The sequence below is a fragment of the Corynebacterium sp. MSK008 genome (assembly GCF_030232585.1).
Lineage (GTDB): Bacteria > Actinomycetota > Actinomycetes > Mycobacteriales > Mycobacteriaceae > Corynebacterium.
In genome coordinates this window covers 115,344-166,303 of the sequence record NZ_JASPJX010000006.1, presented here as the reverse complement: position 1 = coordinate 166,303, position 50,960 = coordinate 115,344, and the positions used below count along the sequence as shown (strand labels likewise).

The 50,960-nt window shown below is 64.6% G+C and carries 49 protein-coding genes and 1 tRNA gene (1 of these 50 only partly in view); 18 read left to right on the top strand and 32 right to left on the bottom strand.

The window, feature by feature from the left end; all coding sequences use genetic code 11:
* Positions 1-220 (top strand): hypothetical protein (locus tag QP996_RS06885; protein WP_284871890.1); only part of this gene is annotated, 220 nt, incomplete at its 5' end.
* 421 nt (positions 221-641) lie between these two features.
* Here the strand turns inward: QP996_RS06885 and tyrS are convergent.
* From tyrS to QP996_RS06805, 16 genes are all read right to left on the bottom strand, one after another.
* Positions 642-1,904 carry a tyrosine--tRNA ligase gene (gene tyrS, locus QP996_RS06880; RefSeq protein WP_284871888.1) on the bottom strand — a complete coding sequence of 421 codons (1,263 nt, stop codon included), beginning with the start codon at positions 1,902-1,904 and terminating at the stop codon, positions 642-644.
* A gap of 12 nt (positions 1,905-1,916) precedes the next feature.
* Positions 1,917-2,096 carry a Trm112 family protein gene (locus tag QP996_RS06875; RefSeq protein WP_063937290.1) on the bottom strand — a complete coding sequence of 60 codons (180 nt, stop codon included), beginning with the start codon at positions 2,094-2,096 and terminating at the stop codon, positions 1,917-1,919.
* Positions 2,093-2,743 (bottom strand): hypothetical protein, encoded by a 651-nt coding sequence (locus tag QP996_RS06870; protein ID WP_284871887.1) that lies wholly within the window; start codon positions 2,741-2,743, stop codon positions 2,093-2,095. Before QP996_RS06870 ends, QP996_RS06875 begins: the two co-directional genes overlap by 4 nt.
* Positions 2,730-4,322, bottom strand: coding sequence for a vWA domain-containing protein (locus tag QP996_RS06865; RefSeq protein ID WP_284871885.1), 1,593 nt, complete (start codon positions 4,320-4,322; stop codon positions 2,730-2,732). Before QP996_RS06865 ends, QP996_RS06870 begins: the two co-directional genes overlap by 14 nt.
* A complete protein-coding gene (locus QP996_RS06860; RefSeq protein WP_284871883.1) occupies positions 4,319-5,494 on the bottom strand; it encodes a hypothetical protein in 1,176 nt (391 codons plus the stop codon). The genes QP996_RS06865 and QP996_RS06860 overlap by 4 nt, the downstream gene beginning before the upstream one ends.
* 49 nt (positions 5,495-5,543) lie before the next feature.
* The gene (gene argH, locus QP996_RS06855) at positions 5,544-6,980 is read right to left on the bottom strand and encodes an argininosuccinate lyase (RefSeq protein ID WP_284871882.1); all 1,437 of its coding nucleotides are present in this window, start codon (positions 6,978-6,980) and stop codon (positions 5,544-5,546) included.
* A gap of 3 nt (positions 6,981-6,983) precedes the next feature.
* Positions 6,984-8,198 carry an argininosuccinate synthase gene (locus QP996_RS06850; RefSeq protein ID WP_284871881.1) on the bottom strand — a complete coding sequence of 405 codons (1,215 nt, stop codon included), beginning with the start codon at positions 8,196-8,198 and terminating at the stop codon, positions 6,984-6,986.
* Between the two features lie 80 nt (positions 8,199-8,278).
* Entirely contained in the window at positions 8,279-8,776 is a 498-nt protein-coding gene (locus QP996_RS06845) for an arginine repressor (protein ID WP_284871879.1), read from the bottom strand.
* A complete protein-coding gene (gene argF, locus QP996_RS06840) occupies positions 8,773-9,714 on the bottom strand; it encodes an ornithine carbamoyltransferase (RefSeq protein ID WP_284871878.1) in 942 nt (313 codons plus the stop codon). The genes QP996_RS06845 and argF overlap by 4 nt, the downstream gene beginning before the upstream one ends.
* A gap of 4 nt (positions 9,715-9,718) precedes the next feature.
* A complete protein-coding gene (locus tag QP996_RS06835; protein WP_284871876.1) occupies positions 9,719-10,897 on the bottom strand; it encodes an acetylornithine transaminase in 1,179 nt (392 codons plus the stop codon).
* Positions 10,894-11,829, bottom strand: coding sequence for an acetylglutamate kinase (argB, locus tag QP996_RS06830; protein WP_502870142.1), 936 nt, complete (start codon positions 11,827-11,829; stop codon positions 10,894-10,896). The genes QP996_RS06835 and argB overlap by 4 nt, the downstream gene beginning before the upstream one ends.
* Positions 11,830-11,841: 12 nt before the next feature.
* Complete coding sequence (gene argJ, locus QP996_RS06825; RefSeq protein WP_284871874.1) at positions 11,842-13,002, bottom strand: bifunctional glutamate N-acetyltransferase/amino-acid acetyltransferase ArgJ; 1,161 nt, start codon at positions 13,000-13,002, stop codon at positions 11,842-11,844.
* A 49-nt stretch (positions 13,003-13,051) separates the two neighbouring features.
* Positions 13,052-14,107, bottom strand: coding sequence for an N-acetyl-gamma-glutamyl-phosphate reductase (argC, locus tag QP996_RS06820; RefSeq protein ID WP_284871873.1), 1,056 nt, complete (start codon positions 14,105-14,107; stop codon positions 13,052-13,054).
* A gap of 54 nt (positions 14,108-14,161) precedes the next feature.
* Positions 14,162-16,669 carry a phenylalanine--tRNA ligase subunit beta gene (gene pheT, locus QP996_RS06815; protein WP_284871871.1) on the bottom strand — a complete coding sequence of 836 codons (2,508 nt, stop codon included), beginning with the start codon at positions 16,667-16,669 and terminating at the stop codon, positions 14,162-14,164.
* A 15-nt stretch (positions 16,670-16,684) separates the two neighbouring features.
* Positions 16,685-17,755, bottom strand: coding sequence for a phenylalanine--tRNA ligase subunit alpha (pheS, locus tag QP996_RS06810; protein WP_284871870.1), 1,071 nt, complete (start codon positions 17,753-17,755; stop codon positions 16,685-16,687).
* A 134-nt stretch (positions 17,756-17,889) separates the two neighbouring features.
* A complete protein-coding gene (locus tag QP996_RS06805) occupies positions 17,890-18,702 on the bottom strand; it encodes a TrmH family RNA methyltransferase (protein ID WP_284871869.1) in 813 nt (270 codons plus the stop codon).
* 37 nt (positions 18,703-18,739) lie between these two features.
* On the opposite strand from QP996_RS06805, the gene QP996_RS06800 reads away from it, so the two are divergent.
* The 4 genes from QP996_RS06800 (at position 18,740) to QP996_RS06785 (ending at position 22,424) form a co-directional block, all read left to right on the top strand.
* Entirely contained in the window at positions 18,740-19,885 is a 1,146-nt protein-coding gene (locus QP996_RS06800; protein WP_284871868.1) for a histidine kinase, read from the top strand.
* Between the two features lie 134 nt (positions 19,886-20,019).
* A complete protein-coding gene (locus tag QP996_RS06795; RefSeq protein WP_284871867.1) occupies positions 20,020-20,184 on the top strand; it encodes a hypothetical protein in 165 nt (54 codons plus the stop codon).
* A gap of 10 nt (positions 20,185-20,194) precedes the next feature.
* Complete coding sequence (locus tag QP996_RS06790) at positions 20,195-20,893, top strand: response regulator (protein WP_284871865.1); 699 nt, start codon at positions 20,195-20,197, stop codon at positions 20,891-20,893.
* A 163-nt stretch (positions 20,894-21,056) separates the two neighbouring features.
* Positions 21,057-22,424: a hypothetical protein gene (locus QP996_RS06785; RefSeq protein ID WP_284871863.1), complete on the top strand. Its 1,368-nt coding sequence runs from the start codon at positions 21,057-21,059 to the stop codon at positions 22,422-22,424.
* Between the two features lie 85 nt (positions 22,425-22,509).
* Here the strand turns inward: QP996_RS06785 and rplT are convergent, their stop codons facing one another.
* The 4 genes from rplT to uvrA all read right to left on the bottom strand — a co-directional run bounded on the left by rplT (position 22,510) and on the right by uvrA (position 26,856).
* Complete coding sequence (rplT, locus tag QP996_RS06780) at positions 22,510-22,893, bottom strand: 50S ribosomal protein L20 (protein ID WP_070473163.1); 384 nt, start codon at positions 22,891-22,893, stop codon at positions 22,510-22,512.
* 53 nt (positions 22,894-22,946) lie between these two features.
* Positions 22,947-23,141, bottom strand: coding sequence for a 50S ribosomal protein L35 (gene rpmI / locus QP996_RS06775; RefSeq protein ID WP_034999913.1), 195 nt, complete (start codon positions 23,139-23,141; stop codon positions 22,947-22,949).
* A gap of 33 nt (positions 23,142-23,174) precedes the next feature.
* The gene (infC, locus tag QP996_RS06770) at positions 23,175-23,747 is read right to left on the bottom strand and encodes a translation initiation factor IF-3 (protein ID WP_082855650.1); all 573 of its coding nucleotides are present in this window, start codon (positions 23,745-23,747) and stop codon (positions 23,175-23,177) included.
* Between the two features lie 250 nt (positions 23,748-23,997).
* Positions 23,998-26,856: an excinuclease ABC subunit UvrA gene (gene uvrA, locus QP996_RS06765; RefSeq protein WP_284871862.1), complete on the bottom strand. Its 2,859-nt coding sequence runs from the start codon at positions 26,854-26,856 to the stop codon at positions 23,998-24,000.
* Positions 26,857-26,941: 85 nt separating this feature from the next.
* Here uvrA and QP996_RS06760 point away from each other — a divergent pair, with 85 nt between their 5' ends.
* The 3 genes from QP996_RS06760 to QP996_RS06750 all read left to right on the top strand — a co-directional run bounded on the left by QP996_RS06760 (position 26,942) and on the right by QP996_RS06750 (position 30,881).
* A complete protein-coding gene (locus tag QP996_RS06760) occupies positions 26,942-27,535 on the top strand; it encodes an MBL fold metallo-hydrolase (protein WP_284871861.1) in 594 nt (197 codons plus the stop codon).
* An 87-nt stretch (positions 27,536-27,622) separates the two neighbouring features.
* The gene (locus QP996_RS06755) at positions 27,623-28,651 is read left to right on the top strand and encodes a DoxX family protein (protein WP_284871860.1); all 1,029 of its coding nucleotides are present in this window, start codon (positions 27,623-27,625) and stop codon (positions 28,649-28,651) included.
* A gap of 76 nt (positions 28,652-28,727) precedes the next feature.
* Positions 28,728-30,881 (top strand): HelD family protein, encoded by a 2,154-nt coding sequence (locus QP996_RS06750; RefSeq protein WP_284871859.1) that lies wholly within the window; start codon positions 28,728-28,730, stop codon positions 30,879-30,881.
* A 1-nt stretch (position 30,882) separates the two neighbouring features.
* On the opposite strand, the gene QP996_RS06745 is transcribed toward QP996_RS06750, so the two are convergent.
* From QP996_RS06745 to rpsA, 6 genes are all read right to left on the bottom strand, one after another.
* The gene (locus QP996_RS06745) at positions 30,883-31,326 is read right to left on the bottom strand and encodes a universal stress protein (RefSeq protein ID WP_239219183.1); all 444 of its coding nucleotides are present in this window, start codon (positions 31,324-31,326) and stop codon (positions 30,883-30,885) included.
* A gap of 59 nt (positions 31,327-31,385) precedes the next feature.
* Complete coding sequence (locus tag QP996_RS06740) at positions 31,386-31,844, bottom strand: universal stress protein (protein ID WP_284871858.1); 459 nt, start codon at positions 31,842-31,844, stop codon at positions 31,386-31,388.
* A gap of 15 nt (positions 31,845-31,859) precedes the next feature.
* Entirely contained in the window at positions 31,860-33,959 is a 2,100-nt protein-coding gene (gene uvrB / locus QP996_RS06735) for an excinuclease ABC subunit UvrB (RefSeq protein ID WP_284871856.1), read from the bottom strand.
* 41 nt (positions 33,960-34,000) lie between these two features.
* Positions 34,001-34,351 carry a DUF4259 domain-containing protein gene (locus tag QP996_RS06730; protein ID WP_284871855.1) on the bottom strand — a complete coding sequence of 117 codons (351 nt, stop codon included), beginning with the start codon at positions 34,349-34,351 and terminating at the stop codon, positions 34,001-34,003.
* 68 nt (positions 34,352-34,419) lie between these two features.
* Positions 34,420-35,013, bottom strand: coding sequence for a dephospho-CoA kinase (gene coaE, locus QP996_RS06725; protein WP_284871853.1), 594 nt, complete (start codon positions 35,011-35,013; stop codon positions 34,420-34,422).
* 105 nt (positions 35,014-35,118) lie between these two features.
* A complete protein-coding gene (rpsA, locus tag QP996_RS06720) occupies positions 35,119-36,582 on the bottom strand; it encodes a 30S ribosomal protein S1 (protein ID WP_284871852.1) in 1,464 nt (487 codons plus the stop codon).
* Positions 36,583-36,884: 302 nt separating this feature from the next.
* Between rpsA and QP996_RS06715 the strand changes: the two genes are divergently transcribed.
* The gene (locus tag QP996_RS06715) at positions 36,885-38,117 is read left to right on the top strand and encodes a YkvI family membrane protein (RefSeq protein ID WP_284871851.1); all 1,233 of its coding nucleotides are present in this window, start codon (positions 36,885-36,887) and stop codon (positions 38,115-38,117) included.
* A gap of 412 nt (positions 38,118-38,529) precedes the next feature.
* On the opposite strand, the gene polA is transcribed toward QP996_RS06715, so the two are convergent.
* Positions 38,530-41,133: a DNA polymerase I gene (gene polA, locus QP996_RS06710; protein ID WP_502870144.1), complete on the bottom strand. Its 2,604-nt coding sequence runs from the start codon at positions 41,131-41,133 to the stop codon at positions 38,530-38,532.
* 152 nt (positions 41,134-41,285) lie between these two features.
* Between polA and QP996_RS06705 the strand changes: the two genes are divergently transcribed.
* Positions 41,286-41,359 (top strand) — tRNA-Leu (locus QP996_RS06705).
* Between the two features lie 158 nt (positions 41,360-41,517).
* Here QP996_RS06705 and QP996_RS06700 read toward each other — a convergent pair.
* Positions 41,518-42,099 (bottom strand): hypothetical protein, encoded by a 582-nt coding sequence (locus tag QP996_RS06700; protein WP_284871847.1) that lies wholly within the window; start codon positions 42,097-42,099, stop codon positions 41,518-41,520.
* A 118-nt stretch (positions 42,100-42,217) separates the two neighbouring features.
* Between QP996_RS06700 and QP996_RS06695 the strand changes: the two genes are divergently transcribed.
* From QP996_RS06695 to QP996_RS06660, 8 genes are all read left to right on the top strand, one after another.
* Positions 42,218-42,427, top strand: coding sequence for a helix-turn-helix transcriptional regulator (locus tag QP996_RS06695; RefSeq protein ID WP_063937319.1), 210 nt, complete (start codon positions 42,218-42,220; stop codon positions 42,425-42,427).
* Positions 42,427-42,930 carry a hypothetical protein gene (locus QP996_RS06690; RefSeq protein WP_284871846.1) on the top strand — a complete coding sequence of 168 codons (504 nt, stop codon included), beginning with the start codon at positions 42,427-42,429 and terminating at the stop codon, positions 42,928-42,930. The genes QP996_RS06695 and QP996_RS06690 overlap by 1 nt, the downstream gene beginning before the upstream one ends.
* A gap of 83 nt (positions 42,931-43,013) precedes the next feature.
* Positions 43,014-43,469: a MarR family winged helix-turn-helix transcriptional regulator gene (locus tag QP996_RS06685; protein WP_284871844.1), complete on the top strand. Its 456-nt coding sequence runs from the start codon at positions 43,014-43,016 to the stop codon at positions 43,467-43,469.
* Positions 43,466-44,677, top strand: coding sequence for an MFS transporter (locus QP996_RS06680; protein WP_284871843.1), 1,212 nt, complete (start codon positions 43,466-43,468; stop codon positions 44,675-44,677). The genes QP996_RS06685 and QP996_RS06680 overlap by 4 nt, the downstream gene beginning before the upstream one ends.
* Before the next feature lie 22 nt (positions 44,678-44,699).
* Positions 44,700-45,335, top strand: a complete 636-nt coding sequence (locus QP996_RS06675) for a hypothetical protein (RefSeq protein WP_284871841.1) — start codon at positions 44,700-44,702, stop codon at positions 45,333-45,335.
* Between the two features lie 116 nt (positions 45,336-45,451).
* Entirely contained in the window at positions 45,452-46,351 is a 900-nt protein-coding gene (locus QP996_RS06670; RefSeq protein ID WP_284871840.1) for an ABC transporter substrate-binding protein, read from the top strand.
* Between the two features lie 2 nt (positions 46,352-46,353).
* On the top strand, positions 46,354-47,319 hold the full coding sequence (locus QP996_RS06665; RefSeq protein ID WP_284871838.1) for an amino acid ABC transporter permease: 966 nt from the start codon (positions 46,354-46,356) through the stop codon (positions 47,317-47,319).
* Entirely contained in the window at positions 47,319-48,092 is a 774-nt protein-coding gene (locus tag QP996_RS06660) for an amino acid ABC transporter ATP-binding protein (protein ID WP_284871837.1), read from the top strand. Before QP996_RS06665 ends, QP996_RS06660 begins: the two co-directional genes overlap by 1 nt.
* Before the next feature lie 88 nt (positions 48,093-48,180).
* Here QP996_RS06660 and QP996_RS06655 read toward each other — a convergent pair whose 3' ends face one another.
* The 4 genes in view from QP996_RS06655 to QP996_RS06640 are tightly spaced (at most 18 nt apart) and all read right to left on the bottom strand, a layout consistent with a single transcriptional unit that may run on beyond the window.
* Positions 48,181-48,918 carry a sulfite exporter TauE/SafE family protein gene (locus QP996_RS06655; protein ID WP_284871835.1) on the bottom strand — a complete coding sequence of 246 codons (738 nt, stop codon included), beginning with the start codon at positions 48,916-48,918 and terminating at the stop codon, positions 48,181-48,183.
* Entirely contained in the window at positions 48,918-49,394 is a 477-nt protein-coding gene (gene coaD, locus QP996_RS06650; protein WP_284871833.1) for a pantetheine-phosphate adenylyltransferase, read from the bottom strand. The genes QP996_RS06655 and coaD overlap by 1 nt, the downstream gene beginning before the upstream one ends.
* Positions 49,395-49,979: a 16S rRNA (guanine(966)-N(2))-methyltransferase RsmD gene (rsmD, locus tag QP996_RS06645; RefSeq protein WP_284871832.1), complete on the bottom strand. Its 585-nt coding sequence runs from the start codon at positions 49,977-49,979 to the stop codon at positions 49,395-49,397.
* Between the two features lie 18 nt (positions 49,980-49,997).
* A protein-coding gene (locus QP996_RS06640) for an ATP-dependent DNA helicase RecG (RefSeq protein ID WP_284871831.1) crosses the window boundary here: on the bottom strand, positions 49,998-50,960 show its final stretch. Its footprint extends 1,140 nt past the window's final position; only the last 963 of its 2,103 coding nucleotides appear in the window; its start codon lies beyond the right edge, outside the window — the gene reads right to left on this strand; the stop codon is at positions 49,998-50,000.

Below are 50,960 nucleotides of genomic sequence, written 5' to 3'. Positions count from 1 at the left end.
AGGATCAAACTCTCCACAAAAACGTTTCAGAAAGAAACAGGCCGTGAAAAGCCCAAACCCAACCAAAAACAAACCAACCAACACCCAAACAGGCGCCGGACTGGCAAAATCCAAAAATTACAAAGGTTCAACAACCAACCCCCAACCCGACGGGGCAAAACAAGGGGGTCGGCCAAAAAACATACGTGAAACATGTTCAACCACACCCCACGCACACTGAACCAAAACGATGACGCGATTAGTCATTGGAATTCAACCACGCCACCACCGGCACACACCCAACGGCACGCACCACACAGTGCACAAAAAGGCAGGCAAACACACCCACGCAACAAAAGTACATTGGCACACTATCGAGTTCTCAAACAACACCAGCACACCCACCAACCAGAACCAAACACGATCCCAGTCGGAAAAAGCGGCTTCGTCAGAAGCTACACAACCAACCAACCAAAGTCAAACTCACGTTAAACCCCGGTTAACCAGAACGTAACCCCTATTCACTTTATCCGTTCCCTCCAGGCGGCCGAACCGCTCGGAAGCAACGGATGGAAATATAACCACGAACCTAGAAACAACACAAAACGCCCAGGCCAGAGCGCAAATCTGGCCTGGGCGATAGCTCGTCGTAAAGCTGGGTGCTACACGCGCTTCGCTCCCGCGAAATTCTTCTTGCCGCGGCGCAGCACCAACCAGGAACCGTGGAGGAAGTCGTCCTCGGTGGGCGCCCACGCCTCATCCTCGATGCGGACGTTGTTCACGTACGCGCCACCTTCCTTGATGGAGCGGCGGGCGGCACCCTTGGAGTCCGCAAGGCCGGCGCCGACGAGCAGATCCACGATGGTGGTCTCGCCGGAGAACTCGAAGACGTCGGTCTCGGAGACAGCCGCGGCGAGGGTTGCCTCATCCAGATCCGAAAGCTCAGCACGGCCGAACAACGCCTGGGAGGCGAGCTCGACGGCTTCGCGCGCCTCGACGCCATGCACCAGATCAGTCATCTCCTGGGCAAGGCGGCGCTGCGCCTCGCGCTTGAACGGACGCTCCTCCACCTCAACCTCGAGGCGGGCGAGCTCCTCCTGGTCCAGGAAGGTGAACCAGCGCAGGTAACGGATCACGTCGGCGTCGGCGGTGTTGACGAAGTACTGGTACCAGGTGTACGGGCTGGTCATCTCCGGGTCGAGCCACAGCGATCCGCCGCCGGTGGACTTGCCAAACTTCTTGCCCTCGGAATCGGTGACCAGCGGAACGGTCAGCGCGTGGGTCTGCGCGCCGTCGATGCGACGGTTCAGGTCCACGCCCGCAACCAGGTTGCCCCACTGGTCGCCGCCGCCGATCTGCAAGATGCAGTCGTGTTCGCGGCGCAGCTGCACGAAGTCGTTGGCCTGCAGCAGCATGTAGGAGAACTCGGTGTAGGAAATGCCGTCGTTCTCCAGTCGGCGCTTGACCGTCTCGCGGCCCAACATGGTGGACAGCGAGAAGTGCTTGCCGATGTCGCGGAGGAACTCGATCACGCCGAGGTCCTTGGTCCAGTCGTTGTTGTTGACCAGCTTCGCGGCGTTGTCGCCGTCGAAGTGCACGAAGCGCTTGAGCTGGCCGGAGATGCGATCTGCCCAGTCGCGCACGGTGTCCGCGGAGTTCATGGAGCGCTCCCCCACGTCGCGCGGATCGCCGATCATGCCGGTGGCGCCGCCGGCGAGCACGATCGGGGTGTGGCCGGCCTCCTGGAAGCGCCGCAGCATCAACAGCGGCACGAGGTGGCCGGCGTGCAGCGACGGACCCGTCGGGTCGAAGCCGCAGTACAGCGTGATCGGTGATTCGGTCGCCTCGCGCAAGTTATCCAGGTCGGTGGACTGGTTGATCAGGCCGCGCCAGGTCAGCTCATCAATGATGTTGGTGGAAGTCATGGTCGCTTTCTTCTAGTTCGCTGGGGTGTAGGGCTCTGCTTCGTCGATGAGCAGAACCGGGATGCCGTCGTCAATGCGATAGGCAATTCCGAGGCGTTCGTTGACCAAGAGCTGCTGTTCTTGGTTGTACTCCAGCGGGCCCTTGTCCTTGGGGCACGCGAGGACGCTGAGAAGCTTCGGATCCAGACTCATAGTTTCGGATCGTACCCGTCGCCGCCGCGGTAGCTGTCGTCGAGTCCGGGCAACTCCCCGAACTCCTCTCTTAAAAACTGCGCCTGGGAGTCCATCGCCCGCAGGTTGTCGTCCAATATGCCTTGCCGCACCCGTCCTGCCGCGCGCGTGAGTGTGGTCAAAGAGTCCACAACCACCCGCACCGCGGAGGCGTCGCGGTACTGCGGGGCATCGAGGTACGTATCGACGACCTCCGGGTAGTACACCTTCACCACATTCCATATCGTCTGGCGGTGCTCCGGGGTAGGTTCCAAGTGCTCCCACTCTGAGAGCACAAACCGGACAGTGTCTTCGAGCGCACGCGCCTGCGCCATCACCTGGCGCGGCGGGCGGGCACCGCCCAAACGCCTGGAGGTCTCCTGCAGCGAGCGCTCCAGCACAACCGGGGTGGGCTCCGCCGGCGCGGGCGGCAACTCCTTGGGTTTGCGCGACGGGGTCAGCGTTGCGCCTGCGCCGTAGGCCGCCAGAGCCGCCACCGGCCAGTAGACGCCGATGCCCACCACCAGGTGCAGCACGACCACTAGGATGGCGAGCACCAGCCCGACCTGGTTCTTCCGCGACGCGAAGTAGCGTGCGGCTGGGTTGCCGGAAGGATTATTGGAAGCCACGGATCTCCTTAAACGCCGCCGCGAGGTCGCCGCCGAGCGCGTCAAACACTTCGCCGCCGGTCAGCTCCGCTAGTTCGCGCATCTCCGATTCGCTCGCGTCGCCGTAGAGGATCACGAACACCGGCACGGAGCGCTGCGCCGCCGGCAGCTGCTCGTACTCCTCCTTGAACCCGGAGAAGCGGGGGCCGACGGTGTCTTGACCGTCACTGAGCAAGACTATCGACGGAATCCCGCCGGCCGGATCCGTCTGGCGCAGCGCTTCCAGCAGCGTCTGGTACATCGCCGTGGAGCCGCTGGCGCTGAGCCCATCCACGTATTTCGTCAGCTCCGCGGCCGCAGCCGGATCCTCGTGGGAGAACCGCGCCGTCACGGGAGCATTCGGCCTACTGTCAAAGGACTGCAGTGTGACGTTCTCCCGGTCGCGCAGGGAGACGTCGCCGGTGAGGGTGGAGGCGGAGCCGTCGATAAGCGAATGCATGATGTCCTTCAGCGAGGCGATGCGCTCGCCCTCCATCGAGCCCGAGGTGTCCAGCACGAATGTGGTGGTGCCGGGCTGGCGGTAGGAGTTGTCGTAGGCGTACAGCAGCTCATCCACCACGCCTTGGTTCGCTGGGAACGGCAGCTCGATGACCTGCTGGCCTGCAATCTCCGCTGGCAGGTTGTCCACCTGGGTCACCGGCCTGCGGAAGGTGTCCGCGAGCTCTGCCTGGTGCTCGAGGAGCCAATTCGCAAGCTTGTCGACGCGATCCCGCGCGTCCGCATTCGCCGGCTGCGCGAGCGCGGAGAGGGGGTAATCCGCGGAGATCACACCGTCCGCTGGAACCACGACCTCGATGGGCTGGCCCTGCTGACGCATTTGGTGCAGGGTGGACTCGTAGTTGACGATCGCGTCCGCGCGCTCGGGGTCGTCGGCGAACGCCTCCGCCAACCACCCGGAGGACCCGGAGACCATGGATTGGGCCTGGAACAGCTGCTGAAGGCGCGGGCCGACGCGCTCCAGATCCGCCGGCGCGATGGCGTCGCCGGTGTCCGCCAGCGCGGTGGCCACGGCGACCAGCGCCGAGAAGCCGGAGTTGGACGCCTGTGGGTTGGTCATGCCGAAGCTGAACTCGCCGGCCTCCGCGGCCTCGGCGAACTCCGTCCACGTGGGCTGCTTCGTATCCCAGCCGAGGCGCTTGGCGCTGTCCTCCCACACGCCGAAGGCGACGGGGCTGGTGGCGATCTTCGTCTCGCCGTCCAGCTTGTCGGTGGCGCCGATGAGGTTTACGTAGCGGTTGGTGGCGAACCAGGTGGCGTCCACCTCCCCGTCGAAGTCACCGCGCTTGAGCGTCTGCGAGTTGTCCAGGGTGCCGCCGGGGAACTGCATGTCGATGGAGAAGCCGAGGTCCTTGGCCGCTTGGTCGACCAGTCCCTCGAGGTCCTTCAGCTCTGTGGCGGCGACGATGGTCAGGTCGGCCGGGGTACCGGAGCCGGAGCCCGACCCGGAACCGGAGGAGCCAGAGGTGCCGCCCTCGAGCGAGACGCACGAGGCGAGCATGAGCGACATCAAGGCGGCAAGAGCTACGAAAAGGCGTTTCACTGGTCGTCCTCCTTCACCGGTGCGGGAGCTCCGGCGTAGCGTTGTCCCACTCCGTCGATGAGCTGCTCGAGCCTGTCGTAGGAGGGCGGGTCGATGGAATTGACGTAGTCGGAAGGCGCGTCGAGGCCGCGGTCCTCGAGTTCTTGCGCCAAGCTGCCGGAGTTTGCGGGGCGGAACCCGTGGCGGGCTGCGAGCTGCTGCAGCTGCGGGTCGTTCGACAGCAAACGCCCCAGCTCCTTGCCATCTTCCGAGACACCGACGATGCCGTGGTTCGCAAGCACGGTGGGGCTCAAGTGCAGCAGCACCATGTCGTCGCGGATGCGCGAGTTCGGCCGCATCTGCTCCCCCAAGAACTGCGCCTCGTAGACCATCACCATGGGCGCTGCCCCCATGCCCTGGCTCAGGTAATCGGTGAACGGTCCCGAGGAAGACGCCTCGCTATAGCCTTGCGCGGTGAAAAACGGAGCGATCTCGTCGATGAGGTACCCGACGTCGTCCCGGCGCTCCGGGTCGCGCTCGGCCACCTCCCACGCCAGAAGCGACAGGTACATCGCCGCGGAGTTGGAGGTGCGTATGTCGGTGGAGCGGATCTGCACATTGCGTGGCGACGGGTACGACTCGCCCAGGTCCCGCCAACGCTTTCCGGAGCGGGCCAGGTCCATGTATGTGTTCAAGTCCAGGGTGTACGCACCGTTTTGCTCGCTTACCACGCCTTCCGCGACAAGCAGATCGGCGATCGTCTTCCAGCTCGCCACCGCCATCGGAGTAAAGAACGGGAAGTCCACGGAGTAGCCGCCGCCCTGCTCGCGCACCTTCTGCGTCGCTGGCGCCGAGGAGGGGAACACGAAGTCCTGCTCCGCAATATCTGTGGTGGTGGCGATCTGGCGCGAGCCGGCAGTGGTGACGCTGACGCTGTATCCCAGCTCCTCCAGCCGTGCCACCACGTCGGGGTCTTCGAAGTAGGCCCGCTTTTCCGAGCCGATCACGCCGTGCAGCTGCGTCAGCTTGCCGCCGGGCCCGCCGACCGGTCCCCCGCTGTCCCCTCCGCCGAAGGGCAGCAGTCCCCGTCCCAGCGCGACGGCGGCGATGACCACCCCAACTAAAATGACGCCAAGCACCACGGAGACTTTCCGTCCCCGGGGCTTGGCGTCATGGCTGCTCGGCACATTCATATCTCACATGCTAAATGGCCAGGCCGAGATGCGCGCCGCAATCGACGAACTACTGCGGGCGCACCGGCGCCTTCGCCCACTCGCGGGCGGCCTTGTTCGCCTCGCGCACACGCTCGCGCTGCTCCTCCACTCGCGGGCGCGCGGTGCCGCCGCGGGTGTCGCGGGACGCCACAGCACCGTCAACGGTGAGCACCTCGCGGACCTCCGGAAGCAGTCGCTTATCGACGCTTTGCAGTTCCTCGTCCGTCAAATCGACCAGATCCACGCCGCGGGACTCCGCGATGCGAACGCAGGCACCGGACGCCTCGTGGGCCTCGCGGAACGGCACGCCCTGGCGCACCATCCACTCGGCCAGATCCGTCGCCAGCGTGAAGCCTGCCGGGGCGAGCTCGCGCATGCGGTCTTCGTGGAAGGTCAGCGTGGACACCAGGCCGGTGAACGCCGGCAGGAGGATGGACAGCTGAGTCACGGAATCAACCAGCGGCTCCTTGTCCTCCTGCAGGTCGCGGTTATACGCCAGCGGCATTGCCTTGAGCGTGGCCAAAAGCCCGGTGAGGTTGCCAATCAAGCGTCCAGCCTTGCCTCGGGCGAGCTCCGGGACATCCGGGTTCTTCTTCTGCGGCATGATCGACGAGCCCGTGGACCACGCGTCGTGCAGGGTGACGTAGCCGAACTCCGGCGTGGACCAGGCGATGATCTCCTCGGCGAAGCGGGAGACGTCAATGGCGATCTGCGCGAGCACGTACGCCGATTCGGTGGCGAAATCGCGCGAGGCGGTGCCGTCGAGCGAGTTATCTGTGGCGGACTCGAAGCCGAGCTCCTCTGCGATCGCCTCTGGGTCCAGGTGCAGCGAGGACCCTGCCAGCGCACCCGAACCGTAAGGCGAGACCGCCAGGCGCTTGTCCGCGTCCTGGATGCGCTCCAGGTCGCGCAGCAGCGGCTGGGCGTGCGCCAGAAGCGAGTGCGAGAGCAGGATCGGCTGCGCGGCCTGAAAGTGGGTCTTTCCCGGCATGATCGCGTCCGGGTGGGCCTCCGCCTGCTGGACAATCGCGTCGATCAGGTCAGAGACGTCCTGCGCCACGCCGCGGAGTGCATCGCGCAGCCACATGCGGAACATCGCCGCGACTTGGTCGTTGCGGGACCGGCCCGCGCGCAGGCGGCCGCCGACCTCGGGGCCGACCCGGTCGATCAGGCCGCGCTCCATCGCGCCGTGCACATCTTCGTCCGTGGGCAGCGGGCCGAACGAGCCGTCAGCGACATCGCGGCCGAGCTGGTCGAGGCCGTCGAGCATCACCGTCAGGTCTTCGTCGCTAAGCAAACCTGCCCTGTTGAGCACCTTCGCGTGCGCCTTTGACGCCAGCACGTCGTACGGCGCGAGCACCCAATCGAAATGCGTGGACACAGACAGGGCGAACATCGCCTCCGACGGGCCACCGGAGAAACGGCCGCCCCACAGCGCGCCCTCATTAGTCTTGTGCTGCTGCATCTATTACTTCTCCTGGTCGGCGCCAGCGGCACGATCGCGCTTGTTGGCGATCTGGGAGGACAGACCGTGCAGGCGCACAAAGCCCTTGGCCAGGGTCTGGTCGAAGGAATCGCCGGTGTCGTAGGTGGCCAGGTTGAAGTCGTACAGGGAGTGGTTGGAGCGGCGGCCGTTAACAGTGGCGGTGCCGGCGTGCAGCACCATGCGGATGTCGCCGGTGACGTGCTCCTGAGTGGACTCGATGAACGCGTCCAGGGAACGCTTCAAAGGGCCGAACCAGAGACCGTCGTAGACCTCCTCGGACCAGCGGGCGTCGATGAGGCGCTTGTAGCGGGCCAGCTCGCGCTCGACGGTGACGTCCTCAAGCGCCTTGTGCGCGGTGATCAGTGCAACCGCGCCCGGTGCCTCGTAGACCTCGCGGGACTTGATGCCCACCAGGCGGTCCTCCACCATGTCCAAGCGGCCGATGCCCTGGGCGCCGGCGCGGCGGTTCAGCTCCTCGATCGCCTCGAGAACGGTGACCTTGCGGCCGTCGATGGCCACCGGCTTACCTGCCTCGAAGGAGATGATCACCTCGTCCGGGGCGTTGCCCAGCGCCGGGTCCTCGGTGTAGGCGTAGAGGTCCTTTGTCGGCGGGTTCCACAGGTCCTCCAAAAAGCCGGTCTCAACCGCGCGGCCCCAGACGTTTTGGTCAATGGAGAACGGGGACGCCGCGGACTGCTCGATGGGCAGGTCCTTGCCCTCGGCGTACTCGATGGCCTTGTCGCGGGTCCAGGCGTAGTCGCGGGCCGGGGCGATGATCTCCAGGTCCGGGTCCTGGTTGAGGAAGCCGACCTCGAAGCGGACCTGGTCGTTGCCCTTGCCGGTGCAGCCGTGAGCGACGTGGGTGCCGCCGAACTTGTGGCCGGCCTCTACCAAGTGCTTAACAATCAGCGGGCGAGAAATTGCGGAGACCAGCGGGTATTCGCCCTGGTACATGCCGTTGGCCTTGATGGTGGGCAGGCAGTACTCCTCGGCGAACTCATCCTTGGCGTCCACGACGATGGACTCCACAGCGCCGCAGTCCAGCGCACGCTGGCGCACAGACTCCATGTCCTCGCCTCCCTGGCCCAGGTCCAGCGAGACGGCGATGACCTCGCCGCCGGTCATTTCGGCGAGGTAGGGGATGGCCACAGAGGTGTCCAGTCCGCCCGAGTACGCGAGCACAACGCGGTTAGTCATGGTGAAAGCTCTCCTTCGATTTCCAGGACGATTCAGAATTATTCAGTGTATGTAAAATTATGCGATTGGTGCAGCGATGTCTATTCGCCGACGTTTTCCTTCAGCCCGAACAGCTGCTGCGCCAGCTCTTTGCCGGTGAGCGGCTCGCGGGCGAGCACGAACACCGTGTCGTCGCCGGCGATCGAGCCGACCACCTGGTCCAGCCCCACGCGGTCGATGTAGCTGGCCAGATACTGGGCCGCCCCGGGCGGCGTGCGCACCACGGCAAGCTGCCCGGAGTAGTCCACGGAGACCACCAGCTCCTCGATCATGCGGCGCAGCTTCTCGCGCGGGCCGGAGTGCGCCGTTTCCAGCGAGTCCGCCTCCGAGCCGACTGTGTAGTAGGCGCGCCCGCCCGCACGGGGGCGCACCTTCTTCGCGCCGAGCTCATCCAGGTCTCGCGAGAGCGTGGCTTGGGTGATGTCGATGCCTTCGTCCAGCAGCAGCTCAGACAGCTGCACCTGGGAGGACACGCGGGTTGATTCGAGCAGCTCGAGGATTCTCGCCTGCCGCGCGGTGCGGGATACAGGTTGGGTCATACTTGGTGCTCCAAAAGCCAGGCCAGCAGCGCCTTTTGCGCGTGCAGGCGGTTTTCCGCTTCATCGAAGACGCGCGATTGCGGCCCGTCGATGACCTCCGCGGCGACTTCGCTCCCGCGGTACGCGGGAAGGCAATGCAAGAATATTGCATCCTCCGCCGCACGCGACATCAGGGCAGCATCCACCTGGTACGGCAAAAACGGCGTGCGGCGGTCCTTGCCGTCGGCCTCCATACCCATGGACACCCACGTGTCCGTGATGACCACGTTCGCGCCCTCCGCGGCCGCGATATCCGAGGTCACGGCGACTTTCGCCCCAGTTTCCTCGCTGCGGCGCCGTGCGCGTTCGACGAACTCCTCGCGTGGCTGGAAGCCATCCGGGGCGATGACGGTGATGTCCACGCCGGCGGTGGCAAACCCGATGAGGTAGGAGTTGGCCATGTTGTTGTCGCCGTCGCCCAGGTAGACAGCTTTGAGTCCCTTCAGCCCCGCCGGGCCCTCGCCTGGGCAGAAGTTCTCCACCACCGTTTGCAGGTCGGCGAGAATCTGGCACGGGTGCAGGTCGTCTGATAGCGCGTTGATGATCGGCACGGTGGCGGTTTCCGCCATCTCCAGCAGGTTGTCGTGGGCATAGGTGCGCCACACAATCGCCTCGACAAACCGCGACAGCACCGCGCCGGTGTCCTGGTAGTTCTCCTTCGTGCCCATCTGCGAGTTGCCGCTTTCGGTCACAATCGCGTGCCCACCGAGCTGTGCGATACCAGCGTCGAAGGAGTAGCGGGTGCGGGTCGATGTTTTGTCGAACAGCACCGCGACGGACCTCGGCCCTTCCAGCGGCCGACGCGAGAATGGGTCGCGCTTCAGCTCCGCGGCGAGCGTGAGCACCTCGGCTTGCTCGCTGGGCGTCAGATCGTCGTCTGCCAGGAAGTGTCTGACCATCGGTTTAGCTCCGTTCTTTCGCTGTTGCAATCGCGCCGGCGAGGCGCTTCATCGCTTCTTCAATCTCATCGTCGGTGATTACCAGGGGCGGTGTCAGGCGGATGACGTCGTCTCCCGGTGCGTTCACAATCAGGCCGTTTTCAAGCCCATGCTTGACGACGCGCTTCGCCACCGCCTCATCCAGCACCACCCCGAGCATCAGTCCGCGCCCGCGGACCTGCGCGACACCGGGGATCTGCGAAGCGGCGTCGCTAAGCAATCGCCCCTTGCGGCGCACCTCGGCGAGGAAGTCTTCGTCGATCACCCCGAGTACGGCTTTAGCTGCGGCGCAGGCGACGGGGTTGCCGCCGAAGGTGGTGCCGTGCGAGCCCGGGGTGAACAGCTCCGCCGCCTTGCCACGGGCGATGGTCGCGCCGATGGGCAGTCCCCCGCCCAATCCTTTGGCCATGGTGATCACGTCCGGCAGGATGCCTTCGTGCTGGAAAGCGAAGAAGTCGCCGGTTCGTCCGACGCCGGTTTGGACCTCGTCGGTGATGAAGAGGATCCCGTGGGCGTCGCAAAGTTCCCGCACCGCTTTGAGAAAGCCTTCCGGCGCGGGGATGACGCCCGTTTCCCCCTGGATGGGCTCCAAGATGATCGCGGCGGTGTTGCCCGGGTCCTGCTGCACCAGGGCCTCGAGTGCCTCGATGTCGCCGTACGGGAAGAACTCGACGCCTGCCGGCATGGGTTCGAACGGTGCCCGCTTGTCCGGCTGGCCGGTCAGCGCGAGCGAGCCCATGGTGCGGCCGTGGAAGCCGCGCTCCGCGGCGAGGATCCGGCGGCGGCCGGTCAGGCGCGCGAGCTTGAAGGCGGCCTCGTTGGCCTCGGCGCCCGAGTTGCAGAAAAACACCCGCGCGGTGTCGTCGCCGACCCGGGCTCGCAAGGCTTCCGCGACCTCCACCACCGGCTTAGAGCCGAAGAGGTTGGACACGTGGCCAAGCGTCGCCACCTGGGCGCTCACCGCCTCGACGACGGCCGGGTGCGCGTGGCCGAGTGCGTTGACAGCGATGCCGGCGAGCATGTCGATGTAGGTATTGCCATCCGCGTCCGTCACCGTGGAGCCTTCGCCGGAGACAAGCTCCACCGGCGGCGCAGGGTAGGTATCTAGCAGCGCGTTAGACCAGCGCGAAGAAAACTCGCTCATGCGTCGTCCTTTCTGAAAATTGTGCCGTCCGGGTAGTGCGCGCGGTCGTAGTCGTCCGGCAGCACCATGGTGCCCACGCCGCCCATGGTCAAAAGCTCCAGCAGCACGGAGTGGGCCACGCGGCCGTCGATGACGTGCGCCGCCTTCACCCCGCCCTGGACCGCGGTGAGGCAGGCCTCCATCTTGGGGATCATGCCGGTGTCCAAGCCGGGCAACATCTTGGCCAGCTCGCCCGCCTCAATCTTGGACAGCAGCGAGTCCTTGTTTGGCCAGTCCGTGTAGAGACCCTCGACGTTGGTGAGTACCACGAGGCGCTCGGCGCCGATCGCGGCGGCGAGCGCACCCGCGGCCTCATCAGCATTGATGTTGTACACCTCGCCGTGCTCCCCCGGTGCGATGCCCGAGACCACCGGGATGCGGCCGGCCTCGATGATGTCCATCACCGCTTCCGGGTTCACGTCCGTGATCGTGCCCACCAGGCCGATGTCCTGGGGCTTACCGTCGACGACCACCTCGCGCTGCTTAGCGGTAAACAACCCGGCGTCCTCGCCCGAAGTGCCCACCGCGTAAGGCCCGTGCGAGTTGATCTTGCCCAGCAGATCCCGGCCCACCTGGCCGAAGAGCACCATGCGCACCACGTCCAGGATCTCCGGGGTGGTCACGCGGAATCCGCCGATGAACTCTCCGCCGTCCAGCCCCAAGCGGGCGAGCATCTGAGTGATCTGCGGTCCGCCGCCGTGCACCACCACGGGTTTCGCGCCCACGGTGCGCAGGAAGACCATGTCGGCTGCAAAAGCGGCTTTCAGGTCCTCGTCGATCATGGCGTTGCCGCCGTACTTCACCACCACGATCTTGTCCCGGTAGTGCTGCAGCCACGGCAGCGCCTCCGCCAGCACGGTGGCGCGCTGCTCGTTGGTCAAATTCGGCATCATCTCGCGCACCTCCTAGCTGGTGTAGGCCGAGTTGATCTCAACGTAGGCGTGCGACAGGTCCGTCGTGCGCACCGTCGCGCGGCCCTCGCCGCCGGTGCCCAGGTCCACCACCACCGCGATGTCCGCCCCACTCAGATCCACGTCCCGCGCGCCGGGCACTGCACCGGAGTACTCGCAGACGGTGTGCCCGTTGAAGGTCACCGAGATGTTGTCCGCATCCATCTCCGCGTCCGCCATGCCCACGGCGGCAAGCACGCGGCCCCAGTTCGGGTCGGAGCCGAACATCGCCGTCTTGACCAGGCTGTCGCGGCCGATGGTGCGCGCGGCGTGAAGCGCCTGTTCGTCGTCTGCGGCGCCTTCGACGGTGATGCTCACGCGCTTGGTCACACCCTCCGCGTCGGACTGCATCATCGCCGCCAGCTGCACGCAAGCCTCGTGCACCGCGGCGTCCAGCTCGTCCTGGTCCGGGCTCACCCCGCTTGCGCCGTTGGCCATCGCGATGACGGTGTCGTTGGTGGATGTGGATCCGTCGATGTCCAGGGTGTTGAAGGTGGTTGCCGTCGCGCGCTCTAATGCGGTCTGCAGCGCCTGGGCCTCCACCTTCGCGTCGGTGGTCAGGCACACCAGCATCGTCGCCAGCGACGGCGCCATCATGCCCGCGCCTTTGCCCATGCCGCCGACAGTCCAGCCGTCGCCCTTGACCAACACTTCCTTAGCGACGGTATCTGTAGTGCGGATGGCCTCGGCCGCGTCCGCGCCGTGGTCGCCGAGCTGATTGACCACGGCTGCGATGCCGCTCTCAACCTTTTCCATCGGCAGCAGATCGCCGATGATGCCGGTGGAGCAAACGGCCACCTGCGCGGGCTCCGCGCCCACGCCTTCGGCCGTAAGCCGCTGCATAGTTTGCGCGTCACGCAGCCCCTGCTCGCCAGTGCAGGCGTTGGCGTTGCCGGAGTTGAACACTACCGCCTTCAGCTCGCCGGAGGACACGGCCGCGCGGCTGACTTTCACGGGCGCGGCGAAGACCTTGTTGCGGGTGAAAACAGCGGCCGCAGCGTATTCGGGGCCGTCGTTGACCACGACGGCCATATCCGGTTTACCGGATGCTTTCAGGCCCGCGCTTGTGGCGGCGGCGGAAAAGCCTTGAGGTGCGGTGACTCCAAGAGTGCTCATGATGGAGGGGTCCTTTCAGGAAAAGAGGTAAGGGGTGTCTCGTCGGCGGTTACGGAGCCACCGCGGCTCGCGACAGACCCGCCCCCTCTTCGAAGCGGAGCGCAAGGTTCATGCACTGCACCGCCGCTCCCCCGGTGCCCTTGGTCAGGTTGTCGATAGCGCTGGTGGCCACAACCTTGCCAGCCGCCCCATCAACCTCGACCTGGACGTGGCACATGTTGGAGCCCACCACGTGCTGCGTCTGCGGCTGCTGGCCGACAGGCCGCAGGCGCACGAACGGTTCCTCGGCGTAGGCGTTTTCGTAGGCCGCGCGCACCGACTCCGCGTCCGCGCCCTGCGCCAGCGGCGCGGTAACGGTGGTGAGGATGCCGCGCGGCAGCGGCGCGAGCACCGGCGTGAAGCTCACGGTGACCTGGCCGTCCGCGACCTCCTCGAGGTTCTGCGCAATCTCCGGTGTGTGCCTGTGCGCGCCGGCGACGCTGTAAGCCTTCAGCGAGCCCATCGTCTCCGCGCCGAGCATGTCCACCTTGGCCTTCTTGCCGGCCCCGGACACGCCTGTGATAGCCACCACCGTCAGATCCGGCTCGACCAATCCAGCCTGCACCGCCGGCCATGCAGCCAGCGTGGCCCCGGTGGGAAAGCACCCGGGAACAGCGATGCGAGTTGCCTTTGCGACGTCCTCCCGGTGCCCCGGTAACTCCGGCAGACCGTACGGCCAGGCTCCCGCGTGCTCCGAGCCGTAGTAGGCGCGCCAGGCATCAGCGTCGCGCAGGCGGAAGTCGGCCGCGCAGTCGAGCACGGTCACGTCCTCGCCGAGTGCGGCGCCGATGGCCGCGGAGTGGCCGTGCGGAAGCCCCAAAAAGACCACGTCATGGCCGGAGAGCACCTCGACGGTGGTCTCTACGATGACCCGGTCGGCCAGCTCCGGCAGATGCGGCATGAGCTCGCCGACACTCTGGCCGGCGTTGGACGCACCGGTGAGCGCGCCGATCTCCAGCTCTCCCGCGAGATACGCCGGGTGGCCCAGCAGCAGGCGGAGAATCTCACCGCCCGCATAGCCCGTGGCCCCCGCGACCGCTACTTTGACAACCTTGCCTTCTGACATGGCCGCAAGTGTATCAGTTATGCAGTCGCGTGGAAGTTATTCACGGATATATATTTAGCCGCGCATTTCTGCGCCGAAGCGCTCCTTGGCCAACTCGGCTGCCTTCAGGCGTGCCTCGGATGCCTCTTCCTCGGTCAGCGTGCGGTCCGGGGCACGGAACGCCAGACCGAACGCGAGCGACTTCTTGCCTTCGCCGAGGTTGTCGGAACGGTAGACGTCGAAAAGCGTGACTGCTTCGACGAGCTCGCCCGCACCCTCTTCGACTGCGCGGCGCACGTCCTCGGCGGCCACGGCCTCGTCGACGACCAGCGCGATATCCTGGTTGAGCAGCGGGAACGCGGACAGACGCGGCGCAGGCAGACGCTCTGCCAGCGGGATGGCGGTCAGATCGATCTCCATCGCGCAGGTGCGCGCCGGCAGGTTCAGCTTCTCCAGGATCTGCGGATGCAGCTCGCCGGCGTGGCCGACAACCTCGCCGTCAACCTTGAGCGCCGCGCAACGGCCCGGGTGCCACGGCAGGTACTCGGCAGCCTCAACATCCAGGTCGACGCCGCAGACGCGGGCGACGAGCTGGGCGGCCTCGATAGCATCCGACCACTCGTAGGCGCGACCCTTGCCCCACGGGCCTTCCAGTTCCGTGTTGCCCAGTGCCACGGTTGCGGCGTGCAAGTGCTGCTTCGGCAGCGACTCGACGAGCTCCGCAACGACCTCGTCCGCAGGGCGCTCCGACACGTCCGGCAGCGGCGAGACGTCAGCGCGCTTCTCCGAGGTCTGCGCCACCGAGTAGATGGCCACATCCCCGCGGCCGCGCGCGACGTTTCGGCCCGCGGCCTCCAGCATCGGCGGCAGCAGTGTGGTGCCCAGGATCCCGTAGTCCGCATCCAGCGGGTTCTGCACCTTGACGGTGTTGCGGCGCGGATCTTCCGCGTCCAGGCCCCAGGTGTCGAAGGTGTCATTGGCGATAAACGGCGTGGGGATGATCTCCGCGTAGCCGGAGTACGCCAACGCGTGGGTCACCGCACGGCGGCGGCGCTGCAGCGGGCTCAAACCGCGGCCGCCGCGGGGCGTGGGCAGGATCGACGGGATGTCGTCCAGACCCTCCAGTCGCACGACCTCTTCGACCAGCTCCACCGGCACCGTGATGTCGGTGCGCCAAGTCGGCGGGGTGACCTCAAGCTCCTCGCCGTCGCCAGCAACCTCGCAGCCGACCTCCTGCAGACGGCGCACCACGGTCTCGCGTGCGTAATCCACACCGATCAGCTCGGCCGGCCGCGTCGCGCGCATCGCGATCGCATCACGCTTTTCCACGTCACCGACCAGCGTCCTGCCCGCATGAATCGTGCCACCGGCGATGTCCACCAGCAACGCGCACGCGATGTCGAGGGCGTTTTCCACGAGCTGCGGGTCCACGCCGCGCTCGAACCGGCGCGATGCCTCTGAGCTCAGCTTCAACCGGCGCGCGGTACGCGCCACGGTCAGCGGGTCCCAGGTCGCGGCCTCGAAGTGAACGTTGACCGTCTCGTCCGAAATCTCGGAAGTGGTGCCACCCATGACACCGGCCAGCGACTGAATTCCGTTGTCGTCGCTGATCACCACGTCCTGCGAGGTCAGCGTGCGTTCGACGTGGTCGAGCGTTTCAAACTTCTCGCCATCGGCGGCGTTGTGCACGCGCAGTCCACCGGCGATCTTGTCGGCGTCGAAAGCGTGCATCGGCTGGCCGGTCAACAGCATGACGTAGTTGGTCACGTCCGTCGCGGCGTTGACCGAGCGCACGCCGGCGAGCATGAGTTCGCGCTGCATCCAGAACGGTGCAACCGCGTTCGCATCGATGCCTTCAACAGTGCGCACGCCGAAACGTTTCGCCTTGGTGGACTCCTCCACGGATACCGGGATGGTCTCGCCAGACGGTGCCGGCACGCCGGAAATGTCGATGCCGGCAATCGCGGGATCCTGCGCCACGTCGGTGAACTCAAGGCCGAAGGCGGAGGCGACCTCGCGGGTCAGGCCGCGGGCGGACAGGGCGTAGCCGCGGTCCGGGGTGACGTTGACCTCGAAGACGGTGTCGTCCGAGCCCAGAATCTCGCGGGCGTCCTGGCCGGGGGTGGCGGAGCCGTCGTGAAGCGTGATGATGCCCTCGCTTTTCGCGGTGAGCCCGAGCTCGGCCGCGGAGGCCATCATGCCGGCGGAGATGTGGTCGTAGGTCTTTCGCGCCGAGATCTCGAACCCGCCCGGCAGCACCGCGCCTGGAAGCGAGACAACGACCAGGTCGCCCTGCTTGAAGTTTCGGGCGCCGCAGATGATGCCCTGCGGCTCGCCGGTGCCGTTGGCCTGTCCCACGTCCACCTGGCAGTAGCGGATCGGCTTCTTAAAGCCGGTGAGCTCCTCGATCTCGGCGACGCGCCCGATGACCAGCGGGCCGGTGACCTCTGGAAGCGGCTCGTAGCCTTCTGTTTCGAAGCCGACGCGCACGAAGCCCGCGTCGAGCTCCTCGTCGGTGGGGTTGAAGTCCTTGTTACCTGCGTTCTGCAGCAGGCGGACGAGCCAATTTTTGGAAATGAGCATTTTTCAGTGTCTCCTTTACGCCTGCACGCCGAACGGGATGGTGAAACGGACGTCGCCTTCGACCATGTCGCGCATGTCCGACAGACCATTGCGGAACTGCAGGGTGCGCTCCAAGCCCATGCCGAATGCAAAGCCGGAGTAGACCTCCGGGTCGATCCCGACGGCACGCAGCACGTTCGGGTTGACCATGCCGCAGCCGCCCCACTCGATCCAGCCTGCGCCGCCCTTCTTGTTGGGGAACCACACGTCCACCTCCGCGGACGGCTCGGTGAACGGGAAGTAGTTGGTGCGCATGCGGGTCTTCGTCTCTGGGCCGAACAGCACTTTGGCCAGGTGGTCGAGGGTGCCGCGCAGGTGCGCCATGGTCAGGCCCTTGTCCACGGCCAGCCCCTCCACCTGGTGGAACACCGGGGTGTGGGTGGCGTCCAGCTCGTCGGTGCGGAACACGCGGCCCGGACACGCGATGTAGATGGGCACGTCACGCTCGAGCATCGTGCGCACCTGCACCGGCGAAGTGTGGGTGCGCATGACCTGCTTGGAGCCCTCCTCGCCGATGTAGAAGGTGTCCTGCAGCGTGCGGGCCGGGTGGTCCGGGATGAAGTTCAGCGCGTCGAAGTTGAAGTACTCCGCTTCAACCTCTGGGCCTTCCGCGACTTCCCAACCCATGCCGATAAAGATGTCCGCGATGTGTTCGGACAGCGTGGTAATCGGGTGCATCGCACCAGCCTGGGTGCGGGAGGTGGGCAGGGTGACGTCCACCTTCTCCTCGCGCAGCTGACGCTCGCGGTGCTCCGCCTCGCGCTGCACGCGCAGTTGGGCGTACGCCTTTTCTGCGCGGCCGCGGGCCATGTTCACGAACCGACCGGCATCCTTGCGCTGATCCTTCGGCAGCGTCCCGAGTGCACGGCGGGCCTGCAGAATCGGGGCCTTCTCCCCCAGGTGCGCGCGGTGCGCCTCCTCCAGCGCAGCGAGGTCCTCGGCCGCCTCAAAGGCAGCGATCGCCTCGTCCGCCGCCCTGTTCAGGGCGTCCTCGGTCAGTTCAATTTCGGGAGTTGGGTTTGCGTTGTCGGCCACGCTTGCGTTCACCCGCACCTTTCCACAAGTGCGCTGCGCTGTTTATACAGTCCGCAGCGGTGTCGGTTCAAAAGCGTCCACCACTTTACCTATCGCTCGACACGCCGACTGCGCGAGGGCGGGCGCAGATGGACAGGCTGGCGCAACTACACCTCTGCGAGCGCCTTCGACGACTCCCACAGGCAGATACTCGCCGCGGTGGCCAGGTTCAGCGACTCCGCACCGCCCTGAATCGGGATGGAAGCGCGGTAGTCGGCGGCAGACAGGATGTCGTCGCTAAGCCCATGCGCCTCATTACCGAACAGCCAAGCGGTCGGCTGCGCGAGCGTCTCCCCCGGCTGCGCAAGGTTCACCTCGCCGTCCATGGTGGTGGCGAAGGTGGATAGCCCGGCGTCCTCGAGCTGCCCGATAACGCGACGCACGTCGCGGTCGCGCGCCACGGGGATATGGAACAGCGACCCCGCGGTCGAGCGCACCACCTTCGGCGCCTCCGGGTCCACGGTGTCGCCCGCGAAAATCACCGCGTCCGCACCCACCGCGTCTGCAATGCGGATGATCGTGCCGGCGTTGCCGGGGTCGTTGGTCTCCACGCACACCGCCACCAGCTTCGGGCGGCCCTTGAGAATCTTCGGCACGGTCCACAGCACAGGGCGGCACACCGCGAAAATGCCTGTGGATGTCACCGCGTCCGCGAGCGAATCCGCCGCCTTGTCCGTGATCGCGTGCGTGTACACATCCATGTAGCCCGCCGCCCGCACGATTTCCTCGAAGCGCTCGGCGGCAGCTTCGGTGACAAAGAGGTCGGTCGCCGCACCCGTTGCCACGGCGGCCTCCACAGCGTTCTCGCCCTCCGCCAAGAAAGCCTTTGCTTTACGACGAGCTTGCGCCCTCTTCAACTTTCCCGCATTAACCACACGCGGAGTGCGCTCTGTAAACGGCTGTTGGAAATCCAATGGCATGGCTACAGACTACGTTGCGGGCGCTACGCTGTTTGCCGTGCCTACGTTTCCGGAGCTCGTGCGCGCCCGCCTTCTCTCACCGGCGGCGCGCCCTTGGCGCATTGGCTTTGCGCTTGCAGCTCTTCTTTTCGCTCTTGGGCTGCTGGCACTGCCCGGGGCTCCAATTGCCGTTGAGTGGTCCCGATTTGCGGTGGCGCTCTATGCGGCATTTCTCATCGTCGCCGCGTTTTTCGCCCCGGTCACCGCCGGGTTGGGATACGGCTTTCTGCTGCAATTTTCCAACGTTGCTCCGGAGCACCGCAGCGCGATCATCATCATCGGCATGTTCGCGATCGCCACTGTTGTGGGGCTGCGTATTCCTGCGCGCTTTAGCCTGCCGTTACTGGCCTATCTTTGGTATCTCGCACAGACAGACTTACCCTCCGGGGTCTATTTCCCCATTTCCTTTGAAACGGCAATCTTTTTGTTCGTGCTGCTCCTTGTCGCGTGGGCAGTTGGCTGGATTCTGCGCGCGTTCCTCATCACTCGAGAACGCCAAGCAGAACGGCTAAAGGCGGAGCTGGAACGCGAAAGAGATCGAACCGTAAAGGCCTTGCACGGATCCGTGGCGTCCTCCCTGACCTCGGTTGTGCTCCGAAGCGAGGCCTTGGCAATGTCTGGTGATGAGCAGACTGCTAAGGCGGCAAAGCTCATCGCAGAGGACGCGAGGCGGTCGATGCAGGAAGTCCGCCAACTCATCCGCTTCATGCGTTCTGACGATCCCGCGGCATTGAATGAGGACACAGCAACTCGAACTCCCGCATTGAGTGAAGCCTTAAGGTCCTTTTCGGATATCTTGCGCAGTCACGGCTATACGGTCGCGGAAAGTGGTCTGCAGGGAGAGGGCCTGAATTCAATTTCGCTGCGTCACGCTCCGAGCGCGTTCCGAGAGATTCAGACCAACGTGATTAAGTACGCAGACAAGCACCGGCCAGTCATCGTCGCCGCGGTCGAGGACGACAACGACGTGCAAATCCTGGTGCAGAATTTCGGGGCTTTAGAAGCGCAGGCGGTTGAAATGAGTACCGGCGTTGGCCTGGGCGAGGTTGCTTCGCTGCTCAATGAGGACGGCGCCACGCTCGACGCCGGGTACCACGGCGAGGCATTTCGCTATCACCTCACTGTGCCGAAGGAACGAAAGTAGATCTGCCGAGCGCCCGAAGGATACTTTCGTACCGACTTCTCCCCTATGCGGGCAAACTAATTGCGCATTGTTACCGTCTGCACCCATAATTCTGTGTATCGATCTCCATCTTTCGTTGACGAAAGGATAAGCAAATGCGCAAGTTTGCTCGCCTCGCCGCCTCCGCCTTCGTTGCAACCGGCCTTCTCACCGTTGCACCTGCGTCTGCGGATGCACAGACAGTGGCGACCCCCTACGCAGCTGGCGCCATTGGCGACACCTTTGAGTGCGGCGGCATGCTCGGCCGTCTGTGGTGCTAATCGCACCGAAATGACCTCACCTGATCAGCCCATCCGGGTTTTCCTCGTTGACGATGATCCGTTGGTCCGCGAGGTGCTGAAAAGCTACCTCGACAGCGCCGAGGGCATCACCGTCGTAGAGACGGCTTCGGACGGGTCCGAAGCTTTAGACCGCATCCCCCAATTAGACGTGGATGTGGTGCTTTCGGACGTCTACATGCAGCACATGGGCGGCGCCGAGTTGTTGCGTAACCTGGTCGCGCGCGGGTCCGCACCAGCATTTTTGGCCATTAGCTCGTTGGACAATGACACCGCGATGCTCGACATCCTCGACCACGGCGGCCGTGGCTACATTTTGAAAAGCCAGCCACGCGAGGAGATCATTCTTTCGGTGCGGCAGGCTGTCGCAGGCGGCACTGTCATCTCACCAGCTGCGATGAACAAGCTGCTTCCCCATCTTTCGCAGCGTGAAGCGAAAACACCGCAGGCTGCACAGAAACAGCACTCAAAGGCCGCCATCGATGTCCCGTCTGGTGTTTCAGATACCGAACAAAGGGTGCTTGAGCTGCTTTGCGACGGCTTGAGCAACGCCGACATTGCGAAGCACCTGAACTACTCCGAGTCCACGGTGAAGAAGATGGTCTCTAAGCTGCTCTCGGCCTACGGAGTTTCCTCCCGCCTTGACCTTGTGGTCACCGTGCTCAACGGGCGCGGACCGCAGACGCAGTAGCTGCTTCCTCCGCGCTGAACGAAGGTATCGGCTTCGGGAACGAAGGTGCCAAGACTCCAAAAATTCCTTGTCACACGACAGCGACGTCCTTACGTTGACCCCTGTAAGTAACCACCCCACCTGCTAGCGACGCTGGCGGTAGCTTCACAGGAAAGGACAACGTATGACCCGTAAGACCCGACGTATCACTACCGCGCTTCTCGGCGCTCTGATGGCCGGCGCTGCCATCGCTCCCGCGAACGCAACCACCCTCGAGGAGTCCGCTCCCGAGACCCCGGCGAACAACGACAAGCTCCCGATCGTGCACACATACCGTGGCTCCGACCACCTGAAGGCCAACGTGCTTAACCCGCGCCCCGTGTGCAACTCCACCGAGGACTATCGCACCGTCGTGTACAAGGTGAAGGACAACTTCCTGCCGGTGGGCACCATCTCCACCACCAACCTTTCCGACGAGGCTATCCCGCTGCAGCAGGATCTCTCCCGCACCCAGACCGTGTCTGCTTCCGTCAACGGCTCCAAGACCGAGACTCTGGATCTCGGCGGCTCCGGCTCCAAGAAGGGCATCGAGGGCAACATCGGCTACTCCCTGGCTAAGTCCCTGGGCTGGGACGTCTCCGCAGAGCTGTCCTGGAACGTCGGCCAGACCGTGGGCCCGTACGACGTTCCGGCCGGCAACACCGGTGAGGCAACCTACGGCTTCCGCACCGTCACCATGACCGGAACCCAGCAGCGCTGCCGCCCGAACGGCACCTGGGCAACCCCGACCGCCTGGGTTGCAAACATGCCGGTAAAGAACGAGGTTCGCGTGAAGAACTTCGACACCCCGGCTGATTCCTGGGCTCCCAACAAGGGTGCTCAGACAACCGAGGTCAAGGACGAGCCGAACACTGAGTACGACAAGGACGTTGACACCCTGAACAAGGGCGACAACATCGACGACGTGGAGAAGGTCGACGACAACAAGACCGCCGACGTCAGCAACGAGGATGTCAACCTCGCCGCCGAGAACGAGAAGGCAGCAAAGGAAGAGTCCACCGACGACAAGGCCGACCACGACCTGGACCTTGAGCCGTACTTCACCGTGTCCTCCGCGAAGGCGAAGGGCTTCGCTGGTTCCGCCGCTCTGCGCGTGAAGAATGTCGGCAACGAGCGCTACTGGGGCGAGTTCCCGGCTGTGACCTTCCGCGTCGCAGTCCGCACCGAGGACGGCCCGGAGGGCGTTGACCGTCTGATCACCACCACCACCCGCGAGGGCGGCTACGCCCGTGACCTCGGTTGGGACGAGGACGAGCAGGCGCGCATCTTCGAGGTCACCCTCTCCAACCCGATCAACCCGGGTGAGGAAGCAGACCTCGTGTCCTTCTCCTTCGGCGACGGCAATACCAAGGAAGGCCGTCTGACCAACTACATCACCGTTTCCCAGACTGGCCGTCTCGAGGGCGACGATTCCGAGTACAACGACCAGGACGTCGACTCCCGCGAGGTCACGCTCGATGACTTCGGCCGCGAGAACGAGGGCATCTTCTAACACAGCTCCAAGAACGACGAAAAAGCTCCCGCCTACCCTGATTCCTCGGGGTTGGGCGGGAGCTTCGTCGTTAAGCGAAAGTGCTTTACGCAGCCTTCGGAGCGTTGACGTCCTCCGGCAGCGCGTTCTTCGCAACCTCGCACAGAGCGGAGAAGGCAGCGAAGTCGCTGACAGCCAGCTCGGCCAGGATCTTGCGGTCGACCTCGACCTCGGCCAGCTTCAGGCCGTGGATGAGGCGGTTGTAGGTGATGTCGTTCATGCGGGCAGCGGCGTTGATGCGCTGGATCCACAGCTTGCGGAACTCACCCTTGCGCTTGCGGCGGTCGCGGTACGCGTAGGTCTGGGAGTGCAGCCACTGCTCCTTCGCCTTGCGGTACAGGCGGGAGCGCTGGCCGCGGTAGCCCTTCGCGGACTTGAGGATTGCGCGGCGCTTCTTCTTAGCATTGACTGAACGCTTCACACGTGCCATGAGTCAAACTTCCTTTTCTGTTTCTCGTAATCGGTTGATTGATCGGGCAGTGCTTAGGACATGCCGAGGAGGCGCTTTGCGCGCTTGACGTCTGCCTTAGCGACGTCGGTGGAGCCGGACAGCTTGCGGCGACGCTTCGACGAGAGCTTCTCGTTCAGGTGGCGCTTACCAGCCTGCTCGCGGCGCAGCTTGCCCTTGCCGTTGACCTTGATGCGCTTTGCGGTGCCCTTGTGGGTCTTCTGCTTCATGGTGAAAGCCCTTCAGAGTGTCGATTGTTGGAACTACTTTTTGCCCTTGCGAGCCGGTCCGAAGACCATCGTCATGTTTCGGCCGTCCTGCTTCGGACGGGACTCGACAACGCCGAGCTCCCCGATGTCCTCGGCCAGTCGCTCCAGCAGGCGGTAGCCCAGCTCGGGGCGGGCCTGCTCGCGGCCGCGAAACATGATGGTGACCTTGACCTTGTTGCCCTTCTCCAGGAAGCGCTCAACATTGCCCTTCTTGGTCTGGTAGTCGTGCTCATCGATCTTGGGGCGGAACTTCTGTTCCTTGACCACGGTCTGCTGCTGGTTCTTGCGGGCCTCGCGGGCCTTCTGATCCTGCTCGTACTTGAACTTGCCGTAGTCCATGATCTTGGCCACGGGCGGCTTGGCCTTCGGGGCTACCTCGACCAGGTCGAGGTCCGCCTCGTACGCCAGCTTGCGGGCGTCATCCGTGCGGACGATGCCCACCTGCTCGCCGGACGGGCCGACGAGGCGAACTTCAGGGACGCGGATTCGTTCATTGATCCGAGCTTCAGCGCTGATGAGAACTCCTAGAGACTTAAAGAAACAATGCGTGCCGCACTTGAACCGCAATCAGGCTCATCCCACGCGAAAAACCCGCTCACCCTGACGGGTGGCGGGAGATCGTCCATGGCACGCTAAGACACACGTGTGTCTTGCGCACCGTTTGACCCGTATCCAACTCAGTTGACTGAGCGGCTTGGGGTGGGATTCACTCCTCTTGCGGCCCCCGCACCCGCATGACACGGGCGCGCTGGGCGGTGTAGGCAGCAATATACATGCCCATGCCTGCACAAACCAAATCGGCGCGCCGCAGGCTTACCTAGTCCTTCGCCAAAACGTCCTGCAGGAACTGCCCGGTGAAGGAACCGGGCACCTTTGCGACGTCCTCCGGCGTGCCCTGCGCGACCACCGTGCCGCCGCCCGAGCCGCCCTCGGGCCCCATGTCCACGATCCAGTCCGCGGACTTGATCACGTCCAGGTTGTGTTCGATGACCAGCACAGTGTTGCCCTTATCCACCAGGCCGTTGAGCACCAGCATGAGTTTGCGGATGTCCTCGAAGTGCAGGCCCGTCGTCGGCTCGTCCAGGATGTAGATCGTGCGGCCGTTGGAGCGCTTCTGCAGCTCCGCGGCAAGCTTCACGCGCTGCGCCTCGCCGCCGGAGAGCGTGGTCGCGCTCTGGCCGAGGCGGACGTAGCCGAGGCCGACGTCCACTAGCGTCTGCAGGTAGCGGTGGATGGAGGTGATCGGCTCGAAGAACTCGGCGGCCTCAGAGATCGGCATCTCCAGTACCTCGGCGATGTTCTTGCCCTTGTAGCGCACCTCGAGCGTCTCGCGGTTGTAGCGCGCACCTTCGCATACCTCGCACGGCACGTACACGTCCGGCAGGAAGTTCATCTCGATTTTGATGGTGCCGTCGCCATGGCAGGCCTCACACCGCCCGCCCTTGACGTTGAAGGAGAAGCGCCCGGCCTTGTAGCCGCGCACCTTGGCCTCCTGGGTCTCGGCGAACAGGTTGCGGATCTTGTCGAACACGCCGGTGTACGTCGCCGGGTTGGAGCGCGGGGTGCGCCCGATCGGGCTCTGGTCCACCTGCACGAGCTTGTCCAGGTGCTCCAGCCCCTCGACCTTCTTCACCCGGCCGGGCACCTGGCGCGCGCCGTTAAGCTGGTTCTGCAACGTCTTCGCCAAAATCTGGTTGACCAGCGTGGACTTGCCGGAGCCGGACACGCCGGTCACGGCCACCAGCACGCCGAGCGGGATGTCCACGCTGACGTTGTCGAGGTTGTTCTCGCGCGCGCCGATGATTTTCAGTTGCCTTTGCTTATCGACGTCCCTCCGGTGCTCCGGCACCTCAATGACCTTGCGGCCGGACAGGTAGTCACCCGTGATGGAGTCTTTGGCCTTGAGGATGCCCTCCGGCTTGCCCTGGTAGACCACTTCCCCGCCGTATTCGCCGGCGCGCGGGCCGATGTCGATGAGCCAGTCGGCTTCGCGGATGGTGTCCTCGTCGTGCTCCACCACCACCAGGGTGTTGCCCAGGTCGCGCAGCTTCTTCAGGGTGGTGATCAGACGCTGGTTGTCGCGCTGGTGCAGGCCGATGGACGGCTCGTCCAGCACGTAGAGCACGCCGGCCAGGCCGGAGCCGATCTGGGTGGCCAGACGGATGCGCTGCGCCTCGCCGCCGGACAGCGTGCCGGCGGAGCGGGCCAGGGTGAGGTAGTTCAGCCCCACGTCCAACAGGAAGTGCAGGCGGGCCTGGATCTCGCGCAGCACGGCACCGGCGATCATTTCCTCGCGGTAGCCCAGCACCAGGTTGTCCAGGTACTCGGAGGCGTCCTCGATCGACAGTTCAGTCAGGCCCGCGATGGAGCGCTCCCCGTGCGTGGTCGACGCCAAGCGCACAGCCAAGATCTCCGGCTTCAAGCGCGCGCCCTTGCAGGTCGGGCACGGCACCTCGCGGGTGTAGGCGAGCAGGCGTTCCTTCTGCGTTTCGGACTCGGTCTGCTCCAGTTTGCGCTCCAGGTAGCCCACGATGCCCTCGTAGGCCGCGGTGTAGGAGCGCTGACGCCCGTAGCGGTTCTTGTAACGCACGTTGACTTTCGTGGACGAGCCGTGGATCAGGTGCTTCTGCTGGGTCTTGGTCAACGAGCTCAACGGGGCGTTGGCGTCGAAGTTCTCTTCCTTCGCCAGCGCCTCGATGAGTTTGGTGAAGTACTTCTTGTTCGGGCTGGAGTTCCACGGCTGGAACGCGTCCACTGCAGGCGCATCCGGGTCCGGGATAACCAGGTCCACGTCGATCTCCTTGCGCACGCCCAGGCCGTCGCAGGCCGGGCAGGCGCCAAACGGCGAGTTGAAGGAAAACGCGCGCGGCTCGTACTCCTCCACATTGAGCTTGTGGCCGTTCGGGCAGGCCATCTTCTCAGAGAAGATCTGCACGCGCTCAGGATCGTCGGCCTCCAGTTCAACAAAGTCGAAACCGACCAGGCCGTCGGCAAGCTTGAGCGCCGTCTCCACGGAATCCGTCAGGCGCTGCTTCTGACTCGCCTTCACCATCAAGCGGTCCACCACCACGTCGATGTTGTGCTTGATCTGCTTTTCCAGCTTCGGCGGGTCCGAAAGCTGGTAGGTCTCCCCGTCCACGTTCACGCGCGAGTAGCCCTGCGACGACAGGTCGGCGAAGAGGTCCTGGAACTCGCCCTTGCGCTTGCGCACAATCGGCGCGAGCACCTGGAACTTAGTGCGTTCCTCCAGCTCGAGCACGCGGTCCACGATCTGCTGCGGGGTCTGGCGCTCAATCACCGCGTCGCACACCGGGCAGTGCGGGGTGCCGGCGCGCGAGTACAACAGGCGCAGGTAGTCGTAGATTTCCGTGATGGTGCCCACGGTGGAGCGGGGGTTGCGGTTGGTGGATTTCTGGTCGATGGACACCGCCGGGCTTAGCCCGTCGATGTAGTCCACGTCCGGCTTGTCCATCTGGCCCAGGAACATGCGGGCGTAGGAGGACAGCGATTCCACGTAGCGGCGCTGGCCTTCGGCGAAGATGGTGTCGAAGGCGAGCGAGGACTTGCCGGAGCCGGACAGGCCGGTAAACACCGCCATCTTGTCGCGGGGCAGTTCAATGTCCACGCCCTTGAGGTTGTGTTCGCGCGCGCCGCGCACTGTCAGCTTTTCGGCCACGTCACTCTCGCTTTCGTCGGTTGGTACTCCCAAGACGCTACCAACGCGCGAATGCGGTGAAACATTCCTGGGTAGCCTTGGCCGCATGCTTTCTCTTCGCCATACTTCAGTCTCTGACATGGACAACAACTGCTATCTCCTGTGCAGCGAGGGGCAGGGGTTGCTTATCGACGCAGCTTCGCACGCCCCCGAACTCCTGGCCATGGCCGACGACGCCGGCGTGAAGATCACCGCGGTGCTGACCACGCACCGGCACCACGACCACACCCGGGCGCTCACCGAGGTGCTCGAAGCCACCGGCGCGAAGCATTACGCGCCGTTTTTGGACGCCCCGGCGATTCCGGCACCCGCAGACGTGGAGCTCAACGATGGCGACACGATCGAGTTCGCCGGCCACACGCTGCCCGTGATTATCTTGCGCGGACACACCCCCGGCGGCGCTTGTGTTGCTGCGGAGATCGACGGCACTGTCAATCTGTTCGTCGGCGACTCCCTTTTTCCCGGGGGCTTGGGCAAAACTCAGTCCGAGGGCGACTTTGTCCGCCTATTCAACGACGTGAAGGAGAAGATCTTCGACGTCTACCCGGACGAGGCCATCGTGTGGCCTGGCCACGGCAAACCCACCACGCTCGGTGACGAGCGCCCGCAGCTGGATGACTGGTGGGATCGTCGCTGGTAAGTGGAAATCCCGCCACCGACGTGACACAAAATCGCTACACTCGACGGGAGCACATTCAGCTACAAAAAGTAAGGATTGGGTAAAAGTATGATCCGGAAAATCGCACGCCCGATGCTGGCTTCGGTCTACGTGATCGACGGTGTCGAGACCCTGCTGAACCCGGCTGGCCACAAGGACAGCGCGGACAGCGTGTTGAAGAAGCTGCGCGCAGTCACCCCGCGTGAGTACCGCGGTTTCCTGCCGAAGAGCCCGGAGACGGCCGCGCAGATCGTCGGCGCGACCAAGGCCGGCGCTGGCGCGTCGTTCGCCATCGGCAAGTTCCCGCGTCTGTCCGCGACCCTGCTGGCTGCTACCGCGCTGCCGACCGTTATTGGCCGCCACGCGTTCTGGGAGGCAGAGGATGACGAGGAAAAGGCACGTCGCCGCACCGGCGCTCTGACGGACCTCGGCCTCGCCGGCGGTGTCCTGCTGGCCACCGTGGACAACAACGGCAAGCCGGACCTGAAGTGGCGTGCGCAGCACGCTGCTCAGGCCGCGCAGAAGAACGTCAAGCAGGCGCTGCCAACCAAGTCTGAGACCGAGAAGGCCTGGGACAAGGCATCCGACTGGTTCTCTGACGCGACCGACCAGGTCACCGATTACGTCGACGACAACAAGGGCGACTGGAAGAAGAAGGCCTCCAAGGCTGGCGACGCGGCGAACGACTGGTTCGGCGACGCCAAGAAGCAAGCTTCCAGCTTCCTGTCGGACGCGGGCGAATGGTTGGACGACGCGGCTGACAAGGCCGAAGACGCGTACGGCGACATCAAGCCGTCCAAGATCCAGCAGTTTAAGGCGAAGCGCAAGGTCAACAGCGTCGTCGGCGACCTGCAGGACCAGCTGGACGACCTGCAGCCGTCCGCCTTGGACAAGTTCAAGGCGAAGCGCAAGGTCAACAAGGCCTCCGCGAAGGCTCAGGACAAGGCGCAGAACGCGATTGACTCCCTGCAGAACGCGTGGGACAAGCTGGACGCCGACCCGTCCTGGATCACCAAGCTCAAGTGGAAGCGCAAGGCCAAGAAGGCCGAGAAGAAGGCGCAGAAGCTGGTGAAGAAGGCACAGAAGAAGTTCGCGTAAAACTGGTAAGAACTCGAACTACTCGGCGGCCCTGAGGCTGGGAATATTCCCAGCCCCGGGGCCGTTTGTTGTGAGGATGCAGGAAACAGAACAGACGTACGTGGATCAGCTTTTCGCCCACCTGGATAGCGAGGTGGCGCGGGCTCAAGCGCGCCTTGAAGAGGTGCAGCGTGACGTGGACCCTGACAACCCGGATTCGGACGCGCTGGTGCGCCGCGAAACGGAATACCACGGGCTCAACGCAAAGCTGGATGCGCTCAACGTGGCTGAGACCGGCTTGGTTTTCGGCCGCATCGACGTCGCCGACGACGACCCGGAGAACCCCGTGCCCGACCGGCCGGATTTGGAGCGGCGCTACATCGGCCGCATGGGCATCGACGACAGAGAGGACAACTACCGCACTCTCCTGCTGGACTGGCGCGCTCCCCTCGCCCGCCCGTTCTACCTGGCTACCACCGCGCACCCGGAGGGCGTGGAAACGCGCCGCAACATCCGTATGCACGGCCGCGCCGTTACCGCCGTGGATGACGAGGTGCTCTCCGGCGACGGAGCGGAAACCTCCGATGCAGGTGTCGGATCTGAAGCGGCGCTGCGCCGCGCGATGAACGAGGCCCGCACCGGGCACATGCGCTCCATTGTGGAGACTATCCAGCGCGAGCAGGACGAGATCATCCGCGACGCCACCCGTGGCGTCATGGTTGTCCAAGGTGGCCCGGGCACAGGAAAGACGGCGGTGGCCCTGCACCGCATCGCGTATTTGCTCTACACCTGGCGCGAGCAGCTCACCCGCACCGGTGTGCTGGTGGTCGGCCCGAACGCGACGTTCCTCGAATACATCTCACGCGTGCTGCCGGAGCTCGGCGAGACTGGCGTGGTGCTGGCCACCGCCGACCAGCTCGTGCCGGGCTTTGCCCCCACCGGCGAGGACTCGATCGCCGCGCGCGAGGTGAAGGGGTCGGAGGAGATGGTGACTATCCTCAAGCGCGCCGTGCAGGCCTACGAGACGTTGCCGGACGCGCCTGTGCGCCTCACCTTCGATTCGGTGCCGGTGGATGCCACCCCGCAGATGGTCAAGTCCGCCCGCACCAGGGCCCGGCGCTCGCGCCGCCCGCATAACCAGGCGCGCGCCTACTTCGCGGAGCACCTCACCCAGCTGCTCGCGGAGGCGCTGGCGAAGCGCATCGGCGAGGACCCGCTCGGCGGGGCGAACCTGCTCTCGGACGCGGATGTGGACCAGCTTCACGACGACCTCGCGGACGACCCCCAGGTAGAGCAACTTATCGACACGCACTTCCCGGAGCTCGACCCCGTCGAGGTGCTGGGCGCGCTGCTGACCGACAAGGACGCCATCGCCGAGGTCGCCCACGACTACGACGACTACACCCGCGACGCCCTGTACCGCGCGCCAGGCTCGCCGTTCAGCCACGCGGACACCGCGCTTGTGGACGAGCTGTCCGTGCTCATCGGCACCGTCGACCCCGAGGAGCAGCGCCGGAAGGAAGAAGAGGAGTGGCGCGAGCTCGTCGCCGAGGCAGAGGGCGCGCTTGATGTGCTGTCCTCGTCTGAATCCACGGACAACGACGACGACCAGTTCGAGGCCGAGATCCTCTCCGCCGCCGACGTCATCGACGCAGAGACGCTCGCGAGCCGCCAGCGGGAGACGGACACCCGCTCCACCGCGCAGCGCGCACGGGCGGACCAGACGTGGGCGTACGGGCACGTCATCGTTGACGAGGCGCAGGAGCTGTCCCCCATGGAGTGGCGCATGGTGTTCCGCCGCTGCCCGTCGCGGTGGATGACGCTCGTGGGCGACACCGCCCAGACGTCCTCCCCCGCTGGCGTGGATGACTGGACGCATGCGCTGGAGCCCTTCGTGGGCGACCGTTTCCGCCTGCACGAGCTGACGGTGAACTACCGCACGCCGAAGGAGATCGCGGACTACGCCGCCGAGATCTTAGCTGAGATCGATCCGGACGCCACCGTGCCGGAGGCGATCCGCGAATCCGGGGTGCCGGTGCAGTTTGTGCAGGACCGGAGGCTCGTCGAGAAGCGCGACGGCTTGACCGCCGTCATCGACGCGGACAACGTCGGCGAGATGAAGGGCCTCGAGTTCGACAACGTCGTCGTGGTGGAGCCGAACAAAATTAAAGAGGCCTCGCCACAGGGGTGGCAAGACCTCTACGTCGCCGTCACCCGCGCCACGCAGACGCTGACGGTGGTCGGCGAATAAATTAGTTCACGGTGTGAACGATCATGACGTCGCAGTCGGACTGGCGCGCGACGTCTGCCGGCACGGAGCCCAGCAGGCGGCCGGTCAGGGAGTTGATACCGCGGTTGCCCACCACGAGCAGGTCCGCCTTGTTGTCGTTGACGATGGCCATCAGAGCCTGCACCGGGGTGCCCGGGCGGGTCGCGGTCTGCACATCCGGTGCACCGGCGGCGCGGGCGTGCTCGGCTGCGCCCTCGAGGTTCTCCAGCGCCTTCTGGTCACCCAGAATGGTAACGGAATCCTGACGCAGCGTCTTCGCCGCCTCTTCCTCGTTCTCGTAGTACGCGGTGCCGATGACGAGGGTGGAACCGAACGCTGCAGCAATCTTCGCGGCGCGCTCAACGGCCAGCAGAGAGGACTTTGAACCGTCGGAGCCGACGACGATGGTCTTGTAGTAATCGGCCATGTGAAATCACCTTTCAAAAATGCGACGCGGTTAGCGTGGCCAGTGTACCCCTTGTGGGTTTAGTCGTGTCCCTCTGCCCGAGTATCCACCAGCATGACATCCACCGGGGCCTTTTTCGCCACGTTGCCGGGGATGTTGCCGAATATGCGGCCCGCCATGGAACGCATGCCCTTGTTGCCCACGACCAGCAGGTCGACGCCGTACTCGCTGACGGCTTCCACCAGCACGTTTGCGGGCTGGCCGCCCTTGGACACCAGGTTGACCTTGCCCGCCTGCTCTTCCTTGGCAATCTCGTCCGCCTTGCGCAGAATCTCACGCGCGTTCGTGGCGGTGACGATGTCCACGCGGGACAGCTCCGCGTTGGTGGAATTCAGCATCGAGCCGGACGCGGTGTAGTGGGCGCAGATGATGGTCAGCTCCGCGCCGTAGACGCGGGCAAGGCTGGCCGCTGCGCGCACTGCGACCATGGAAGTGGCGGAGCCGTCGGTGCCGACAGCGATCGACTTGTAGGTGTGCAAGGCAGGTTCCTTTCGCTAATTGCCTGTGTCTTTAATACCACGCAGCTCTCGTTTGAGATCGGCAATCTCGTCTCTGAGTCTTCCGGCGAGCTCAAACTTCAGTTCCCCAGCGGCATCGCGCATTTGGACCGTGAGGTCGTCGATAAGCTTTTGCACCTCGTCGGAGGCCATGTTGGACACGTCCGCGCGCTCCGCAACGGCCGCATCGGAGCTCAAGCTTGCCGACGCATCCGCGTCCGCGTTTTCGTACACCTGGTCCAGAATGTCCGCGATAGCCTTGCGCAGCGGCTGCGGGTCGATCCCGTGCTCTTCGTTGTAGGCGATCTGCTTCTCGCGGCGGCGCTCCGTCTCGTCGATGGCCTCCTGCATGGACTCGGTGACCTGGTCGGCATACATGATCACCTCGCCGGAGACGTTACGTGCGGCGCGGCCGATGGTCTGGATGAGCGACTTGGTGGAGCGCAGGAAGCCCTCCTTGTCCGCGTCCAGAATGGCAACGAGAGAGACCTCGGGCAGGTCCAGGCCCTCGCGCAGCAGGTTGATGCCCACGAGCACGTCGTACTCGCCGAGTCGCAGCTGGCGCAGAAGCTCCACGCGCTGCAGGGTGTCGATGTCCGAGTGCAGGTAGCGCACCCTGATGCCGTTATCCAGCAAGTAATCGGTGAGGTCCTCGGCCATGCGCTTGGTCAAGGTGGTCACCAATACGCGCTCGTCGTTGTCGGTGCGTTGGCGGATCTCGTCGATCAGGTCGTCGATCTGGCCCTTGGTTGGTTTGACGGTGACCTTCGGGTCCACCAGGCCCGTCGGGCGGATCACCTGCTCCACAAACTCGCCCTGCGCCGCCTCGAGCTCGTAGTCGCCGGGGGTGGCGGACATGTACACGGTCTGGCCCACGCGGGCCTCGAACTCGTCGAAGGTCAGCGGGCGGTTGTCCACCGCGGACGGCAGGCGGAACCCGAATTCCACCAGGTTGCGCTTTCGCGACATGTCGCCTTCAAACATGCCGCCGATCTGCGGCACGGTGACGTGGGACTCGTCGATGATGGTGAGGAAGTCCTCCGGGAAGTAGTCGATCAGCGTCGCCGGCGCGGAGCCCGCCGGGCGGCCGTCCATGTGGCGCGAGTAGTTCTCAATGCCGGAGCAGAACCCGACCTGCTGGATCATCTCCAGGTCGTATTCGGTGCGCATACGTAGACGCTGCGCCTCGAGCAGCTTGCCCTTGTTCTCCAGCTCCTCCAGCCTGTCGGCGAGCTCCTCCTTGATGGCCTCGATGGCCTTTTCCATGCGCTCGTCTGTGGCCACGTAGTGGGTGGCCGGGAAGATGCGCACCTCGTCTTCCTGGCTGATCACATCGCCGGTGAGCGGGTGAATGTAGTACAGCGAGTCCACTTCGTCTCCAAAGAACTCCACGCGCACGGCCACCTCTTCGTAGGCAGGGATGATGTCCACGGTGTCGCCCTTGACGCGGAAGGTGCCGCGCTTGAAGTCGATGTCGTTGCGCTCGTACTGCACGTCCACCAAAAGGCGCAAGAAGCGGTCACGCTCAACCTCTTCGCCCACCCGCAGCACGATCGAGCGGTCCAGGTAGGACTGTGGGGTGCCCAGGCCGTAGATGCAGGACACCGAGGACACCACGACGACGTCGCGGCGGCTCAGCAGCGCGGAGGTGGCGGAGTGGCGCAGTCGCTCCACATCATCGTTGATGGACGAGTCCTTCTCAATGTAGGTGTCCGTCTGCGCGATGTAGGCCTCCGGTTGGTAGTAGTCGTAGTACGAAACGAAGTACTCCACCGCGTTGTTCGGCAGCAGCTGGCGCAGCTCGTTGGCCAGCTGTGCGGCCAGCGTCTTGTTCGGCGCCATCACCAGCGTGGGGCGCTGCTGCTTTTCAATTAGCCACGCTGCGGTGGCGGACTTGCCGGTACCGGTGGCGCCCATGAGCACTACGTCGCGCTCGCCGCGGTCCAATCGCTCATCCAGCTGCGCAATCGCCGTGGGCTGGTCGCCGGAGGGTTCGAACTCGGAGACAACCTCGAAAGGCTTCTCGCGGCGCTCAATTTCGCCTACGGGACGAAACTCAGACTGCGCGAGGACGGGATGTTCAGCAGCAAAAGCCATGGCGGCCAGTCTACGCGCTAGCGCAAACCGCAGCCGCCGCGCTAGGCGGCGTACTTGCGAGTAGCCTCCAGCCACTCCTGCAGCTCGCCGGCTTCCTCCCACATCGAGTACAACGCGGAGCCGCCGGGGCGCAGCACCGCTTGGGCACGGCGGCGGATCCACTGCTTGTCGTCCAGGGTGAAGGGGTAGTCGATCGTGCCCTCGAGCCCCTCCGGCAGGTGTCCGTTGATGAGGGCAGCGAGCGCGATCACGGATTCGGCCTCGTCTGTGCCCAGGGTGCCCAGCCCGCAGTCGAAGCGGAATTGCTCCATGCAGAACGTGCCGTTAACCAGCGCGGTTACGGCATCATTAGCGGAGTCGTTGTCGAACGGCCCCGTGTTCCACGTTCCCATGCCCAGCAAGTTAGGCCAGCAAGGTAAATGAAACGTGTCACACCGGTAAATTTCGCCGGTACAGTTCACTAACCTTTGATTCTCTCCACAAGCGCGGCCACCTGCGGTTCCAGCGCGTCGAGCGGACCGTTGTTGTTGATCACGACGTCCGCCGCCGCGATCCGTGCCTCGTCGTCGATCTGTTGCGCCATGCGCGCCCGCGCGTCGGCCTCATCGAGCCCTCGCGTATCGACGAGCCTCCGGATCCTCTCCTCCTTGTCAACATCCACGACAACGGTGAGGTCCATACTCTTGTGCAACCCGAGATCCACGAGCAGCGGCATGTCATAGATCACGGCCTGCTCCCCCGCTGCTTCCGCGGCGGCGAAGCGTCGCTCGGACTCTGCACGAATGGCGGGGTGCGTGATGGCGTTGAGACGCTGCGTGTCCTCCGTGGTGGCGAACGCGCGCCGTGCGAGCTCTCCGCGGTTGAGCGCACCGCCGTCGCTGATGAGGTCCGCGCCGAACTCCCGCGCCACCTCGTCCAGCACCGGTGAGCCGGGCTCCATGATCTCGCGTGCGATTTGGTCGGCGTCGACCACGGCGAAGCCGGCGCGGCCAAGCATCCGTGCCACCGTTGATTTTCCGCTGCCGATGCCGCCTGTCAGGCCCACTTTCTTCATGGGGCCGAAGATAGCAAAACGCCCCGCGCACCTACCCGGTGTGCGGGGCGTCCGTCGCAAAGCAAGGTGCTTAAGAGTTTCTCCTAAGCACGAGCCTGCGAGTGCTTAGTTGCCGGCGAGCTTGTCGCGCAGAGCTGCGAGCTGCTCGTCGGAGGCCAGCGAGCCGATGTTCTCCTCAGCCTGCTCAGCTGCCGGAGCTGCAGCTGCAGACTCGGAGGAGTAGTTAGCCTGCTCGCCCTCCTGCTCCGCGGCCTCGGCGGCAGCGGCGCGGTGACGCTCGATCTGAGCGGTGTGGGCCTGGTGGCGACGCTCTGCCTCGGCGTAGCGTGCCTCCCATGCCTGACGAGCCTCGTCGTAGCCTTCCATCCACTCGTTGGTCTCCGGGTCGAAGCCCTCCGGGAAGATGTAGTTGCCCTGCTCGTCGTAGGAGTCGGCCATGCCGTAGCGGGACGGATCGAACTCCTCGACGTAGTCCTCGTCAGCCTGCTTGAGGGACAGGGAGATGCGGCGACGATCCAGGTCGATGTCGATGACCTTGACCATGACCTCTTCGCCGACGTTGACAACCTGGTCCGGGACCTCCACGTGGCGCTGCGCCAGCTCGGAGATGTGGACGAGGCCCTCGATGCCCTCCTCGACGCGGACGAACGCGCCGAACGGGACGAGCTTGGTGACCTTGCCCGGGACGATCTGGCCCACAGCGTGGGTGCGGGCGAAGACGCGCCACGGATCTTCCTGGGTCGCCTTCAGCGACAGGGAGACACGCTCGCGGTCGAGGTCGACGTCGAGCACCTCGACGGTGACCTCATCGCCCACTGCGACAACCTCGGACGGGTGGTCGATGTGCTTCCAGGACAGCTCAGAGACGTGCACCAGGCCGTCGACGCCGCCGAGATCGACGAACGCACCGAAGTTGACGATGGAGGACACGACGCCCTTGCGGACCTGGCCCTTCTGCAGCTGGTGCAGGAAGTCGGAGCGGACCGCGGACTGGGTCTCCTCCAGGTAAGCGCGGCGGGACAGGACCACGTTGTTGCGGTGCTTGTCCAGCTCGATGATCTTCGCCTCGAGCTCCTGGCCGATGTACGGATCCAGATCGCGGACGCGGCGCATCTCGACCAGGGACGCCGGCAGGAAGCCACGCAGGCCGATGTCGAGGATGAGGCCGCCCTTGACAACCTCGATGACGGTGCCGGTAACCGGCTGGTCGTTTGCCTGCAGCTCCTCGATGGTGCCCCAAGCGCGCTCGTACTGAGCACGCTTCTTGGACAGCATCAGGCGACCTTCCTTGTCCTCCTTGGTCAGGACAAGTGCGTCGATCTCATCGCCGACCTCGACCACGTCTTCCGGGTCGACGTCGTGCTTGATGGACAGCTCGCGGGTGAGGATGATGCCCTCGGTCTTGTAGCCGATGTCGAGCAGGACCTCGTCGTGGTCGACCTTGACCACGGTGCCGGTGACGATATCGCCATCGTTGAAGTACTTGATGGTCTCGTCGACCGCGGCGAGAAATTCCTCAGGGCCACCGATGTCGTTGATGGCTACCTGCGGTGCGTTGGAAGTGCGCATAAGTTCTATGTGCTCCGAAAAAATAGGAGATCGTGATTGGACAGAAGCGTCTCTCTCGGCCACGTAAACCTGCAGCTAGATACCGCAAGCTCGCGTGCGCCGATCTCGCGCCGCGACGGCTGCCTCGCCCTCCTATTACGACGGACACCGTAGCTCGCGCGTAGACACGCCCGCACGAGTGTAGACACTTTCCCCAGCTAGAGCAAATGATTCGCAGACTCTTTCCGACGGCCGTCCGGTTTGCCCCAGCCGCTACCATTATCCGGGTCTGATAGATATTGCCAGTTTTGGGAGCTTTACTTATGTGGAAACGCAGCCTTGCAGTCGCTGCCTCATTTGTCGGCATCGTGGTCGGTGCCGGCTTCGCCTCCGGCATGGAGGCTTTGCAGTACTTTGTGGCCTACGGCACCAACGGGTTCTACGGTGTGGTCTTGGCGAGTGTGACCATGCTGTTTGCCGCAACGGCGTTCATGACCTTCGGCTCATATTTCTTGGCGCGCGAGCATAACGAGGTGTTCTATAACGTCACCAACAAACCGGCCGCGTTCATCATGGACTGGTCGGCGGTGGCCTGCATGTTCTCGGTCGGCTTCGTCATGTTCGCGGGAGCAGGATCGAACTTGAATCAGGCGTTTGGCTGGCAGATCTGGATCGGCGCAGTGGCCATGCTGGCGCTGATGCTCATCGTCGGCCGCTTCGACGTGGACAAGGTCTCCTCCGTCATCGGCTGGGCCACGCCGCTGCTGGTGATCTTCGTGCTTATCGGCACCATTTACTCGTTCACTCAAATTGATGTGAGCTGGGGCGAGGTGGGCACCTACGCCCAACGCGAGGTCAATCGCGCCGACGGCACGCCGTACTGGTGGCTGGGCGCTTTGAACCACACTGGCCTGAACGCGCTGTGCGGCGTGTCCATGGCACTGGTGATGGCCGGCGACGAGTTTGACACGAAAAGCTCCCGCCTCGGCGGCATCCTCGGCGGCGTGATTTACGCCGTCATGCTCGCACTGCTGGTCGCTTCCCTGCTGATCCAGGTGGAGTCCGTCAACGGCAACGACATGCCGCTGCTTTCCGTGATCGAGAACGTGGATCCGGTGCTCGGCTTCGTGATGACCTGGGTGATTTTCCTCATGGTCTTCAACACCTGCCTGGGCATGTTCTACGCGCTGGCGAAGCGCTTGACCCGCAAGAAGCCGGAGCGGTTCTACCCCGTGTACGCCATCGCCTGCGTCGTCGGCTTCGGCCTGTCCTTCGCGGGCTTCCAGCCGCTGGTGAGCAGCCTCTACCCCATCCTCGGCTACCTTGGCCTGTTCGTCATGGCAGTGATGACCGCTGTGTACCTGAAGCACCGCAAGGAGCTCAAGGACGAGGGTGAGCGCCGCGCCGACGCGGTTGAAGGCGAGGGCGAGACGGACGTTGACGAGCTCGCTAGCGACTCCAACCTGGATGACGACGAGTTCAAGGACGCCGTCCAGGAGGAAGTTGATGGCGCGGACGACAAGGACAAACCCCGCTCGTTGAACGACCTGCTCTAGCACCACGGGGGTACTTTTCGGGGGCGAAACGCCCGGTTACGCAAAGGTAAAGTGCGCGTAACCGGGCGCGTTTTATTGCTGGCCAGGCGTCCAACTATTCAGTTGCTCAAGTTCACCGGACGTTCGATACTGAGTAGATCCTGTGGAACCGTTGAGTGTTCCCTTATCTGCCGGTAAGGTCGTACTTGGCTTTCGAGGGACGACCTGGCCAGGGGTGAAATCTAAGCCCCAGCCCGGTCACGGCCATCCCCGGTGGCCCCTTCCCCCAAGGGGAGGTTCACAACTGAATACATATGGGGAGCTGCTGGGGGAGGCTCCATGGGGGATCACGGCCGTGGGAGGGGTGCCGTGCGCGAGGCGGGTAGGAACCGATAGCGTTCCTACCCGCCTTGGCGTTACCGGAGCTGAATTTTTAGTGCGCGGCCGCGTCCCAGTTGGCGCCCGTGCCCGCGGAGACCTCCAGCGGGACGAGCAGCTCGATGGAACCGTCCATCTCGCGCTCCACAATTCCGCGGACCTCGTCCAGCTCGCCCGGGGCGACCTCGACAACAAGCTCGTCGTGGACTTGGAGCAGCACGCGGGATCGCTTCCCCTCCAGCGCCGCGCCCACGCGCAGCATAGCCACCTTGATGATGTCGGCGGCGGTGCCCTGGATCGGCGCGTTCAACGCGGCACGCTCGGCGTTCTCGCGCGCGACCCGGTTGTCGCTGTTGAGCTCCGGCAGGTAGCGGCGGCGGCCGAACACGGTGGACGTGTAGCCGTCGCGACGCGCCTGCTCCACCACCTCATCCAGGTAGCGCTTCACACCGCCGAAGCGCTCGAAGTAGCTGGCCATGATGTCCTTCGCCTCGCCGGCAGAGATGGACAGCTGGTTGGACAACCCGTAGGCGCTCAAGCCGTAGACCAGGCCGTAGGACATTGCCTTGACGCGGCGGCGCAGCTCCGGGGTGACCTGGTCGATGGGCACGTCGAACACGCGCGAGCCGACAAAGTTGTGCAGGTCCTCGCCCGCCCTGTACGCCTCGATCAGGCCCTCGTCCTGGCTCAGGTGCGCCATCACGCGCATCTCAATCTGCGAGTAGTCCGCGGTGAGCAGACACTCGTAGCCTTCGCCCACCACAAACGCGGATCGGATGGCGCGGCCCGCCTCGGTGCGCACCGGGATGTTCTGCAGGTTCGGCTCCGCGGAACTGAGCCGGCCTGTGGACGCCACGGTCTGGTTGAACGTGGTGTGGATGCGCTCATCCGGCTGCACCGTCTTAATCAGGCCTTCGATGGTGGACTTGAGTTTCTGGTGCTCGCGGTGCGCCAGCAGGTGGTCCAAAAACGGGTGCGGGTTCTTCTCCGCCAGCGCCTCGATCTCACCGGCGGCGGTTGAGTACCCGGTCTTGGTCTTCTTCGTCTTCGGCAGCTCGAGCTTGTCAAAGAGCACTGCGGACAGCTGCTTGGGGGAAGACAGGTTCAGCGAAGGCTCGTCCACAAGCTGGCGTGCCTCCTGCTCAATCTGCTCCACCTTCAGTGTGAGTTCCTTGCGCTGGTTCTCCAGCACGTCCAGATCCACGGCGATGCCGGTGTGCTCCATTTCTGCAAGCACGGTGACCAGCGGCAGCTCCAGGTCCGCGTAGAGCTCGTAGGAGTCGATCTCGCGCAGCTCCTTCGTCAGCTCCGCGGACAGCTCCAGGATCGCAGCGGCCGCATCCACGTCCGCAGTATCGCCGAGCAGGCTCATCTGATCCGAGCCGACGTTGAGCTGGCGTTGCAGGTGGCGCTGGTAGATGTCCTCTAGCGCGTAGGTGCGCTGGCCCGGGCGCAGCAGGTACGCGGCAATCGCGCTGTCGTGCGCGATGCCGTCAAGCTCGATTCCCCGGCCGCGCAGCATGTGGTACGCCGCCTTCGCCTCGTGCATGAACTTCGGCGCGTCCGACTCCAACCAGCGCTTGAGCGCGGCGTCCTCCTCGGCGCTCAAGTCCGCGGCGAGTTTGGATACACCGTGCCGTTGCTTATCGACGATCGCCAGCGCCACCACATCCCCCTGCCCGGGAGTAGCGTTGCCCGAGACGTAGACGGCAAGGCCGTCGGCTTGACGTGGCTTGAGCCAGGCATCCAGCGGCTCGTCGTCGATGGTGACGTCTTCGAGTTCGACGGTTTCGGGCTCGGGCGCGGCGCCGTCGGTAGGCACGGCGGCGAGAACGCGCTCGCGCAGGTTCACGCCGAACTCGAGGTCGTCGAAGCGCGCCGCCACCTGGGTGACGTCCGCGGGCTTGAGCTCCAGGTCGTTCGGGGCAACGGGCAGCTCGACGTCGGTGACCATCTGGGTCAGCTCGCGGTTGAGGCGCACCTGATCGATGCGCTCACGGAAGTTGTTCGCGGCGACGCCCTTGAGCTCGTCGGCGCCTTCGATGAGCCCTTCCAGCGAACCATACTGCGAGATCCACTTCGTGGCGGTCTTCTCCCCCACCTTGGGCACGCTGGGCAGGTTGTCCGACGGGTCGCCGCGCAACGCCGCGAAATCCGGGTACTGCGCAGGAGTGAGGCCGTACTTGTTCTCCACTTCCTCGGGCGTAAAGCGGGTCATGGTGGACACGCCGCGGGTGGGATACATCAGCGTGGTGGTGCCGTCCACAAGCTGGATGTAGTCGCGGTCGCCGCTGACCAGCACGATCTCGAAGTCACCCTCGGCGCGGGCCTGGGTCACCAGCGTGGCGACGATGTCGTCCGCCTCGAAGTTCTCCTTGCTCAAGGTGGTGATGCCGAGGTCGCCCAGCACGTCCTCGATGATCGGCACCTGGCCTTTGAACTCCGGCGGCGCGGCCTCGCGCTGCGCCTTGTACTCCGGGAAACGCTCGGTGCGGAACGTCTTGCGGCCCACGTCGAAGGCGACGGCGGCGTGCGTCGGCTTCTCGTCCGCCAGGATGTTGGCGAACATGGATAAAAACCCGTAGACCGCATTCGTGTGCTGGCCGCCGGAGGTGGAGAAGTTCTCCGCGGGCAGCGCGTAGAAGGCGCGGAAGGCCATCGAGTGGCCGTCGATAAGCAACAGTCGCTTCGTGTTCTCGGGTGTATCGCTCACGGTTGGCCAGTCTAGCGGGCTGCCCGACATGGCCCGGCTCGCCCATTAGCGAGGTGATTTCGTGGCGGAGGCTGCACTGGGATAAACTTTCGCCCGATGCCCCAGTAGCCCAATTGGCAGAGGCAACGGATTCAAAACCCGTCCAGTGTGAGTTCGAGTCTCACCTGGGGCACAATTTCGTAACACCCCGTCACCAGCATAAATGCTGGTGGCGGGGTGTTTTGGTGGCGACTGGTTCCCGCGGTGGTAGCGAGTTTTCAATTTCGTAGCCCCTCTGAGACCCACTAGATTTTCACGAAGCACTGTCGCGCGCGTTGCCTCGTTTTTTCATCACCACCAGGGCAACCTCTTATTCCACGAGTGCTGTGGTGGCAGCCCCACACGTCTGTCCTGCGCCAGATCATGAAATCGACTTGGTAATAAAACCGGGGCCTCATCTTCATCAACTAAGAGCAGCTCCCACCGGTTTTCGTAGCCTTCAAACGTCGCTAATTTCACCCTTGCGCGGTCAACGGGCGCATTTCTCTTCCCCGCTTCGGCGGTGGGGTCCGTAAGCCAATCCATGTGCTCAATCCAGGCAGCCGCGGCGACGTGGGAACGGGGCACCACGAAGCTTCGTGGTGGCAATTCAAGGTCATCTGGCACAGCGACAAAGACGAAGTACTCCCGCTCATGTTGACTTGGCCCCTGTGCTTTTGCCCCTAAAGGCCAATTGGGCTGTCCGGCAGCCGACTCTCGAGCAGTCTTCACTTGCACCTCAATCATGCGACGCTTTTCTGGCGCAGTGAAGACCGCGAGGATGTCCGTCCGCTCCAAACCATCTCGCGTGAGGGCCGGCGCCCAACCACGACGTGCAAGCTCCGCAGCCACATGGTGCTCGCCGATGGTTTTTGTCTGCTTTGTATCTGCCACACCCCGAGACTACCGGGGCGATTAAGCATCCCGATCATCAAGTTTCATCACCAGAGCGTAAAGTTCTCTTGACACCGCGAGATATCCTTTTTACATTTTGTAAATGGAAGGAGGCCACATGGGCGATCACACCAACACAGTTCGCAAATGGCGGCGCTGGCACGAGTTGTCGCAACAGGAGCTCGCTGACCGCGTCGGTGTTTCCCGGCAGACCATCGCCAACATCGAGCGGGGCAACTACTCGCCTTCCGTTTACTTAGCGCTCGACATCTGCCGTCAGTTTGAAAAGTCAGTTGAAGAAATCTTTGGCCAAACCAAGGAGGAATGATGTTCAAGAATTTCGGAGACTCCATCGTCAATTACGTCGACGGCACTGCCACCGACGAGTTCGAGGCCGCGACGTACCACAAGGCCAACTCGGTGGGCTTTTACACCTCGCTGATCGGCATGGCGCTCGTCGGCGCGATCCTCGCATGGGTACTTCCGGGCCAGCAGTCCCTATGGTCGGTCATCGTGCTGCTCATTCCCATAATCAGCAGCGCGGCGAGCTCGCAGTGGATGCGCAACTATGTCGCATCGCCAGTCATCCGCCTGCGTGATACTCCCCGTGGCGTACTCATCACTTACTTCGCATTGTGCGCAGTCTGGCTGGTGGGACTCATCGTCACTGGCGGCTTCGACCCCTCCGGCAGCTTTGATAGCGCGGGCGCTACCGGCGCAATCGTCGGTGCCGTCGTGGGCGCTGTGGTGGCCGGAGTGACCAGCCATGAATTCAGCAAGAAGCGCCGCCGGCGCGACCAGACCCGCCTCGACGCAGAGGCCGAGGACTAGCCCCTCCCCGCCACGAGCACACCCCGCACGCCTTGCTGGCCTGCGGGGTTTTGCCATACATAGGCAACCTATATAGTTCCCCTATGCACTCCAACGAGGACCTCGCCACACTTGCAGTTGAGCTCATCGCGGCCGGAAGCCATTTCACACGCGCCGCGTACCAGGCGTCAGGCATGGAGCTTTCAAACGTGTCCATGCGCGCGCTTGCGGCCCTCGAGCGCGAGCCGGGGCTCCGGATTGGAGAGCTTGCAGCACGGGAAGGCATCCGCCAGCCCTCCATGAGCCAGGCCATGAAGCGGCTTGTGGACGACGGCTACGCCGCCAGACACACCGCCGACGACGATGCTCGCGCGACAGCGCTGACCATCACCGACGCCGGCCGCGAGGTTCTACGCAGCTACAGGGCAGCAGCAGCCGAGGCGGTGGCCCCTGTGTTCGAGGCGTTGAAGCCGGAGGACATCGCGACGCTCAAGCGCGCGGCGGAACTTCTGCCGGAGCTGACCGCAGAGTTGAAACAACGTAAAGGAGGTCGCGCGTGACAGACACGCCGCACGAAGAATCCGCATCCCATTCCATCCTTAAACAACCGGTAGCGGTGTGGGCTCTCGCCTTCGCCTGCGCGGTGTCGTTCATGGGCATCGGGCTGGTGGATCCGATCCTGCCCGCGATCAGCCGGGAGCTCGACGCCTCCCCGACGCAAACGATGCTGCTGTTTACCAGCTACCTGCTTATCACCGCGCTGGCAATGTTCTTCAGCGCGTTCATCTCTTCGCGCATCGGTGTCAAGACCACGCTCTTGATCGGTTTGGCCCTGATTGTCGCCTTCTCTGCCCTGTCTGGTGCAGCGGGTTCGGTCGACGCAATCATCGGGTTCCGCGCTGGCTGGGGCCTGGGCAACGCGCTGTTTATCTCGACGGCGCTGGCCGCCATCGTCGGCGCGGCGGCCGGGCACGCGGGCCAGGCAGTGATCCTGTACGAGGCCGCGATCGGCGTCGGTATGGCCATCGGCCCCCTCGTCGGCGGCGTGCTGGGCGAGATCAGCTGGCGCGCCCCCTTCTACGGCACTGCGGTGCTGATGGCGGCGGGCTTTATCGCGATTGCGACGCTGCTGGCCAAGGCGGAGCGCAAACCAGAGCCCGTCGCGCTGACGGCGGGGCTCGCAGCAGCCAAGGACCCAGCCCTGCTCACGCTCGGCTTGGTGGCGTTTTTCTACAACTTCGGGTTTTTCACCCTGCTCGCCTACTCGCCCTACCCCATCGAGGAAGCTGCCGCGCTAAGCGGGCGCAACTTCGGCGCGACTGAGCTGGGCTACGTCTTCTTCGGTTGGGGCCTGGCGCTGGCCGTCTCTTCGGTGTTCATCGCGCCTCGCCTGACCCGCGCCTTCGGCCTGATTCCCGTGGTGGTGACCGTGCTCCTCGGCTTCAGTGCAGTTCTCACCGGCCTCGGCTTCGGCGCTCACCGGTTAGGCGTCGTAGTGGTCCTGGTCATTCTCGCGGGTTTCTTCAGTGGCGTTTTCAACACCGTGCTCACTGAAGCCGTCATGGAAGCGACGGAGATGCCGCGCAACGTGGCGTCGTCGAGCTATTCGGGGATGCGCTTCCTCGGCGGCGCGGTGGCGCCAGCTGTATCCGGCCCGCTGGCCGCGTCGCTGGGCGCAGGCGTGCCGTACTGGTTCGGCGCAGGTTCGCTCGTGGTTTCGCTGTTGATCCTCTTCGCAGGTCGAAAGACTCTGCATCGCATTCTCTAACGGATTGGTTAAGATACGCCCCATGCGCAAGTCTCTCATCGCCGGCGTGACCGCCGGAGCACTCGTCCTTGCAGGCCTGAACGCGCCGTCTGCCACCTCGCAGACGAAGCCGGCAGGCACCGGCATCACCACCGAAGATGCCGAGGTTCTCCGCAACACCGCGGACGCGTTTGAAAAGCTCTCGGAGAGCAACTCCTCCAGCAGCGAGGGAAGCTCGTCCAGCACAACCGACGAGAAAGAAAACACGGGCCCGCGGAAGCCGGGTGATCCGTCGCCCGGGCTCGAAGGCCTGAACCCGGATCCGGAGAATGACCCGCTCTACATCGATCCGGAGAAGAACCCCCTGAAGAAGGTCTCCTCCTCGGAGATGTTCCTGGAGTGGACCGACGGCATGGAGGAGGGCGACGGCAAAGACTTCGTCCAGGCGTGGGCGCGCAACTCCTCTGTTCCGGACACCGCCAACCCCGTGGAGCTGTGGAAGCAGGAGGCTCAGGGCTCGGCGATGATGTCCTCCGGTTTCTTCACCGGCGATTTCGCGCAATCTTCGGCGGGCTCCAGCCAGGCCACCTCGGTGCTCATCCCTGTCTTCCTCGGCATGTTAGTCATCGGCTCGGTGGTTGAGCTGGTCATGCGCGGTATCCGCATGGCGCAGCAGTAGCCAAAAACATTTGCTTATCGACGGCCACAGGGGTGACCTTGGGGCCGTCGATACGCATGTGCGCCCCGGTGTAATATACGATGGCTTGTAAATATTCATCGTGTATTGGAGCCGGTATGCAACACACCACCTCCCTGCGCGTCGCCGCGTGCCTGAGCGCGACAATGCTGCTCGCGGGTTGCGTGACCAATGAGGAGGGCGGCACCCCCGACGGCTGGGAACCCATCGTCCCGGACGCTGTGCCCGAAATCGCGGCCATGGTGCCGCCAGAGGTCGCCGCAGACGGCGTGCTCAACGTGGGCACGAACCCGCCGTTCGCCCCCTTCCAGTTCAAGGACTCGCAAGGCGAGCTCATCGGCGTGGAACTGGACCTCGCCCGCGCCGCAGCTGGCGTGATGGGTTTGGACTTCCAGGCCGACGACATGGACTTCGCCATGATCCTGCCTGCCGTGTCCGCGGGCAGTCTGGACGCCGGTGCGTCCGGCTTCACGGACAACGAGGAACGCCGCCAATCCTTTGATTTTGTCAACTTCCTCTACGCCGGCGTGCAGTGGGCCGCCCAGCCTGGCTCGGGCGTGGACCCCGAGAACGCCTGCGGACTGACGGTGTCGGTGCAGCGCACCACCGTCTCCGACACCGACGACGTACGCCCGAAGTCCGAGGCCTGCGAGGCCGCCGGCAAGGACCCGATCACGGTGCTCGCCTTCGATACCGCCGACAACGCCGCCCTTGCGGCGCTGGTGGGCCGCGCCGATGCTTACAGCGCTGACTCCCCCGTCTCCGCGTGGGCTGTGGAGCGCTCCGACGGCAGGCTGGAGATGATCGGCGAGATGTTCGACGCAGCCCCCTACGGCTTCGCGGTGCCGAAGGGCTCGCCGCTGGCCGACGCGATGGCGGCGGCGATGCAGCACCTCATCGACACCGGCGACTACGCGCGAATCCTCGAGCAATGGAACATCGACACCGGCCTATTGGACCAGGCCCTGATTAATGAACAACCTCTGGGAGGACAGTGAGCATGAGCACCCCCTATTCCAAGTACGCGGCGAGCCAGAAAGAGCGCACCCGCCCCGAGCGCATCCAGGCCAAGCCGCTGCGCCACCCGGGCCGCTGGGCGCTGGCCGCCCTGCTTGTCGTCCTGGTGGTCTGGTTCGTCATCGGCGCCGCGCGTAACGACGCCTACGGCTGGGACACGTACTTCGCCTACCTCCTGGACACACGTATCGCCACCGCGGCGCTGCACACCATCGCCATTACGGTGTTGGCCATGCTCATCGGCGTGATCGGCGGCGTGCTGCTCGCCGTGATGCGCATGAGCCCGAACCCGGTGTTCAAGACCGTCGGCTGGGTCTTCCTCTGGATCTTCCGCGGCACCCCGGTCTACGTCCAGCTGATGTTCTGGGGCCTGATCGGCGCGATCTACGACACGATCAACCTCGGTTTCACCGAGATCCCGCTGGACCCGTTCACCTCGTCGGCCTTCGCGCTCGCCGTGGTGGGCCTGGGCCTGAACGAGGCCGCCTACATGGCCGAGATCGTCCGCTCCGGCATCTCCGCCGTCCCGGAGGGCCAGGTGGAGGCTTCGAAGGCGCTGGGCATGAGCTGGGGCCAGACCATGCGCCGCACGGTGCTACCGCAGGCCATGCGCATCATCATCCCGCCCACCGGCAACGAGTTCATCTCACTGTTGAAGACATCCTCGCTCGTGGTAGCCATCCCCTACTCGCTGGAGCTCTACGGCCGTTCCATGGACATCGCCGCCGCGCTGTTCGAGCCGGTGCCGATGCTGCTGGTCGCCGCCACCTGGTACCTGGTGATCACCTCGCTGCTCATGGTGGCGCAGCACTACCTGGAGCGCTACTTCGACCGGGGTGCCACCCGCCAGCTCACCGCCCGCCAGCTGGCCAGCCTGGCGGATGCCGAGGGCACCATCCCCAACAACGTTGAAATCGTGGAAGAACCGCAGAAGAAGGGGCAGCGCTAATGACCGTTAAGCACAAGCCAATGATCCAGGCCGTGGACGTGTGGAAGTCCTTCGGCAACCTCGACGTGCTCAAGGGCATCGACATGGAGGTCTACCCCGGCGAAGTCGCCTGCCTGATCGGCCCGTCCGGCTCCGGCAAGTCCACCCTGCTGCGCTGCGTGAACCACTTGGAGAAGGTCAACGCCGGCCGCCTCTACGTCGACGGCGAGCTCATCGGCTACCACGAACGCGACGGCGTGCTGCACGAGATGAGCGAGAAGGACGCCGCCAAGCAGCGCCGCGACATCGGCATGGTGTTCCAGAACTTCAACCTCTTCGGCCACCGCACCGTGCTGGACAACGTCATTGAGGCCCCTGTGCACGTCAAGGGCCAGCCGGTGGAGCAGGCCAAGGCCCGCGCGATGGAACTGCTGGAGATGGTCGGCCTGGGCACCAAGGCGGACGCCTACCCCATCCAGCTCTCCGGCGGCCAGCAGCAGCGCGTGGCCATCGCGCGCGCGGTGGCCATGGATCCGAAGCTCATGCTTTTCGACGAACCCACGTCCGCCCTCGACCCCGAACTCGTCGGCGAAGTGCTGCGCGTGATGCGCGAGCTGGCGGAGCAGGGCATGACCATGCTGGTGGTGACCCACGAGCTGGCGTTCGCCCGCGAGGTGGCAGACAAGGTCGCGTTCATGGACGGTGGCCAGATCATCGAGTACGGCACTCCGGAGCAGGTGCTGGACAACCCGCAGCACGAGCGCACCAAGGCGTTCGTGTCCACCCTGTTCTAGCGCCGAAATTTTGTAGAACTCGGCAAAACATCCGCGTTTTCGAAATTCGACCTGGGAAAACGCATTCCAGTTGCCGAGTTTTACAAAATTACGCCAGCAGCCCGCGCACGAGCGCCGTCGCCCCGCCGGCGAAGGCCAGGCCGAGCGCGATCCGGTGGGCGGCTGCCGGCGGCACGTGCGGCGCTAGGCGCTTGCCTGCCACGATCCCAATTGCCAAAGCGCCCAGCGTGGCCACCCACAGCGCAGGCTCGATGCCGGCGACGTCGGCGGCACCTGCGAACACCTTCACCGTGAACGACAACGCGCCGCCAACCAGAAAGATCGGCTGCAGCGTGGCGGCGTAGACCCGCTGCGGCCAGCGCGCGGCCTCCGCGTAGACCGTGATCGCCGGACCGGCCACCCCGGCCAGGGTGTTCATGAACCCGCCGATCACACCGGACGCGGCCGCGGGCACCACCCCTTCGACCCGCGGCACGTAGCGCTTGCCCAGCGTGACCACGGACAACGCGAGCAGCAACAGGGCCCCGACCAGCACGAGCAGCACGTTGGTCGGCGCGTTCGCCACCACCCAGGTGCCCGGGACCACGCCAAAGACTAGCGCGAGCGCGATCGGAGCGAACTTTTTCCAGTCCACGTCCGCGCGCATGCCCCAGGTGTTCGTCGCAGCGTTGATGACGGCGAGGAGGTTGACCAGCAGGATGCCGTCGACAGGCCCGAGCAACAGCGAGAGCACAGGCGCGGCGATCAGCCCCACGCCCATGCCGGAGATGCGCTGCAGGCACGCGCCCACCGCGACGGCGGCGCCGACGCCCAACGCGACGAGCACTAGCGGTACTTCTCCGCCATCGCCTCACGCACGGAATCCGGCACGAGGCCGGTGACGTCGCCGCCGTACTTGGCCACCTCCTTGGTCAGCGAAGACGAGATGTAGCCGTATTTTTCGTCCGTGAGCAAAAAGTAGGTGTCCACGCCGGTCAGGCGGCGGTTCATCTGCGCCATCGGCAGCTCGTACTCGTAGTCCAGCGAGGAGCGCAGACCCTTGACCAGGGCGGTGATGTGGTGGGCGGAGGTGTAGTCCACCAGCAGCCCACCCCAGCTGTCCACGCGGACGTTGGGCAGGTGCGCGATAGCTTCGCGGATCAGCTCGACGCGCTCATCGATGGAAAACAGCCCCGAAGTCTTCGTCGGGTTGCCGGTGACCAGCACCACCACCTCGTCAAAGTGGCGCGAGGCCCGGGTGACGATGTCCAGATGGCCGTTCGTGATCGGATCGAACGAGCCTGGGCACACTGCGGTAGTCATTTATTCCTCCACCTCTGCTTCCGGATCCGTGTACACGGCCATGTCCATGCGAGCGATGCCGTACAGGCGCTTCTTCAGCTTCTGGCCGGTCGGGGTGAACTCCTCCGGCCAGGCCGTCTCGGGGCTGTCGCGGTGGCGCTCGACGACGACCACGGCGCCGTCGTGAAGCGTGGGCTTGAGCGCCTCCACCATTTCTGCGACGGCCTCATCCGCGAGCTCGTACGGCGGGTCCGCGAGCACGATGTCGAAGTGGTTGCGCGGCGCGCGGGCGAGGTACGTCGACGCCTTCACCGGCTCGATGGTCACATTCGGGTGCCCGACCACACCGGCGTTGTACTCGATGATGCGCACGGCCTCCGGGTTGTTTTCCACCAGCACCACCTCTGCGGCACCGCGGGAGGCGGCCTCCAGCCCCAGCGCGCCGGAACCGGCGAACAGGTCGAGCACGTTCATGTCCACGAACCCGAATCGGACCTGCAGGGAGGAAAACAGGCCCTCGCGCGCTCGGTCCGAGGTGGGACGTGTGCCCTCAGGCGGCACCTTGATCTTGCGGCCGCGGGCCTCGCCGGAAATGATGCGGTTCATGGCCACAACTCTAACGCTCTAGCTCTTGTCCAAGTACTCGAAGTCTTCCGGAATGAAATCCGCGGTGGCGGCGCGGGCGAACTCGAGGTTGTCTGCCACCAGGCGGGCGGCGTCGTCGTAGGCGCGGCGCACCAGCTCGAAGTCCTCCACCAGGTTCAGCAGCTTCAGCGTGCGGTGCATGCCGGACTGCTGGGTGCCCAGCACGTCGCCCTCGCGGCGGTTGAGCAGGTCCAACTCCGCCAGCGCGAAGCCGTCCGTGGTGGACGCGACCTGGCTCACGCGCTCAAACGACGGGGTGCCCTCCTTCGCCAGCGTGTGGAACAGGCACAGCGACTGGTTGCCGCCACGGCCCACGCGGCCGCGCAGCTGGTGCAGCTGGGAGACGCCGAAGTGCTCGGATTCGCGCACCATCATCACCGTCGCATTGGGCACGTCCACGCCGACCTCGATCACCGTGGTTGCCACCAGCACATCTACCCCGCCGGCGGCGAAGTCCGCCATCACGGTGTCTTTCTCATCGCCCTTCATCCGGCCGTGCAGAAACGCCACGTTGAGCCCTTCGAACTCCGTGGACGCGAGCTCGGCGAAGACCTCGAGCACGCCGCCCTCGCCGTCGATGCGCGGGCACACCACGTACGCCTGGTGCCCGGCGGCGACTTCCTCGCGGATCTTCTCCCAGGCGCGCGCCACCCAGCGCGACTTGAACTGCGGCACCACCGCGGACTGGATGGGTTTTCGCCCGCCGGGCAGCTCGCGCAGCGTCGACACGGTCAGATCGCCGAAGACGGTCATGGCGATGGTGCGCGGGATCGGCGTCGCCGTCATCACCAAAAGGTGCGGGGTTACCTCCCCCGCCTTGGCGCGCAGCGCGTCTCGCTGCTCCACGCCGAAGCGGTGCTGCTCGTCCACCACCACAAGCCCCAGGCGGAAAAACTCCACGCCGTCTTGGATCAGCGCGTGGGTCCCCACCACGATGTCGGC

Excerpts from the sequence above, each read along its gene's own strand:
- QP996_RS06860 (WP_284871883.1), bottom strand. The coding sequence starts at position 5,494 with ATGAATGTGCCGAGCAGCCATGACGCCAAGCCCCGGGGACGGAAAGTC.
- QP996_RS06805 (WP_284871869.1), bottom strand. The coding sequence starts at position 18,702 with ATGCCATTGGATTTCCAACAGCCGTTTACAGAGCGCACTCCGCGTGTG.
- QP996_RS06670 (WP_284871840.1), top strand. The coding sequence starts at position 45,452 with ATGCAACACACCACCTCCCTGCGCGTCGCCGCGTGCCTGAGCGCGACA.
- rpmI (WP_034999913.1), bottom strand. The coding sequence starts at position 23,141 with ATGAAGCAGAAGACCCACAAGGGCACCGCAAAGCGCATCAAGGTCAAC.
- rplT (WP_070473163.1), bottom strand. The coding sequence starts at position 22,893 with ATGGCACGTGTGAAGCGTTCAGTCAATGCTAAGAAGAAGCGCCGCGCA.
- rsmD (WP_284871832.1), bottom strand. The coding sequence starts at position 49,979 with ATGAACCGCATCATTTCCGGCGAGGCCCGCGGCCGCAAGATCAAGGTG.
- QP996_RS06685 (WP_284871844.1), top strand. The coding sequence starts at position 43,014 with ATGCACTCCAACGAGGACCTCGCCACACTTGCAGTTGAGCTCATCGCG.
- polA (WP_502870144.1), bottom strand. The coding sequence starts at position 41,133 with ATGGCCTTCCGCGCCTTCTACGCGCTGCCCGCGGAGAACTTCTCCACC.
- QP996_RS06715 (WP_284871851.1), top strand. The coding sequence starts at position 36,885 with ATGTGGAAACGCAGCCTTGCAGTCGCTGCCTCATTTGTCGGCATCGTG.
- QP996_RS06755 (WP_284871860.1), top strand. The coding sequence starts at position 27,623 with ATGATCCGGAAAATCGCACGCCCGATGCTGGCTTCGGTCTACGTGATC.
- QP996_RS06665 (WP_284871838.1), top strand. The coding sequence starts at position 46,354 with ATGAGCACCCCCTATTCCAAGTACGCGGCGAGCCAGAAAGAGCGCACC.
- pheT (WP_284871871.1), bottom strand. The coding sequence starts at position 16,669 with ATGCTCATTTCCAAAAATTGGCTCGTCCGCCTGCTGCAGAACGCAGGT.
- QP996_RS06695 (WP_063937319.1), top strand. The coding sequence starts at position 42,218 with ATGGGCGATCACACCAACACAGTTCGCAAATGGCGGCGCTGGCACGAG.
- argB (WP_502870142.1), bottom strand. The coding sequence starts at position 11,829 with ATGATGCCGAATTTGACCAACGAGCAGCGCGCCACCGTGCTGGCGGAG.
- QP996_RS06730 (WP_284871855.1), bottom strand. The coding sequence starts at position 34,351 with ATGGGAACGTGGAACACGGGGCCGTTCGACAACGACTCCGCTAATGAT.
- QP996_RS06745 (WP_239219183.1), bottom strand. The coding sequence starts at position 31,326 with ATGGCCGATTACTACAAGACCATCGTCGTCGGCTCCGACGGTTCAAAG.
- QP996_RS06845 (WP_284871879.1), bottom strand. The coding sequence starts at position 8,776 with ATGACCCAACCTGTATCCCGCACCGCGCGGCAGGCGAGAATCCTCGAG.
- QP996_RS06785 (WP_284871863.1), top strand. The coding sequence starts at position 21,057 with ATGACCCGTAAGACCCGACGTATCACTACCGCGCTTCTCGGCGCTCTG.
- QP996_RS06760 (WP_284871861.1), top strand. The coding sequence starts at position 26,942 with ATGCTTTCTCTTCGCCATACTTCAGTCTCTGACATGGACAACAACTGC.
- rpsA (WP_284871852.1), bottom strand. The coding sequence starts at position 36,582 with ATGCGCACTTCCAACGCACCGCAGGTAGCCATCAACGACATCGGTGGC.
- argH (WP_284871882.1), bottom strand. The coding sequence starts at position 6,980 with ATGCAGCAGCACAAGACTAATGAGGGCGCGCTGTGGGGCGGCCGTTTC.
- QP996_RS06690 (WP_284871846.1), top strand. The coding sequence starts at position 42,427 with ATGTTCAAGAATTTCGGAGACTCCATCGTCAATTACGTCGACGGCACT.
- QP996_RS06875 (WP_063937290.1), bottom strand. The coding sequence starts at position 2,096 with ATGAGTCTGGATCCGAAGCTTCTCAGCGTCCTCGCGTGCCCCAAGGAC.
- argF (WP_284871878.1), bottom strand. The coding sequence starts at position 9,714 with ATGGTCAGACACTTCCTGGCAGACGACGATCTGACGCCCAGCGAGCAA.
- tyrS (WP_284871888.1), bottom strand. The coding sequence starts at position 1,904 with ATGACTTCCACCAACATCATTGATGAGCTGACCTGGCGCGGCCTGATC.
- QP996_RS06850 (WP_284871881.1), bottom strand. The coding sequence starts at position 8,198 with ATGACTAACCGCGTTGTGCTCGCGTACTCGGGCGGACTGGACACCTCT.
- coaD (WP_284871833.1), bottom strand. The coding sequence starts at position 49,394 with ATGACTACCGCAGTGTGCCCAGGCTCGTTCGATCCGATCACGAACGGC.
- argC (WP_284871873.1), bottom strand. The coding sequence starts at position 14,107 with ATGTCAGAAGGCAAGGTTGTCAAAGTAGCGGTCGCGGGGGCCACGGGC.
- uvrB (WP_284871856.1), bottom strand. The coding sequence starts at position 33,959 with ATGGCTTTTGCTGCTGAACATCCCGTCCTCGCGCAGTCTGAGTTTCGT.
- QP996_RS06660 (WP_284871837.1), top strand. The coding sequence starts at position 47,319 with ATGACCGTTAAGCACAAGCCAATGATCCAGGCCGTGGACGTGTGGAAG.
- QP996_RS06795 (WP_284871867.1), top strand. The coding sequence starts at position 20,020 with ATGCGCAAGTTTGCTCGCCTCGCCGCCTCCGCCTTCGTTGCAACCGGC.
- QP996_RS06790 (WP_284871865.1), top strand. The coding sequence starts at position 20,195 with ATGACCTCACCTGATCAGCCCATCCGGGTTTTCCTCGTTGACGATGAT.
- QP996_RS06835 (WP_284871876.1), bottom strand. The coding sequence starts at position 10,897 with ATGAGCGAGTTTTCTTCGCGCTGGTCTAACGCGCTGCTAGATACCTAC.
- argJ (WP_284871874.1), bottom strand. The coding sequence starts at position 13,002 with ATGAGCACTCTTGGAGTCACCGCACCTCAAGGCTTTTCCGCCGCCGCC.
- QP996_RS06675 (WP_284871841.1), top strand. The coding sequence starts at position 44,700 with ATGCGCAAGTCTCTCATCGCCGGCGTGACCGCCGGAGCACTCGTCCTT.
- QP996_RS06750 (WP_284871859.1), top strand. The coding sequence starts at position 28,728 with ATGCAGGAAACAGAACAGACGTACGTGGATCAGCTTTTCGCCCACCTG.
- coaE (WP_284871853.1), bottom strand. The coding sequence starts at position 35,013 with ATGAAGAAAGTGGGCCTGACAGGCGGCATCGGCAGCGGAAAATCAACG.